Source organism: Hymenobacter siberiensis (assembly GCF_018967845.1).
Taxonomy (GTDB): Bacteria; Bacteroidota; Bacteroidia; order Cytophagales; family Hymenobacteraceae; genus Hymenobacter; species Hymenobacter siberiensis.
Genome location: NZ_JAHLZZ010000001.1, coordinates 2,238,186 through 2,295,856, shown reverse-complemented (window position 1 = coordinate 2,295,856; position 57,671 = coordinate 2,238,186). Strand labels below are relative to the sequence as shown.

Below are 57,671 nucleotides of genomic sequence, written 5' to 3'. Positions count from 1 at the left end.
TGGGCAAGCTAGCCCTCGATGAGTCGGCCCTACAGAAAGACCTCGAAGCCAACTGGGCCGTGGTGGCCGAAGGCATCCAGACCATCCTCCGCCGCGAAGCCTACCCCGACCCCTACAACGCGCTCAAAGCCCTCACCCGCACGGGCGAGGCCATTTCAGCCGCCAGCATCGGGGGTTTTATCGATGGGCTGGACGTGAGCGAAAGCGTGAAAGCGGAGCTGCGCGGCATCACGCCGCATAGCTACGTGGGGCGGTAAATCTTATGACTATTTCTTTCGCTTCATGAGGTATCCCCAATTGCACCCTCTTCGCGTAGCCGCTGCCGTGCTCACCGTTGCCGCCTTGGCTGCCTGCTCCTCCAAAAAAGACGACCCGCAAGCCACTACCGGCATGAGCTGGACCGCCGACGGTACCGCCGCCACCGACCCGGCCCCGCAGGTAGCGGCAGCCAGCACCACATAGACATCATTGGCTCGACGGACACCGCCCCCAACACAACTACCCTTCATCTGGGCATGCCCGCCCAGTTGGGTAGCTTTGCCATCAATAGCACTAGCGTGGTGGCCGCCGATTACATCGTACACGGCGGCACGGCTACAGTCAGCTATCTGGCCAGTACCGGCACGGTCACCATTAGCACCCTAACTGCCGTACGAGTTGCGGGTAGCTTTTCGTTCACGGCGTACAATTATTCCGGCGGCCTAAGCAGCCCTCTGGTGAAAACCATTACCAACGGGCGGTTCGATGTAGCCCGATAAAACCGTGCGGACGCGGGGTTGCCTGCTATTTTTGTTCCTTCACCCGCTCCCCGCCCCGTGCCCCAGCTCTCCGATACCGTTGTTCACCCCGACTGCCGCCATTTTCGCGGCGACCTGCCCTGCCGCCCCAACAAAACCCACAGCTACGTCTGCGAAGGCTGCTCGGTGTATTCGCCCGTCACGCAGCGCATCCTCATCATCAAGCTTGGGGCCATCGGCGACGTTATCCGGACCACGCCGCTGCTGCGCCGCCTGCGCCAGGAACGGCCCGGCTGCGCCATTACCTGGCTCACGCTCACACCCGCCATCCTGCCCCAAGCCGAGATTGAGGAGATTTTGAAGTTCGATTTTGCCAGCGCCCTGCAGCTTCAGGCCCGCGAGTTCGATGTTGTCATCAACCTCGACAAAGAGAAGGAAGCGTGCGCCCTGCTCAACACCATCCAGGCCAAAGAGAAATTTGGCTACGCCCTGCGCCCCCACGACGGCGTGGCCTGGCCCGTGAACCAATTGGCCGAGCACAAGTACCTCACCGGCATCTTCGACCAAATCAGCCAAGCCAATACCAAACCCTATGTGCAGGAAATTTTCGAGCTCTGCGGCTTCGATTTCCGGGGCGAAGAATACGTTTTCGACACCCACGACGACAGAGGCTACGACTGGAGCACCCTGCCCGCCGCCCGCCCCCGCATCGGCCTAAACACCGGCTGCGGCGACCGCTGGACCACCCGCCTCTGGAGCACCGCCAAGTGGATTGAGCTCATCCACGACCTGCAAGCCGCCGGCTACACCCCGGTTTTGCTGGGCGGCGAGGCCGAAGACACCCGCAACCGCGAGCTGCACGCCGCCACCGGCGCGGCCTACCCCGGCACTTTCCCCCTTCCCCAGTTCATCAACCTGATGAATCAGATGGACGGCGTCGTGACGCAGGTAACCATGGGCATGCACATCAGCATCGCCCTGCGCAAGCCCACCATTCTGATGAACAACATCTTCAACCCCCACGAATTCGACCTTTACGGCCGCGGCCAAATCGTGCAGCCCAACAAAGCCTGCGTGTGCTTCTACCGGGGCAGCTGCCAGTTGGGCACCAGCTGCATGGAAGACTTACCGGCCGAAAAAGTATTGCAAGCCGTACGCGAAAGCGTCGTGCGGTAAGCTTTAGCTCACCGTAAGTACCAGTGCAGAAGTAAGCGTATGCTCCGGTCCGACCAGCAGGCCCGACTCGAATACGGTTACTTCTGCCCCAGTACTTGCCACTCCAATACGGCAAGCCAGAGCTTACCGCAAATACGCCACTTCCTTCAGTGCCGCCACCATCAGCGGCCACGAAAACTGCTTTTTCTGCTCCCGCACGCCCACCTCAAAGGCAGCTTCGTGGTTCTCCGCATAAAAATTCACTACCGCATCGGCAATTGCGCCGGGCGTGGGCGGCACCACGTAGCCCACCACGCCATCGGGAATTAATTCGGCCAGCCCGCCCACATCCGTCACCAGCATGGGCCGCTCAAAATGATACGCTATTTGCGACACCCCGCTTTGCGTTGCATTTTTATACGGCTGCACAATTAAATCGGCGGCGCAGAAATAATCCACCACTTTTTCATTAGGAATAAAATCCGTCGCCCGAATAATCCGGTCTTCTAATTTATAGCGCCGGATTAATTCTTCATACGGCGCGGCGTCTTCGTAAAACTCGCCCGCAATAATTAATTTAATCGGCAATTCGGCAATTCGCTTATCTGCCATCGCCTCCAGCATAATATCCAGCCCCTTATACGCTCGGATAAACCCGAAAAACAACAGATACCCCGTCGTACCCGGCAGTTTCAGCGCCGCCAACGCCTCGCTTTTCAATTTCAGCGGCCCGAAATTATCGTACAGTGGATGCGGCCGGTACAGCGCCGGCTTCCGCCCGAAGCCCAGGTTCTGCAAGTCCTTGAGCACGCTGCGGCTCATGGTCACAAATCCATCGCAGGCGCTCAGGAAATAGCGGGTCAGCGGCCCATCGCCCGGCCGCTTCTCATGCGGAATCACGTTGTCGGTGATGGCCACCACGCGAGTGTGCCCGTTGCCACGCACCAGCCGCGCCACCGTGCCCAGCGCCGGCCCCATAAAGGGCAGCCAGAACCGAAAAATCACCAAATCTGGCCGCTCCGCCCGCAATTCCCGTCCCACCCGCACCCACGACAGCGGGTTCACCGAGTTCAAGCTGACCTCAATATCCAAATCCGCCGGTCCCGCCTCGGTACTGAATTGCGTCTGGCCCGGAAATAAGAAATTCGGGTATTGCAGCGAAAACGTCACAATCCGCACCTCATCGCCAGCCTCCCGAAATGCCCGTGCCAGCCGCTCGTTATACGTCGCCAACCCGCCGCGCAAAGGGTAAGCCGGCCCAATTATCACAACTTTCATTTTATCCAGCATTTATCAATTAACATTCGACAATTTTTATTCAGCTAATTACACAGCTGTTAATTGATAAATGTTAACTGAATTACTTCAGTCTTTCCCGTACCAGGTAATCATCGCGTTTCGGTCCGTTCAGCTGAATCATTTCGCCCAGGAATCCTGCCACAAATAGCAGTACACCCACAATTACCGCCGTCAAAGCCATAAAAAATAATGGCTGTTCCGTCACCTGCCGCGCCTTCAGATTGTGCAGCGACAGCCACACCTTCTCGCCCGTCAGCCACAGCGTAATCAGCAGGCCGAGCAAAAAAGACAACGTTCCCAGCGTACCAAAAAAATGCATCGGTGCCCGCCGAAACCGCCCCACAAACGTGATGCTCATCAAATCCAGAAACCCGAAAATGAAGCGCTCCAGGCCGAATTTAGTTACGCCGTATTTGCGCTCCTGGTGTTGCACCACCTTCTCGCCAATCTTGCGAAATCCGTTCCATTTCGCAATCACCGGAATGTAGCGATGCATTTCGCCATACACCTCAATACTCTTCACCACCCGCGAGTCGTAAGATTTCAGCCCACAGTTAAAATCGTGCAGCTGAATACCCGAAATCCACCGCGTAGCACCGTTAAATAATTTCGTCGGAATTGTTTTCGACAGCGGGTCGAACCGCTTCTGTTTCCAGCCGCTCACCAGGTCAAATTTATCCTCCGTAATCATGCGGTACAGTTCCGGCAACTCTTCGGGCGAGTCCTGCAGGTCGGCGTCCATGGTGCACACCACCCGCCCCCGCGCCGCCTCAAACCCCACGTTCAACGCCGCCGATTTGCCATAGTTACGGTTGAAACGAATGCCCCGCAAAGTGGCATCGTCCACGGCCAATGCTTCAATCACAGCCCAGGAATCATCCGTCGAGCCATCATCAATCAGGATAACCTCATAGGTCAATCCGCGCGCTACCAATACCCGCGCAATCCAGCGCGTGAGTTCAGGCAACGATTCTGCTTCGTTCAGCAGGGGAATCACGATGGAAATTTCCACCGGAAAAGCATCCGACTTATTCAAATTCAGGCTTGGAATGTTTCGTAAATGCCGACACAATAAGGGCAATCAGCAGCCCGCCCAGCACCGACCCCACTACACCAAATAGCACCATCCAGCCCGTGGTACTAAATTTTTGCATCATCACAATGCCTTGGTCAATCTGCTCATCCGTCATGCCACCCTTTGCCTCCATGTTAGCACGGGCCGTGTCTGTCATGCGGCTCATATACTCCGGGTCGATAAACTTCATATATGCGACGCTGAACATCGTCGAAATCACCCCTGAAACGCCGCTCATAAACGCGCCAATTCCAAGCCCTTCCGAGTAATTCATGAAGCCTCCATTGGCCTGCTTATACGTATTATGTGCCATCACCATGGCTCCAATCAGTACAACCAGCCCCAGCCACCGCGCCGGCGACTGGTCGGCGTGGGTAACGAACAGAATAAACGAAAAGATGACGCTCACCAGCCCTGTCAGCAGGCCGTAGCGCAAGCCCACCGAAGTAGGAGTTACCGGAGTAGCATTTGTTTCCATTGGTCTTTGGGTTAGAATGAGCCGAAAGGTAACCGGAATAATTATTCCCGCAGAAAAATCCCCGCCGGAATTGCCAGCACAAAGCCCAGCAAAAGCACCTGCGTAAAATTACTGATGGCCATATCGCCAATGTTCAGGTTGGCTACATTACGTACCTGCTGTTGCTGCGCCTTTTCACTCAGCTGCGCCTTCGGGTTTTCGCGCTGCTGAGCGCGCACAATTTCCAGCACCTCAGCCCGGTGCCGGGCCAGTGCCGGCTCACCCGCCCCGTGCGCCAGCCCAACCAAACTACTTGCCGAAATCAGCGCTGCAATCAGCACCGTGAGGGTTCCTACGCCCAGCGAGCGGCCCAGGCCAGGCCGGTTTGGCTGTAGTCTGCGCCGCAGCATCCATTCACTCGCTACGGCTGCCAACGGTACCAGCAGCTGCGCCAGCAGTTGTTTTGGCCCAAAGCCATTGCTGCCCGCCAGTTGCAAGCCAACCATCCACAGCGCACAAGCCAGCCCCACGCCTACGCCAAACCGCATCGCCAGCCGGAGCACCAGCCCCGCTTCCTCGTTGGGCGCGGTCGTGTTTAGGTTTTCAGAAGCATTAGCCATAAATCGCGCAGCAAATTAAAGTGGCAAGATACGGCCCGCAGCCCCATTGCCCGAGCTTTACAGCTACGGCCCCTCAATCAGCCAGCCACCGCCATCCGCTGTGTAGCAGTGGCCCGCTTGCCAAATCGCACCAGCAAAGCTTCTGCCAACAGCGCCAGCAGCGCCAAGGCCAAAAAGTACCGCCACAGCGGAGTACCCGTTCGCTCATCCCGAAACTTTGCCAGGCCCGCACCAGCATTTCCCGCCTCTACTACACGCACGTTGGGCCGGTTCGGTCCCACCAGTTGCCGCAGCTCCTCTGCCGAATACGCCGCTAGTTCCGATTCGCGCCGGTCTTGATTGAATGCCAAGGTAGTCAACACTTTACCCTGCCGATGCACCTGGTAGAATCCCGCCTCATTCATGCCCACCGGCAAATCCAACCGGACTTCCTGGCCCACCACCCGCTGCCCCGGAATCAAGGTCAGACTATCCTTCACTAGTTTCAAGTTCGTGGCATCTGCCGGCCCACCCATCCTTCCAGCTGCGGCCGGCAGGTGCAAGCTCACCGCCTCTTGCGTCAACTTATATGCCGGCAGCTGCTCACTTTTGTAGCTGAGCATGGCCATTCTATACATCACCGGCACAAACAGAGCTTGTGCAGTAAAATCCGAATATTCCTTGGCAAATGGTGCCGAAAACACATACACCTGTCCTGCTCCACTTGTAAAATTTGCCAGATAGCTCTCCCCATCCCGCAATCGCAAAATGTCCATTCCCGTCCGCGACCACCGCAATACGGGTGCCACCCGTGGCATGGTCACCGTCCGTGACTGTGCCCCAAATACATCTCTAAAGAACGGTTCCCTCACATTAGGCATTGTGACTTCGCGTAGTTCTGGCGTTGCCCTGGCATCTTCCCATTGCACCGTTCCCAGTCCCAAATCCCGAAACAGCTGCTCATACGATTGCCGTGCAGTCGTATGAGCCGTCGGCACCAATACCACACTCCCACCACGCTTCACTACACCTCGCAATGCATCGCGCAAACCGGCATCCAGCCTATCCACTTCACTCAGCAACACCAGATTAGCCTGTCTCAGCATCCCATAATCGATGTTCTGCACTTTGGTAAAGCTATAATTAAACAGCGGCTCATTATCATATACCTGGCGCGCCATCGGTTCCCCCCCAATTTCCAGCACACGAATAACCGCCGCCGGCCGCAACGTAAAGTAGAACGTATTGTCAAACATCACTGGCACATCCTCAGTAACCACCCGCCCCAAAGCCAGTTGTTCATCCGCAAGTTGCACCTGCACAACCGATGCCACTGCCTGCCCCGCTCCCACCGTCACCCGAAACGCCGCCACTTGCCGATTCCCCAAAAACACTTTTACCGGACAATCGGAAATCGCTGCCCGTCCACCATTCCGCAGTCGAATATGCATCGCCACGTTAGTGTGCATCCGCAAAAAAGCATCATCAACCCATATACTATCTACATAAATATTACCCATTTCCCGTCCACTCAATGGCACAAGTATTATTTCTCCATCAGTAGCCAGCTTATTAAGCATACCAACCGAAAATGCCGTCTTCTGAAAGTCGGAAAATAAGTAGGTCGAGCTACCACTTCCGAATCCATTCCCAACAACATACTTATTAACAAAAACCGCTTTCGAAGTAGGACGAAGTTCATCCAACTTATTATCATAAGCAGCCTTAGATAATAAACCCGGTCCTGCATTCAATAGTCGCAACTGATTTCCTGCTTCATTGCCTATCCGCCGAGCTTCACCCACAGCTTTATCCAACAATGAGCCAGATTCAGCATCAGACAATTGCATACTAAAAGAGTTATCTACCACCACATCAACTCCGCTAATACTCCTCTCATCCATAGCCGGAATAAACGGCTGACAAAAAACGAGCACCAAAGCTGCCACCGCTGCCACCCGAGCGAGCAAAATAAGCCATTGTTGCACCTTCCGATGACGTGTCGATAAAAGTTCGACCTGTCTAATCACGGCTGTGTTAGTAAACAGCACTCGCCGCGGCCGCCTCAACTGCAATAGGTGTATGACAACGGGTACCGCAACAGCGAACAAGCCCAACAAAAACCAAGGATATAACAAGCGCATCTGTTGGAGAAGAAATTATTACAGCAGGTTGATAAGTAGCCAGCGACGATTTACAAATATGACAATTTAACTCAAAAAGCATACATGAGAACCAAGTACGGGGCAGACAGCAAAAATCCTCTTGGTTGCTGGTGAAAGCATCCAAGAGGATTTCCTGTTGTAAGGTTGGCGGCGACCGACTCTCCCACCGGTGAAGGCAGTACCATAGGCGCACCGGGGCTTAACGACTCTGTTCGGAATGGGAAGAGGTGAACACCCGGGCTAAAGCCACCATTGCTGGCGGGGAGTGTGCGTGTTCTATTGCCCTGCTTGCGCAGGAACACACTCCTCAATAACTCGACATAAGGGGACAAAAACGAAACGTATTGTGCGCGCTCGACGCCATCCTCGCGGATGAAAAGAAGCCCTCGGCCACTTAGTACGGCTCAGCTATTCTATTTCTAGTTTTTCACCTGCCGCCTATCAACGTCGTCATCTCCGACGGGCCTTCCATTGGGAAATCTCATCTCCAGGTGAGTTTCGCACTTAGATGCTTTCAGCGCTTATCTCGTCCCAGCGTAGCTACCCGGCGCTGCACCTGGCGGTACAACCGGCGCACCAGCGGCTGGTCCATCCCGGTCCTCTCGTACTAAGGACAGGTCCTGTCAAATTTCCAACGCCCACCACAGATAGGGACCGAACTGTCTCACGACGTTCTGAACCCAGCTCGCGTGCCACTTTAATCGGCGAACAGCCGAACCCTTGGGACCTTCTCCAGCCCCAGGACGTGACGAGCCGACATCGAGGTGCCAAACCTCCCCGTCGATATGAGCTCTTGGGGGAGATCAGCCTGTTATCCCCGGCGTACCTTTTATCCTTTGAGCGATGGCCCTTCCATGCGGAACCACCGGATCACTATATCCGTCTTTCGACCCTGCTCGGCTAGTCGGCCTCACAGTCAAGCCCACTTATGCTATTGCGCTCTGCGTACGGTTACCAAGCGTACTGAGTGGACCTTTGAAAGCCTCCGATACTCTTTTGGAGGCGACCACCCCAGTCAAACTACCCAGCAGCCACTGTCTCCCGGTATTCCGGGATTAGGCATCAGGCACGGCAAGGGCGGTATTTCAACGTTGGCTCCCCGAGAACTAGCGTCCCCGGCTCAGCGCCTCCCGCCTATGCTACACATGCCGAACCCAACACCAATGGCAACCTATAGTAAAGGTGCACGGGGTCTTTCCGTCCCGTGGCGGGTACTCGGCATCTTCACCGAGACTACAATTTCACCGAGCTCACGGCTGAGACAGCGCCCAGATCGTTACACCATTCGTGCAGGTCGGAACTTACCCGACAAGGAATTTCGCTACCTTAGGACCGTTATAGTTACGGCCGCCGTTTACCGGGGCTTCGATTCAAACCTTCGCCTTGCGACTAAGTTCCCCTCTTAACCTTCCGGCACCGGGCAGGTGTCAGACCTTATACGTCCGCTTGCGCGTTAGCAAAGTCATGTGTTTTTGTTAAACAGTCGCCTGGGCCTTTTCACTGCGGCTTCTCGTCTTGCAACGAGGAAGCGACCCTTCTCCCGAAGTTACAGGTCCATTTTGCCGAGTTCCTTGGCCGTGATTCACTCGAGCGCCTCAGGATACTCTCCTTGACTACCTGTGTCGGTTTGCGGTACGGGTAATAATAGCATTAAAACGCTTAGCAGGTTTTCTTGGCAGTCCGATTAGGCACACTATCCGCGTGACCCGAAGGTCGTACGGTACTATCAGCTTTCGGCTAGGTCCGCGTACTTAACTACGGTCCCAATACCTACGGCCTTCAACGGGCACTTCCGTCCGCCCGCGGTGCTTTCACTTCTGCGTCACTGCATCACTTGCTACCATTAGTACAGGAATATTAACCTGCTGTCCATCGAGTGCACCTTTCGGCTTCCCCTTAGGTCCCGACTAACCCAATTCCGATTAGCGTTGAATTGGAAACCTTAGTCTATCGGCGTGCGGGTTTCTCACCCGCATTATCGTTACTCATGCCTACATATGCTTTTCTCCACGCTCCAACATGCCTGACGACACGCCTTCACCGCAAGGAGAATGCTCCCCTACCACGTGATGGTCTTGCACATCACATCCAAAGCTTCGGTACTAGATTTGATGCCCGCGTATTATCGACGCCCGCTCGCTCGACCAGTGAGCTGTTACGCACTCTTTAAAGGAATGGCTGCTTCCAAGCCAACCTCCTGGCTGTCAAAGCAAGTGGACCTCCTTTGTTCAACTTAATCTAGATTTAGGGACCTTAGCTGTTGGTCTGGGTTCTTTCCCTCTCGGCCGGGGACCTTAGCACCCCAGGCCTCACTGCCGTGTATAGCCATTGGCATTCGGAGTTCATCAGGATTCGGTAGGCTCTGACACCCCCTAGTCCTATTGGTAGCTCTACCTCCAATGACCTCAACCACGACGCTGTACCTCAATACATTTCGGGGAGTACGAGCTATTTCTCAGTTTGATTGGCCTTTCACCCCTACCCTCAAGTCATCCAAATCCTTTTCAACGGAAACTGGTTCGGTCCTCCAGTGCGTGTTACCGCACCTTCAACCTGCTCAAGGGTAGCTCACAAAGTTTCGCGTCTACCCCCCCCGACTGCACGCCCTATTCAGACTCGCTTTCGCTGCGGCTCCGCGCCTTAAAGCGCTTAACCTTGCCGGGGAGGAGTAACTCGTAGGCTCATTATGCAAAAGGCACGCTATCAGGACACTAAATCCCTCTAACTGCTTGTAAGCACACGGTTTCAGGTTCTTTTCACTCCGGTATTCCCGGTTCTTTTCACCTTTCCCTCACGGTACTAGTTCACTATCGGTGTCTCAGGAGTATGTAGCCTTAGCGGATGGTGCCGCTCGATTCAGACGGGGTTTCTCCGGCCCCGCCCTACTCAGGATCCCACTACCGTGAATCAGAATTGTCGCTTACCGGACTCTCACCGTCTATGGTGCCGTTTCCCAACGGCTTCAGCTAACTCGATTCAATCAGATGTTGTGGTCCTACAACCCCGGATTGGCCGTAACCAACCCGGTTTGGGCTCCTCCCCGTTCGCTCGCCACTACTTGGGGAATCATTGTTATTTTCTTTTCCTGCAGGTACTTAGATGTTTCAGTTCCCTGCGTTTGCCGCCGCCAGTCAAGCTGGTCAGCTCTCACATCTTCCATGTGAGGGGTTGCCCCATTCGGAAATCTGAGGATTATCGGGTATGTGCCCCTACCCCCAGCTTATCGCAGCTTATCGCGTCCTTCGTCGCCTCTGAGACCCTAGGCATCCCCCGTGTGCTCTTTCTTACTTCTTTTTCGTAAACGCTGCTTCTATTACTAGAAGATGCTTTCTCTATTACTAGAGCAAGCGCGCTACGCTTCGTTTTTGTTACCCCTTACGTCAAAGAACGTTTGTCATCCTTGTGTTTAATGACTTAGTGAATAGACTCCTGTTGAGTTTATTCGATGTTATAATGGTGGAGAATAACGGAGTCGAACCGTTGACCCCCTGCGTGCAAGGCAGGTGCTCTAGCCAGCTGAGCTAATCCCCCGAGTTTCGTATCCAGCAGCAATCCCGCTAGTTACAGTGGGCCTGCGTGGACTCGAACCACGGACCTCTACATTATCAGTGTAGCGCTCTAACCACCTGAGCTACAAGCCCGGGTTTCGACGATACCCGAAGGCAAGCGTAGAATCCGTATTCAGAAATTATTTGAATGAGGAAATAAACAAAGAGTAAGTACCAAGCAGTACCAATTATCGTGTAACATCGTGAGCAAGGCCGCTCCAGAAAGGAGGTGATCCAGCCGCACCTTCCGGTACGGCTACCTTGTTACGACTTAGCCCTAGTTACCTGTTCTACCCTAACTGGCTTCGTTGCGGAGCACCAGCTTCAGGTCTACCAAACTTCCATGGCTTGACGGGCGGTGTGTACAAGGCCCGGGAACGTATTCACCGCGTCATTGCTGATACGCGATTACTAGTGATTCCAGCTTCACGGAGTCGAGTTGCAGACTCCGATCCGAACTGAGAACGGCTTTTCGGGATTGGCGCACCATCGCTGGTTGGCAACCCGCTGTACCGTCCATTGTAGCACGTGTGTAGCCCTAGGCGTAAGGGCCATGATGACCTGACGTCGTCCCCGCCTTCCTCACTGCTTGCGCAGGCAGTCTGTCTAGAGTCCCCATCATTACATGCTGGCAACTAAACATAGGGGTTGCGCTCGTTGCGGGACTTAACCCAACACCTCACGGCACGAGCTGACGACGGCCATGCAGCACCTTGCTTTGTGTCCCGAAGGAAAGGCTCATCTCTGAGCCGGTCACGCGCATTCTAGCCTAGGTAAGGTTCCTCGCGTATCATCGAATTAAACCACATGCTCCACCACTTGTGCGGGCCCCCGTCAATTCTTTTGAGTTTCACTCTTGCGAGCGTACTCCCCAGGTGGGATACTTAACGCTTTCGCTAAGCCAGTGACCATCTATCGCCACCAGCGAGTATCCATCGTTTACGGCGTGGACTACCAGGGTATCTAATCCTGTTCGCTCCCCACGCTTTCGTGCCTCAGCGTCAGTTACAGTCTAGGCAGCTGCCTTCGCAATCGGTGTTCTGGATACTATCTATGCATTTCACCGCTACAGTATCCATTCCGCCACCCTCGTCTGTACTCAAGTCCTCCAGTTTCCAGGGCAGTTCCACTGTTGAGCAGTGGGCTTTCACCCCGGACTTAAAGAACCGCCTACGCACCCTTTAAACCCAATAAATCCGGACAACGCTTGCACCCTCCGTATTACCGCGGCTGCTGGCACGGAGTTAGCCGGTGCTTATTCATCAGGTACCGTCAGTAGAGGACGCATCCCCTTTTTTCTTCCCTGATAAAAGCAGTTTACGACTCAGAAAGCCTTCATCCTGCACGCGGCATGGCTGGGTCAGACTCTCGTCCATTGCCCAATATTCCCTACTGCTGCCTCCCGTAGGAGTCGGGCCCGTATCTCAGTGCCCGTGTGGGGGACCAGCCTCTCAGCTCCCCTAGCCATCGTCGCCTTGGTGAGCCGTTACCTCGCCAACTAGCTAATGGCACGCAACCCCATCTGAATCCAATAAATCTTTAACTGTTACTTGATGCCAAGCTGCAGTTTTATGCGGTATTAATCCGCCTTTCGGCGGGCTATCCCCCAGATTCAGGTAGGTTGGTTACGCGTTACGCACCCGTGCGCCACTATCTCTATTGCTAAAGACCGTTCGACTTGCATGTATTAGGCCTGCCGCTAGCGTTCATCCTGAGCCAAGATCAAACTCTCCATTGTAAAATGTTCTACACCAGTTCGAAAACTGGCTGATGTCGAGTGCTGACCTTGCTCACATATTGACATTATGGTCAAATTCGTTTCGCTTGGTTTGTTTCACTGCTTTTCTTCCGAGGAAGAAGCAAGTGGAACACTTACTATTTTGTCTATTTCCGTCATTCAAAGAACGTGTGATGTTTCCATTTGAAACATCAGTGTGGATTGCTTTTCAATCCGTTATCGTTATAACTGCAGCGCTTTGTTCGTTTTGGGAGTGCAAAGGTAGCAATAATTTCTTACTTTCAAAGTTTTGGGCGAAAAAGATTTAATTTTTTTCGATTCATTTTCAAGTTTGAGCGCTTCCGATTGAAGCGGGCTGCAAAGATACGGCGGCTTTTTTCGGCTTTCCAAGAGATTCGAGAAATAAATTTCGAGGCTTGTGAGCTTAGCGAGGAATAGACAAGCTAGTCGTTGCAGTAGTTCCGTAGGGTTTCAATTTCTACCAGCAACTTGTGTTTTTGGCGTAACCCGTAGTCCGTTTGACGTTTTGGGACTGCAAAGGTAGGAGGAGATTTTGGGGGAGCAAACTGTAGTGCACGAAATAGGTGGAACAAGGTTGTAAGTGGCTGATTATTGCGGCGAAAAGTTTCAATTGAAATGGCTGGATGTGGAGACACGGAGATAGATACCTCTTTCTGGTGTTAGCTGATGGCAGCTTTTATCATTTCCCATATCAGTTGATGACTGCTGCAATTAAGCTTTGAGGCGTCAAGCAGAGATAAATCGGTGCTATTATTGAGAAGGGATGATTCCTGCTCTTGAAGGCGAAAAGCCCCGCGAATGCTTTCTCCTCATATGGAAAAGGCAACTCGCGGGGCTTCGTCCGTGCTTCAATCGAACGGATTTATCGATTTTGCAGGCTTAGCGGTGGAGGGTGCTGACGCGGTCAGGGCCGACGCTGACGATGCGGATAGGGACCTGGAGCTCGCGTTCGAGGAAATCGAGGTAAGCAACTAGGTTAGCGGGGAGCTGGGCGGCGTCGGTGATTTGGGTGAGGTCGGTGTTCCAGCCGGGGAGGGTGATGTACTCGGGGGTGACGGTGGTGAGTTCGCCGGGATCGGGCAGTTGGGGGGTGCTTTCGCCGGTGGCGGTGCGGTAGTGGGTGCAGGCCCGGATTTCGGTGAAGGCGTCGAGGACGTCGGCCTTCATGAGGTGGAGCTCGGTGACGCCGTTGAGCATGATGGCGTAGCGGAGGGCGGGCAGGTCAATCCAGCCGGTGCGGCGGGGGCGGCCGGTGGTGGAGCCGAACTCGCGGCCGGCTTGGCGGATTTGCTCGCCCACTGCATCGTGGAGCTCGGTAGGGAATGGGCCGCTGCCGACACGGGTGCAGTAGGCTTTGGTGATGCCGTACACCTTATCTATATGGCGGGGGGCGATGCCGAGGCCGGTGCAGGCGCCGGCGGCAATGGTACTGGAGGAGGTGACGTATGGGTAGGACCCGAAGTCAATATCTAATAAGGAGCCTTGGGCACCTTCGGCTAAGATGCGCTTACCTTGGGTGAGAAGGTCATTGAGGAGGTACTCGGTGTCGGTGAGTTGGAGAGTGCGCAGGAATTCGACAGCAGAGAAAAAGTCGGCTTCGAGGGCTTCGATTTCGAGCTCTTTGTGGTTGTGGGCGGCGATGGCGGCGTGCTGGGCCACGGCTTCCTTGTAACGCTGCTCGAAATCGGGCAGTAGAATATGGCCGACGCGGAGACCCACGCGGCCGATTTTATCGGAATAGGTGGGGCCGATGCCCTTGAGAGTGCTGCCGATTTTGGTGTTGCCGCGGGCCTCTTCGCTGATGCGGTCGAGGGCGCGATGCGAGGGCAGAATGAGCTGGGCCTTCTTGGATATGTAGAGGTTTTTGGACCAATCTACTCCCCTATCGGTGAGTTTCTGAAGCTCCTGGCGGAATACGACGGGGTCGAGCACGACGCCGTTGCCGACGATGTTGAGGATGTGGGGGTGGAAAATACCGCTGGGAACCTGGTGCAGGACGTGCTTGACGCCATCGAAAAACAAGGTGTGGCCGGCGTTGGGGCCGCCCTGGAAGCGGGCTACGGCATCGTAGGTGGGCGCTAATACGTCTACGATTTTGCCTTTGCCTTCATCGCCCCATTGGAGGCCTACTAATACGTCTACTGGCATGTTGGGTTGATTGGTCCTTCACCTCCCTCCCCCCCCGGCCCCCTCTCCTTTGGGAGAGGGGGAGCCTGACGGACTGGGCTGGGTGGCAGGATGACTTTATAAATGAGTGAAATTTGATTTCTGGATTGGGGCAACTGATTCTAAAGGGAACGCAGCCTTGGAGATGGGGCAAAAAAATGACCGCCTAAACGGCGGCCGGAATTAGGAGCTGGCGGGCGGCGGCTTCGTCGTCGGCAACGGTGAAGATATTGTTCAGCTTCGTGATAGCCAGCATCTTTTTGGGGTGTTCGGCTGGATTGATAAGGACCATCTCGCCGCCGCGGCTGCGGAATTTGGTAAGGAGCGAGACGAGGACGCCAATACCGGTGCTGTTGATGTAGCGAATTTCGGAAAGGTCGACGGCGCACTGGTTGAGTTCTTCGCCGAGGTGCGTGTTAACGGATTGCAGAAGTTGGTCGGTGTCGGGACTGCCGATGAGGTCGCCGGTGAGGCGCACAAACAGGATTCCGTTGTCGACGGTGCTGGTGGTGGTCATGCGTGGGAGTTTCGAGCGGCAGCTTGGGCGCGACAGTCCCCGCAAATGCCGTACAGATTTAAAGAATGATGCAAGATATGGAAGTTCAGGAGGTCGCCGACCATGGTTTGGATGCCGTGGATGCGGGGGTCGCAGAATTCCACCACTTTATGGCATTCGGTGCAAATGACGTGGTCGTGCTGGCGGTAGCCGTAGCTCTTTTCGTACTGGGCGAGGTTGCGGCCGAATTGGTGCTTACTGACAAGGCCCTGCTCTACTAATAAGTCAAGCGTATTATAAACGGTGGCGCGGCTGACCTGCAGGCCGCGCTCTTTCATGCCGGCGTAGAGCTCGTCGACATCGAAGTGGCCGGAGCGGGCGTAAATTTCTTCGAGAATGGCATAGCGCTCACCGGTTTTGCGGAGGCCTTTGTTTTCGAGGTGGGCAGTGAATAGCTTCTTGACTTCTTCGAGCTTGTCGGTATTAAGGGTAGCCTGGGAGGCGGCGCTGGGCGTATGCTTAGCGGCGTAGCCGGTTTCGGACGAGCCGCCCGTGCTTTGTCCAACCGCATCGGCGGAGGGATTGGGCAAGGTTGGGACGGCGGTGGGTTTGTTCACTGTATATATAAGGAGTGATGCGGTGGGACAAAAGTACGGCTGTTCTGATAGAACGCGTCCCCCGGTGCGCCTACTGCTCGAAATAGAGGTGGTAATGGTTGGCACAGCCGGGATTAAAGGCGGCCTGACAATGCGGGCAGGTACTATCGCAGCTTAAGTAGCGGGTGATGGGTAAGGTTTGGTGGCAGTTGCCACAGTAGATGGCTTCGGCTTGGAATTCGGCTTTGAGCCATACTTCGGCCTCGTGGTTAGCGGCTTCGTTGTGGCACTGAATACAGGCGTAGAACTCGCCGCAACACTTATGCCGGATGGCGATGATATCACGCTGGGAGTGGTAGTGAGCGCACTGGGTACGCTCGTTCACGGCGGTGCCGTGAATGGTGATGGGCGCTGTGTTTTTCACTTTTTACGAGTCAAACCGCTCGACCTGGAGCACCCCATCGACTTTTTTGAGGCGCTGGATGAGCTTGTTCAAGTGGTCGGTATCGTTGACGAAAACCATAATCTGGCCTTCGAAGAAGCCATCATCGGCGGTGATGGTGATGGAACGCATGTTGACCTTGAGGCTGGTGCTGATGATGCGCGTGACATCGTTGACAAGGCCCACGCGGTCGGAACCTTTGAGGCGGACGCCAGCGAGAAAGGCCAGTTCGAGCTGCTCGGTCCACTTGGCGCGCACGATGCGGTTGCCGTAGTTCGACATTAAATCGACGGCGCGGGGGCAGCTGGTGCGGTGGATGATAAGGCCCTGGTCGGTTTCGAAGCCGAACACGTCGTCGCCGGGAATGGGGTTGCAGCAACGGGCGATGCTGTAGTTGAACTTGTCGGTGTGCTCGCCGACCACCAACATATCCGGTTTCACGCCCCGAATTTTTTGGACCTCGTTGTCGAAGGTTTTGGGTTCGAGCACGGCCGGCAACGGCTTTTCGGAGGTGAAGAGCGACTCGCGGATGACGCGGCCGTCAATCTGGCCCACGGCCAGGCGATAGTAGAATTCCTGGGCGCTGGGGGCGTTGAAATAAGCCAGCAAGCGGTTGAAGTTGTCCTGCGTGAAGGGCACGTCGATGAGCTCCAGGCGCTTTTCGAGCAGAAAGCGGCCGTCTTCGGCCTTGGCCCGCTTGTCGTCGCGCAGGAAATCCTTGATTTTGGAGCGCGCCTTGGTCGTGATGACGTAATTAAGCCATTCGGCCGTGGGGCGCTGCTTGTGCGAGGTCAGGATTTCGACCTGGTCGCCGTTGTGCAACTGGTAGCTGAGCGGCTCCAGCTTCTGGTTTACCTTGGCCCCGAGGCAGTGCATGCCGATTTGGGAGTGAATATCGAAGGCAAAATCCAGCGCGGTGGCTTTGTCGGGCAAAATCACCAGCTTGCCCTTGGGCGTGAAGGCATAAACCTCCTTCACGAACAGGTTCTGGCGGAACTCATCCATGAATTCGAGGGCGCTGGAGTTATTCGACTCCATCATCTCGCGCACTTTGTTCACCCAGCCTTCGAGCGAGCTTTCGGGCTGAATGCTGCCGGTATCCTTGTATTTCCAGTGCGCGGCGTAGCCTTTTTCGGCAATGTCATCCATGCGGCGCGAACGAATCTGCACCTCTACCCACTGGCCGGCGCGCGACATAACGGTGGTGTGCAGGCTTTCGTAGCCGTTGGCTTTGGGGGTGGAAACCCAGTCGCGCAGGCGGTCGGGATTGGGCTGGTAGAAATCAGTCACAATGGAATACACCTGCCAGCAAGCGGCTTTCTCCTGCTCCGGCGGCACATCCAGAATCACGCGAACGGCAAACAGATCATACACCTCATCGAAGGTGATGTTCTGCTTCTTCATCTTCTTCAAGATAGAGTAGATGCTCTTGGGCCGGCCCTTTATCTCGTATTCGAAGCCCTGGGCCTTCAACTCGTCATCAATCGGCTGCACAAACTCCTTAATGAAGCGGTTGCGGGCAGTCTGGCTCTGGCGCACCTTGGCGCGAAGCTCGTTGTACGTCTCGGTATCGGTGAACTTGAGGTACAAATCCTCCAGCTCACTCTTTATAGTATAGAGGCCGAGGCGATGGGCCAGCGGCGCGTATAGGTACAGCGTCTCGGAGGCTATTTTCAGCTGCTTATGGCGCGGCATCGAATCCAGGGTCCGCATGTTGTGCAGCCGGTCGGCGATTTTGATGAGAATCACGCGCACATCCTCGCTCAGCGTGAGCAGCATCTTGCGAAAATTCTCCGCCTGCTCACTGGTGCCGTATTCGAATACGCCCGAAATCTTGGTGAGGCCGTCGATAATGCGGGCCACCTTAGGACCAAACTCGCGCTCGATGTCGGAAATTTCGGTGGGCGTATCCTCCACCACATCGTGCAGCAGCGCCGCCACAATGCTGGTAGTACCGAGGCCGATTTCCTCCACCGCAATCTGGGCTACAGCCAACGGATGCAGAATATACGGCTCGCCCGACTTGCGGCGCATCTCCTTATGGGCCTCCAGGCTCTGATTAAACGCTTTTTTAATGAGCTTGGTGTCGCCATCTTTCAGGTACGGCTTGGCGGTGCGCAGCAGGCGGCGGTAGTGACGCAGGATTTCCTGGCGTTCGGCTTCGGGAGAGATAACGGGAGGCATAATAGGTAAAGTAACAACGCCGGGGCGGAAAAGGTGTAACAACCATGCACCGCAGACGCTGCAGATACGCGCAAATGGCGCTTTGGCGGTGCTTATGTTCTCCCGTACAGATTCACAGCAACTCCGGCGCATATTGGCATTGCGCGCAAACACTTTCCCGAGTACCTTTGCGGGCCCGTAGCAAACGGCTGCGGCGCCCTCTATGCGGATATGGCGAAATTGGTAGACGTGCCAGACTTAGGATCTGGTGCCGCAAGGCGTGTGGGTTCGAGTCCCTCTATCCGCACTTTTATCTGATGCAGGCCTTCAGTCGTATAGGCTGGAGGCTTTTTTTTCAACCTTTCAATCTGGCCGGCAGCAGTCGGCTCCCTGTTTTGAACATTACTCTCGACAAGAACGACGAGCAGCTGACCGGGCTGCTGACGGTACACCTGACCGAAGCCGACTATGCGCCCGCCGTCGACAAGCAGATTAAGGAATACACCAAGCGTGCCCAGGTGAAGGGTTTCCGGCCTGGCATGGTGCCCGTGGGCATGGTACGCAAGATGTACGGCAAGGGCATCATGGGCGAGGAGCTCAACAAAGTGCTCAACACGGCGGTGGATTCTTACATTAAGGACAACGGCATTAAACTGCTGGGTGAGCCCCTGCCCCTACCAAACACGGTGGATTTCGATACCGCTAAGGAATTTGATTTCCAGTTTGAGCTGGGCTTGCTGCCCGATTTCGAGCTGCCCGCCGACCTCGCCGTGGAGCGCCACCAGGTGAGCCTCGACGACGAGACGCTGGCCCAGACCAACGAGCAGATTGCCCGCCAGTACGGTGAGACGACCAACCCCGACGAGTCGGAGGCGGGCGACTACCTCTTCGGCAAGCTGAAGAAGGCGGGTGAAGAAGCTGAGGGCCGCACCATCCTGCTGCCCATCAGCAAGGTGACCGGCGACTCAACCCAGTTCATTGGCAAGAAGGCGGGCGATGTGGTGACGTTTGACCTGCAGGCGGCTTTCAGCAACGACGCGGCTTCGATTTCGAACTTCACCGGCCTGAGCAAGACGGAGGCTGCTGAGGCGACCGGCGACTACGAGATGAGCGTGGAGAAAGTGAACCGCACGACTGCCCCGGAAATGAACCAGGAGCTGTTCGACAAGGTATTCGGCCCCGAGACGGTTTCGAACCAAGAGGAATTCGATGCCAAAGTGCGCGAAACCATCCAGTCGAACTACGACCGCGAGAGCGACGGTGCCATGAACAACAGCATCGTGGAGCAACTGGTGGAGAAAACCACCATCAAGGTGCCCACGGAGTTCTTCAAGAAGTGGCTGGTGCGTGCCAACGAAGGCAAACTAACGCCCGAAAAGGTAGAAGAGCACTACGCCGACTACGAGAAGGAGCTGAAGTGGAGCATGATTCGCAACAAGGTGGTGGAAGATGCCGACCTGAAAGTGAGCAATGACGAGATTGTGGACCGCACGCTCGACAAAATCATGGGCCAGTTCAACATGCCGAACATGCCCGACGAGATGCGCGAGTCGATGCGCAGCTACGCCAGCGAATTCCTCAAGCAGGAGAACGGCAAGAACTACGTGAGCGAGTACGAGGCCATTCTGGCAGAGAAAGTAATCGAAAACCTGCGCGGCAAAGTTGTTGTTACCGACAAGCCCGTAACGGCCGAAGAATTCCGGACTCTGCACAGCTAATCACTGCGCAACCCGATTTTTGGAAAAGCCCTTACGGAAACGTAGGGGCTTTTTTTGTTGGCATCCTGCCAATATTCGCTTTCTTCGTTCGTCTTTAGTAACCTTACCAGCGCAAGCTAAAGCATGCGCTACATTCTCACCTGTGCCAGCGGAAGCGGCGCTACATTTTTCTCCCATGAATCCATTACTGAATAGACAAGAGTTTCGCAAGTTTGCGGTGAAAGGACAGGGCCTGAGCGGCCTGGGCGTGGACCAGTACCTGAACCACATGGAAGGTCAGGTGCGCAACGGCATGATGCTGCCCACCAACATGACCCGCTCGGTGATTGAGGAGCGGCCGCAGAACTTCCGCGAAATTGACGTGTTTTCGCGCTTGATTATGGACCGCATCGTGTTTCTGGGCACGGCCGTGGATGACTACATCGCCAACATTCTGACGGCCCAAATGCTGTTTCTGGAGTCGGCCGATGCCAAAAAGGACATCCTGCTCTACATCAACTCGCCCGGTGGCTCGGTGTATGCCGGCCTGGGTATCTACGACACGATGCAGTACGTGAACCCCGACGTGGCCACGATTTGCACCGGCTTAGCGGCTTCGATGGGTGCCGTGCTGCTGGCAGGTGGCGCTCCGAACAAGCGTTCGGCCCTCCCCCACGCCCGCGTGATGATTCACCAGCCTTCGGGCGGGGCACAGGGTCAGTCGTCGGACATCGAGATTACGGCCCGCGAAATCCTGAAGCTGAAGAAGGAGCTGTATGACATTCTGGCGCAGCACACTGGCAAAACCTATCAGGAAATCCACGACAACTCGGACCGCGACTACTGGATGCGGGCCGATGAGGCCAAAGAGTACGGCCTGATTGATGAGGTACTGGAAAAGAAGAAAGTCTAACCGCTGACTTTCGTGAATTTGACGGCTTCCGGCAGATTCACCTAGCGATAAAAAGCTCCTGTTGGTTCAACGGGAGCTTTTTTGTTGCGCCGGGCTTTGCCCTTGAGCAGCACCGATTTCATGGGGCAGCGTGCGTTGCTGCGCGCCGGCCCTGACGAATGCAATGGCACCATTTTTCTGGCCGCCGACGTTGGGCATGTCGTATCTTTGGGCCCGCTTGTTTTAAAACCTGCCCTTCCACCCTATTCTATTCCTTTTTCCGTGGCCGAAATATCCTGTTCCTTTTGCAATAAGAGCAAGCGCGAAGTCGCCGTTATGATTTCGGGTATCAATGCTCACATTTGCGAAAAATGCGTGGGCCAGGCCCAGCACATTCTCGACGAAGAAGCCAAAGCCCAGGACGCCAGCCGGCAGCCCAAATTCAACCTCATCAAACCCAAAGCCATAAAGGACCACCTCGACCAGTACGTGGTGGGCCAGGACGAGGCCAAGCGGGTGATGGCCGTGGCCGTGTACAACCACTACAAACGCCTGATGCAGGAGCCTCAGGAAGATGAAGTGCAGATTGAGAAGTCGAACATCATCATGGTGGGCGAAACCGGTACCGGCAAAACTTTCCTGGCCCGCATGCTGGCCAAAATTCTGCAAGTGCCCTTCTGCATTGCCGACGCCACGGTGCTAACTGAGGCCGGCTACGTGGGCGAAGACGTGGAGAGCATCCTCACCCGCCTGCTGCAAGCGGCTGACTACAACCTTGAAGCGGCCGAGCGCGGCATCGTGTACATCGACGAAATTGATAAAATTGCTCGCAAGAGCGACAACCCCAGCATCACGCGCGACGTGAGCGGCGAGGGTGTGCAGCAGGCGCTGCTGAAGCTGCTGGAAGGCACCAACATAAACGTGCCGCCCCAGGGTGGCCGCAAGCACCCCGAGCAAAAGATGATTTCGGTGAACACTGAGAATATCCTCTTCATTTGCGGTGGCGCGTTCTCGGGACTCGACCGTATTATTAAGAGCCGTCTGAATACCAAGCCGATGGGCTTCGCCAAGACGAACCTCGATGAGCAGGTGGACACGCAGAACTTCCTGCGCTACGTGTCGGCCCAGGACATAAAGAGCTTCGGCCTGATTCCGGAACTGATTGGCCGCCTGCCGGTACTCACCCACCTAAACCCACTGGACCGCAGCACACTGCGCCTAATTCTGACCGAGCCCAAGAACTCGCTGGTGCGCCAGTACAAGCGCTTGTTCGGCATGGAAAACATCGAGCTCAGCTTTACGGAAGATGCGCTGGAATACATTGTGGAGAAAGCCGACGAGTACCGCCTCGGCGCGCGCGGCCTGCGCTCCATCTGCGAGAGCATCATGACCGATGCCATGTTCGAAATGCCATCGGAGGAAGGCTCCGACGCGCTGCAAATCAACCTGAGCTACTGCCGTAGCAAGTTTGAGAAGTCGCCGTTGCGGCATATGCGGGCGGCGTAGGGCTTTTGGTAATGAGAATTTAATGCTGAGTAGTCAGCCTCTGGGAATGGGAAGTTCGGTTTGGGCCGGGCTTCCCATTTTTTTTGACTTACTTCGGACGATATGGGGATTTTCTCTTTTTTATCTCGCAAGCCGGTTATTATGGAAGACGGCTTTTTTGGCCGGCTCACCCAGGAATCGTGTGACTTCAGTGCTTCCCGCGTCTGTTGGTACGCAGAGAGCGTCTTGTTTACTCCGATAGGCGATACAATAATGTGCATGATTGATGCTGAAAGCACCAGTTCTCTATTGGCACAATGCAGCTTCTTTAAGCAGTTTGAAGAATTATACTCGGAAGTGTTGCAAAAAATCAGGCTTATTGTTGAATCAGAGGTTCAGTGGATGGCTCTTGATGTTCCGATTATAGATTTTGAGATGACCCACCGGCTGGCCGGCCTCACTATTCCACAATTAACCAGTAAACCTGTGAAATGGGAGCTTTGGTTTGAGCCAGTAGATACCCAGCAGTGGGGCTATACCGTCATAGTTGATATGATTGATAACATACCCCAACCAGGCATTGGCATCTCAGCTTGACATCGAAACAGTCGCGTAGTGTATTTCTTAGTACGGTGAGCAGGAGGGCGCTTTTGGTTACCCGCTCATCTCCTTCACCACACAAAAAAAGCCCGCCGATTGGCGGGCCTTTTTAATAATTAATTGGAAATTTTCCAATCAACTTCTACTACTCCACTACCACGCGCTGGATGCTGGGGGCGCTACCTTCCGTTTGCACCGTGAGCAGGTAGGTACCGGTGGCCAGGCCGATGGTGGACAGCTCGGTGGTGCTGCCGCTGAAGGTGCGAGTTGCTACGAGTTGGCCCAGCACGTTGCGCAGGGTGGCGCTGGCCTTGGCGGCTGGGGCCGTGAGGGCAACGTGCAGGGTGGATTTACCGGCTACCGGGTTGGGCCACACGCTAAACTCGCTCTGATTGACTTTGGCGGTAGCCAGGCCAATGGTCACGGTGTAGACGTTGGTGGTGGCGCTAGGGCCGCCGGCCGTGGTCACGACTACGTTGCCGGTGGTGGCACCGGCGGGCACGAAGAAGGTGATGGTGGTACCGTTCACGACGGTGAAAGTCGGGATAACTACGCCATTCAGGGTGATTGAGGTAGTACCCAACAGGTTGGTACCGGTGATGGTAACGTAAGTACCTACGGCCCCGGTGGAGGGCGTCATGCTGGCAATGGTGGGAGCCGGCGGCACTACCGTGAACAGGATGCCGTTGCTGGCCCCGCCGCCGGTGGTCACGATGACGTTGCCGGTGGTGGCGGTGGCAGGCACTACGACCGTCATGCTGGTGGCGCTGGTCACGTTGAACGTGGTGGCCGCAACCCCATTGAAGGTAACGCTGGTGGCACCGCCGAAGCCGCTACCCGTGAGGGTAACCGTGGTGCCGATGGGGCCGCTGGGCGGTGCAATCCGGCTGATGGTGGGCACGGGGGTGGTTACCGTGAACAGCAGGCCGTTGCTGGCAATGCCATTGCCAGCGTACACGACTACGTTGCCGGTAGTGGCGCCGTTGGGCACGGTCACGGCAATGGTCTGGGCATCAATGATGCCAACACTGGCCGTGGCTACGCCATTGAACGTCACGCGCGTAACGGCGGTGAAGTTGGTACCGGTCAGCACCACGCCGGAGGCAATGGGGCCGGTATTGGGTGCGAGGCTGACGAGCGTGGGGGTGGGCGGCGGCGTAACGCAGGTAGTGCTGAGCACGAAGTTGCCCGCAGCAATTGCCCCCGAACCCCGGTAGCCGCTCACAAACACGTAGTAAGTGGTACCAAAGGCGGAGTTAAACGTTACTGTCGAGGCCAGCGAGCTGGCGGCGCAGTTAGCAGCGTCATCATTGGCACCCACGCAGGTGTAGGCTCCACAAGTACCCGAGTACACAAACAGCTTGGAATCGAAATTGGTCGCAGCATTGCAGGTCGATACCGAGATACTGGCACCCGTGCCCACGATGCTGTAGAATATGCCCGCACCATCTACACTGATGGCGGTGCAATTGCCCGTGGGGTCGCCGGTGGCCGTAGAGCCGACGGTGGTGCCGGTAACGGACTGGCCGCAGGTCAGGGCAATGGCGTTGGCGCAGGCATCGTTAACCGGAGGCACCGTGAAAGCCGTGGTGGAAGTACCCGTGCCGCCCAGGGCCGTAACCGCGATGAAGCCAGTGGTGACGCCAGCCGGCGCAGTCACCGAAATCTGGGTAGCCGACGTCACCGTGAAGGTGGGGGCTACCGTGCCGTTGAAGGTTACCTGCGTAGCGCCGGTGAAGTTGAGGCCCGTGATAACCACCACGGTACCCGCGACGCCGTTGGTGGGCGTGAAGGAGGTAATAACCGGCGCCGGAATTACGACGAAGCTGGTAGTTGAAACGCCGGTGCCAACGGGCGTCGTCACGGCAATGGGGCCGGTGGTAGCACCTGCTGGCACGGTGGCCGTAATCTGGGTGCTCGACACCACCGTGAATGCCGTTGCGCTGGTGGTGTTGAATCGCACCTGCGAAGCCAGCGTGAAATCGGTGCCGGTGATGGTGACTACCGTGCCCACCGCGCCGGTAGTGGGCGTGAAGCTGATGACAACGGGCGGCGCGCCTACCACAAACGGCGTAGCCGAAGTAGCCGTGCCCGTTGGGGCCGTGATGGTGATAGGGCCGGTGGTGGTGCCGGCGGCCACGATAGCCGTGAGCTGCGTAGCCGAAACCACCGTGAAGCTAGCGGCGGCCGTGCCATTGAAGGCCACGGCCGTAACGCCGGTGTAGTTCGAGCCCAACACCGTTACCACCGTGCCAGCCAGGCCGCCGGTGGGCGTAAAGCTGGAAATAGTGGGGCCGAGAGCTGGCGTGGTGATGGTGAAGTTGGTGTTCGAGATATCGAAGAAGTAGTTATCGGCGGCTTCTACCATGATGCGTGCCTGCGTCTGGTCAGCCGTTGGGCTTGGGGCAATTACGATGGCCGAACCGTTGTTGGGCACGGCGGCGGCCAGTACGGTTGGATAGGTCAGGCCGCCATCGAGGCTCAGGCGGATGTTTACCGTGGCGCAGCTAACGGGGGCATTGGTGGTGCCGGCCATATCCCAGGTTACGGTTTGGGCCGCGCCGCCCGTCCAGGTTACGGCCGTGTTGGGGGCCTGCACTACGAAGGGGCCGGCGGTGCTGCTCACGCTCAGGCTCACCAGCGAGCTGTAGTTGACGCCGCCGATAACCCCGGCGGGGCCGCTGTGCTCGTCGCGGACCGTGCAGCGGAATGCCAGCGTGCGCGTCACGGTGGGCAAGCGCTCGCCGATGACGGTGTTGTTGTTCAGCAGGTCGGTCAGGCGCGGGAAGTAGCGGGTACCACTGGTGAGGGGCACGAAGGAGCGAAACAGGGGCACGTTCTGGGCGGCTACCTGGGCATCGTTGGGCGCCTGCTGGGCACCGAGGTCCAACTCTTCCCACAGGTAGGTCAGGGCATCGTTTTCGGCGTCGGTGGCCGTGGCCGTCAGTTTGAAAGGCGTGCCAATGGGCAGGGTTTTGCCGCCGGCCGGGGCCGTCACCGTAGGCGCGGTGTTGCCGGTAGCCGTGGTGGTGCTGCACGTCGTGCCATCAATAAAGACGCGCATCTCCTGGTAATTACCCGTGTGGAAAGTGGGGTCTGAGTTGGGCTGCAGGTTGTTGGTTGTGGTGCAGATGCCGGCATACGCCATGATGGTCGTACCCGAACCGGGCTCCCAGGCCGTGGTGGCGTTGCGGTTGCCGCCGGCGCAGCTGCCCGCGTTGCCGTTGAAGGGGTGGTTGCCAGAAAACTGGTGGCCCATTTCGTGGGCTACGTAGTCGATATCGAAGGCATCGCCCACGGGGCTGGGCGAACCCGTGACGCCCTGCGCCTTGCGAGCGCCGCACACCACCCCCAGCCCGGCTACGCCACCGCCACCGGTGCTCACAACGTGGCCGATGTCGTAGTTGGCATTGCCAATGATGGCATCAACGTTGGACTGGTTTTGCGACAGCATGGCGCTGCCGCTGTTATTCGTGTAGGCCGTGGGCGGCTGCGTGCCGGTACCGCTCAGAAATACCAGCTGACTGTTGTTGGCCACCAGTACCATGCGTACCGCCAACTCCTTCTCATACACGCCCACCACGCGGTTCACGGTGGCTACTTCGCCGGCAATTACGCTGGCGGTAGTGTTGCCCTTTGTAAGCGCATATTCGGGCGTGTTGGCAAGGGCCAAGCGGTAGGTGCGCAGCTGCGGACCGGTAGAAAATGCCGTGGCACCATTGCCCGCAGCAGCCCCGGCCAGGAGAGTAGCAGCCGCTTGCTTATCGGCGGGAGTTGGCTGAAAATCGCAGCTGGGAATAGGGCCCGCGGCGGCGGCAGTCCGGTTCATATCCGTCTTGTAGAAAGCGAGATAGTGCCGGGTATCGGTCCGGGTAACGGGGTCGATGTAGAAGCTTTTGCCGGCTCCGGTCAGCACCTGGGCATGAAAGCCCTGGGGCGACAAGTCGAGGCGCAGCGAGGCGGAGGCATCATCCAGGCCCACGCCGGCGTAGGTCTTGATGGCCGGGAACTGCGCGGCCAGCGCGGGGGCCATGATGGGGGCTTCGCGCAGCGCGAAACGACCGGTGCTGCCGTTGGGCAGCGGCAACGCCAGCACCAGCGGGGCGGCATCGGGGCGGGTTTCGAGCGGGGCCGTGGCCAGGGCCGCCCGCAGGCCGTTCACGTCCAGCGTAATGGGCTGCGAGTGGAACAGAGCCGCCGACAGTGGCGAGGCTGCCGCCGCGCTGCGGGCTTCGGCATCGGCCTGAAAAAACTGGGGAGTAACCTGTTGGGCCTGAGCCCCCAGGGTGAGGCCCAGGGCCAGCAGCAGGGTACCTATCCGGCCACTACCAGCGGCAGCAGTTGCGAGCCGTTGGGTATTCGGCCAGCGAAAGTAATGTTGTTTCATTAAAAGAGGGGTTGGTATGAATGGAGTAAATCTAAGGAATTACCCCTACTCAATGAGAAAATCAATCAGCTAACCGATTGATTTAGTATGCAATTCCTCCTCGAAGTGACGATGTTCAATCCTAGAACTTCCACCTGCATCAACCAAACGCAAAAAAAGCCTCTGGAAATACCAGAAGCTTTTTTGTTTAGTCAGCTGCCAACAGCTCGGCGGTTTGCTAGTTGCCGCGCAGGTAGCCCACCATCAGCTCGGCGGTTTTTTTGGCGGCCTGGTGCTGGCCCAGCTTTTCGCGCAGCTCGGCGTAGCCGGCTTTCATGCGGGCCAAGTAGGGGGCGTCGGTGAGCAGCGTGCGCAGCTCATCGAGCAGGTTGCGGGCCGTGAAATCGCCCTGAATCAGCTCGCGCACCACCTCACGGCCGGCAATGAGGTTCACCAGCGAAATGTAGGGCACCTTGATAACCATCTTGCCGATGGCATAGCTCAGCGAGCTGGTGCGGTAGCACACAATCTGGGGCACATCGAAGAGGGCGGTTTCGAGCGTGGCCGTGCCGCTGGTGACGAGGGCCGCCGTGGCGTGGCTGAGCAGGTCGAAGGTTTGGTCGAATACGAACCGGATGCCGTTGCGATGGAAATGCTTGTAGTAGTTAGCGTCGAGGTTGGTGACGCCGGCCACCACGAACTGATACTCCTGAAAACCCGGCAGAATGGCAATCATCTCGTGCAGCATCTCCTCGATTTCCTGCTTGCGCGAGCCCGGCAGCACGGCAATAATGGGCTTGTCGGGCTCCAGGCGGTTGCGCTCGTAGAAGTCGGTGGTGGGCTGAAACTCGGCCACGGCATCGGCCGTGGGATTACCGGGGTAGTCGACGAGGTAGTTGAATTTCTGGTAAAACTCTGTTTCGAAGGGCAGAATGACGAACATCTTGTCTACCCGGGCCTTCACCTGCTCGACGCGGCCCTGGTTCCAGGCCCATATTTTGGGCGAGATGTAGTAGAACACCTTGATGCCCTTGTCTTTGGCAATTTTGGCCATGCGCAGGTTGAAACCGGCGTAGTCCACCAGAATCAGGACATCGGGCTTATATACCAGCAAGTCCTGCTGGCACTGCTTGAGGTAGCCGCGAAACTTGAGAATGCTGGTAGCCGCTTCCAGGAAGCCCATAATGGCCAGGTCCTGGTAGTGGCGTACGAGCTCGCCGCCTTCGGCCTGCATCATGTCGCCGCCCCAGTAGCGGAACTGAGCCTCGGCATCCTGCTGGCGCAGCTCGTGCATGAGGTTGGCAGCATGAAAATCGCCCGACCGTTCGCCGGCTATCAAGTAGTATTTCATTTGTTGGAATTATAAATTATGAATTGTGAATTATGAATTGAGCCGGGTTTATTCTTCTGAAAATCAGCACTTCATAATTTATAATTCATAATTCAAAATTTATAATTAAGCCCCGTAGTATTCCACGAAGTTGCGCGGCGTTTCGTAAAGTTTCACGCAGTGCAGACGGGCCGAGGTAATGGCGGGCAGCTCGCGCTCGATAATTTGCCAGAAGGCAATGGCCAGATTCTCGGTGCTGGCCATCTGGCCGGCCATGAAGGGCACGTCGAGGTTGAGGTTTTTGTGGTCGACCTGGTCGGTGATGTGGATGCGCAGCAGGTCGGACAAGGCTTTCAAATCGACCACGAAGCCGGTTTCGGGGTCGGGCTCGCCCTTCACCGTCACGATGAGGTCGTAGTTGTGGCCGTGCCAATTGGTATTGGCACAGGGGCCGAACACTTCGCGGTTGCGCTCCTCGCTCCATTTGGGGTTGTTGAGCTTGTGGGCGGCGTTGAAATGTTCCTGGCGGCTGATATATATCATTTTAGGGACTTAGGGACTTGGGGACCTGGGGACCTGGAAGCCTGAGAACCAGGGGGCTTGGAGCGACGGGGCTTAGCTGAGATAATCGGCTAATGATTGAGCCTGCTATTCCAAAACCAAATCCCGAAGCCCCGAAGCTCCCAAGTCCCTAAGTTCCCAAGTTCCCAAGTCCCTTTCTTCGCAGCAAATATACGAAGAAGGGTACCCCGAACAGGGCCGTGACCAAGCCCACCGGCAGCCCGGCCGGTGGGTAGAGCAACCGGGCCAGCAGGTCGCAGGCCAGCAAAAAGGCTCCGCCCAGCACCGCGCACACCACCAGATTGTAGCGGCCCGTGGTGCCCAGCAGCCCCCGCGTGAGATGCGGCACGAGCAGGCCCACAAAGCCCACCGGCCCGCACAGCGCCACCACCCCGCCCGTGAGGCCGGCCGCCAGCAGCACCAGCAGCCAGCGCCGCCGGGCCACGGGCAGGCCCAGGGCGGCGGCGCGCTCCTCGCCCAGCAGCAGCAGGTTGAGGTCTTTTTGCAGGAAGACCAGCAGCAACAGGCTGATGCCCAGCGCCGCCGCCGGATACGGCAATACCTCCCACCCCGCCCGCTCGAAGCTGCCAAAGGCCCAAAACACCACGCTCCGCAAGCTGCCCTCGGGCGAGGCCAGGAAGGTGAGCAGGCTGCCCAGCGCCGCCGCCAGCGCCCCCACGGCCACGCCCGCCAGCAGCAGCGGGGCCGGCAGAATCTTGCCGCGCCGGGTGCCCAGCGCCACCACCAGCAGCGTGGCCCCAAACGCCCCGGCCAGTGCGGCCAGCGGCGGCAAATACACGCCCATAAATGTGAGCGAAGGCACCAGCACATACGTCGCAATGGCCCCCAGCGAAGCCCCCGAGGCCGTACCCAGCAGGTAGGGGTCGGCCAGCGGGTTGGTGACCAGGGTTTGGAGGAGGTAGCCGCTCACGGCTAGGCTGGCGCCGGCCAGCAGCGCCAACAGCAGGCGCGGCAGCCGCAGCTGCACCAGCACCAGTTGGGCCGGGTCGGCGGGGTTGTAGTGCTGGAAAGTCTTCAGAATGAAAGCATACGAGGTATCGTAGCTGCCCACACGCAGGCCCAGCACCAGCAGGGCCAGCATCAGGACCAAACCTAGAGATAGCCAGAGCAGGGGGTGAGAGGATTTCAATTAAAAATTAATAGTTAAAAACTAAAAATGAGTGACATAGCGCGTTGGTCGGCCGACCATTTTTACTTTTTAATTCTCAATTTTTAATTAATCCAAGCAGCTCGCGCACCGACTCCAGCACCCGGGGGCCCGGCCGCTCCAGCAGGTTGCCGGTGATGGCATACACCCGCCGGTTCTGGTAGGCATTGATGCGCTTGAGCTCGGGGTAGTTTTTGAAAAAGGTGCTGTCCAGCTTCCCGAAGCTGCCGCCGAGCAGCACGTCGGGGTTCAGCTTGAGCACGTACTCGCGGGTGAGGGCCGGGTAGGGCTGCGGGAAGGTTTCGGTGACGGCATTCTGGCCGCTGGCCAGGCGAATCTCATCGGTAAAGAGCGTGTTCTGGCCGTAGCTGTAAATGGGGTCGGGCCAGGTAATGGCCAGCACTTTGGGCGACTGACGGAGCGGCTGCGTACCGGAGTGGCTGAGCTGCGCGAGCTGCTGCCGAAGCGAATCCGTGAGATGCTTGCTCTGCACTTCGCGGCCCAGCAGCCGGCCCACTTCATCAATGCCCTTGAATACGTCCTCAACCGTACGATAGCGCTGGAAATAGACCGGAATGCCCAGGTCCTGGAGGCGTTTGGCATCATCGACGGAGGTAATGCCTTCGACGGTGAAAACCACGTCGGGCTTCAGCAGCACCAGCTTTTCCATATCGAGCGGGTAGTTGTTCACCACGGGCTTGCGGTAGACGGCGGCGGGGAAATCATCCTGCGGCACGCGGCCCACGATGGTGGCGGTATCGGCCACGGCGAACAGGATTTCGGTCATGCTGGGGGCCAGGGCCAGCACGCGGCGCGGGTGGGCAGGCAGGGTGAGGGCGCGGCCCAGGCCGTCGTGCACTTGCACGGTGCCCGTTTTTCCGGCCTCGGATTGGCAACCCAGTAGCAGGGCCAGGGGTAAAAGCAGCAACAGAACACGCATAGCGCAAAGGTAGGCGGGGAGCCCCACGGCCCCGCGCGCCGGTATACCTTTGCCCACCTCGCTTCAATTTCCGCTCCCATGATAGTAGTCACCGGCGCGGCCGGCTTCATCGCCAGCTGCCTAGTTTCCCGCCTCAACGCCGCCAATTTCAACGACATCGTTGTGGTGGATAATTTTTCCATCGCAAAGAAGCTGCCCAACATCGAAGGCAAAAAGCTGCGCGAATACGTGGACCGCGAAACGTTTTTCGACTGGCTCGATGCCAATCACGAGCAGGTAGAATTCATTTTCCACCTCGGAGCCCGCACCGATACCGCCGAGATGGACCCGGCCGTGTTCGACGTGCTCAACCTGAACTATTCCAAACAGATGTGGCTGGCCTGCGTGAAGTATAACTTGCCGCTGGTGTATGCTTCGTCGGCCGCCACCTACGGCGATGGCATCCTCGGCTACACCGATAAGGATGAAGCGCTGTTCCCCCTCTACCGTCCGCTGAACCCCTACGGCGACTCGAAAAACGACTTCGACAACTGGGCGTTGGCACAGGAAGAAAAGCCATATTTCTGGGCGGGTCTGAAGTTTTTCAACGTGTACGGCCCCAACGAGTACCACAAGGGCCGTATGGCCTCGGTCATTCTGCACGCCTTCCATCAGATTCAGCAGTCGGGCTCGATGATGCTGTTCAAATCGCACAACCCCGACTACACCGACGGCGGCCAGATGCGCGATTTCGTGTACGTGAAGGACGTGGTGGAAGTGTGCTTTTTCCTGCTGAACCACCGCTTGCACTCCGGCATCTACAACCTGGGCAGCGGCCAGGCCCGCACCTTCCTGGATTTGGCCCTGAATACCTTTAACGCCCTGGGCCGCACGGCCGATATCCAGTTCCGGGACACGCCGGAGGATATCCGCGACAAATACCAGTACTTCACCGAGGCCGACATGAGCAAGCTCCAGAGCATCGGCTACGACCAGCCGTTTACGCGCCTGGAAGACGGTATTGCCGATTACGTGCAGAATTACCTCGTGCCTGGGCGATACATGTAGCGCGGACTTTTTTTTGAGAACGTCATGCTGAACGCAGCCGAAGCATGACGGTTCTTTTTGTTCTCCTCAGTTTAATTCCTTACCGCCCGTGCCCAAACTTGCTCGTCCCGTTATTACCGTTGTGGGCGGCGGCTTCGCGGGCACGGCGCTGGTGCTGCAGCTGCGGCGGCAGCCGGCATTGGCAGCGGCCGAAATCCATATTATCGAGCCGCGCGAGGTGCCCGGCCCCGGCCTGGCCTACACCGCCCGCCGCCCCGAATACCTGCTCAACGTGCGCTCCGGCGGCCTAAGCCTGTACCCGGACGAACCAAATCACTTTGCCGACTGGCTGAAAACCCAGCCCGAAAGCGCCGCCGGTGTTCCCGAGTTTGCCTCCCGCGCCGCTTATGGCCGCTACCTGCGCGATGAGCTGGCGAAGGAATTGGCCACGGCGGCCGTGCACTGGCACCACACCCGCGCCGTGGCCGCCCCGCTCCTCCCCGATGGCCGCCGCGCCGTGCACCTGGCCGACGGCACCACAATCCGCAGTGATGCGGTGGTGCTGGCACTGGGCAACTTCCCGCCGCCGCCGCCCACCGGCCCCGACCAGTGCTACCTGCACCACCCCGGCTACCACGCCGACCCGTGGGCCGTGGGCAACCTGCGCCGCATCGGCCCCGATGAGGACGTGCTGCTCATTGGCTCAGGCCTGACGGCGGTAGATGTGCTGCTGGCCCTGCGCCAGGATGGCCACCGCGCCCCCATCACCGTGGTGGCCCGGCACGGCCGCTGGCCCTCGGCCCACGGCCCGGTCACGGCCGCCTATCCCACCTTCTACCCCGAGCTGGCCCCCGAAACCACCGTGACGGGCGTAGTGGCCGTGTATAAGCGGCACCTGAAAGCTGCCGCCGCGCAGGGCCTCGACTGGCGGCCGGTGCTGGATTCACTCCGGCCCGATTTAGGCCGTATCTGGGCCGCGTGGCCGCTGGCAGAGCAGCGCCGGTTTTTGCAGCACCTGGCAAGTTTTTGGGCCGTGGCGCGGCACCGCAGTCCGCCCCGGAATGCGGAGGCGGTGGCCGCCCTCACGGCTGCCGGGCTGGTGCAGCTGCACATTGGCACGGTGCGCGAAATACTGCCGCACGGCCAGCAGCTGCGCGTGGGCATGCGAACGCATGGCCTCAATACCTGCTGGCGCACCGCCGACCACGTCATCAGTTGCGCGGGTCCACTACTGAACTACGCCCGCATCACCGACCCGCTGGTGGTGAGCCTGCGCACGGCCGGCGACCTCACCCCCGACCCGTTGCACCTGGGCCTGCTCACCGATGCCCACGGTGCTCTGCTGGGGGCTGATGGCGGGGCTTCGCCGAGCCTGTTCACGCTCGGGCCCAGCCGCCGGCCGGCTTATTTTGAATCGACGGCCGTGCCGGAGTTGCGGCAGCAGGCGGCGGCGCTGGCGGCGCATATGGCGCAATAAAAAAGCCCCTCGAAACAACATTTCGGGGGCTTTGAATAAGGATTGCCGTGAGGTTAGGCGGCCATGCGCTTCTGGCCGGGGTAGAGTGGCAGCACCGTGGCTTCATCGGCGAAGAAGGATGGGGCGGCGGAAGCCACTGCCGGCACTATGGCCGTATCGAGGTCGTGGTGACGCAGGGCGCGCATCAGCAGGTAGCGGTATTTCTCGGCATCGGCCACGGCCTGCTCAATGGCTTGCAGGGCGGCCGAATAGGCTACCACGGGCTGCAATTCGCGGCGCGGGCGGCGGGCTTCAAACATTTGGTTTTCGAGGTATCCGGCGGCGGATTTCATGGCAACAAACTGCTGTTTTTAAGTCGTCTGACAGCGTACTTTACAAACCCTAAAAACGTCGTTTTCATTCCAAAAAAGCAGGATTATACCGCTTTTCTCGCAAGCAAAAGCGCCGCTGAAACGCAAGGGATTTCAGCGGCGCTTTGCACAGTTATTCAACGCTATTCCTGGGCGATTTCCAGCACTACTTTACCAAATTGCGCGCCCGCGTCGAGGTGGCGCAGGGCCACTTCGCCATTAGCCAAGGTGAACACCTCATCGACCACGGGCACAATCTTTTTCTCGGTTACGAGGGCCAGCATGGCCTCAAAATCCTGCTCCGTGCCCATCGTGGAGCCCAGCAGGCTGAGCTGTTTCCAGAACACCTTAGCGGGCGGAATATCTGTGATATTGCCCAGCGTGCCCCCAAAAAACACGATGCGGCCACCCGGCGCGGCGGCGTCGAGCAGGGCCCCAAAGGCATCCCCCCCGGCACTGTCGATGATGACATCGAACGCCCCGCCAGCCTGCTGGGTGAGGCTTTTCACCCAGTTTTCGGCGTTGTAGCTGATACCGCCTTTGGCCCCCTCCGCCTTGGCGCGGTCTATTTTTTCTTCGGAGCTGGACGTTACCCACACTTGGGCACCGCGGGCCACGCACAGCTGCACGGCCGTAATGGCCACGCCGCCGCCCACGCCCGTCACCAGCACGCGCTCGCCGGGCTGCACCTGGGCGCGGGTGAAGGCCGCCCGGTAAGCCGTGAGGCCGGCCAGCGGCAGGGCCGCGCCCTCCGCGAAGCTGAGGTGCGCCGGCAGCGGCCGGATGCACTGGGCGGGTAGGGCAATGTATTCGGCAAACGTGCCGGGGTCGGGCATGCCGAGCACCACAAAATCTTTGGCCTGCACGCGCGGGTTATCACCCCAGCGCAAACCGGGGTTGATGAGCACACGGGTCCCCACGGCCGGGGCATCGGCGGGCACGTCGGGGCCGTGGGCGGCTACTTCGCCGGCTCCATCGGCCCCCAGGGTGCAGGGCAGCCTGATGCCGGCATACTTGCCCTGCTGAATGAATACGTCGCGGTGGTTGAGGGCAGCGGCGTATAGTTTCACCAGGATTTCGCCGGGGCCAGGCGTGGGCATGGGCACGTCGCGAAGGACGGCGGGCTGGTTAATGGCATCGAGCTGGAGAGCTTGCATGGGTGAGTGGTGAGTGGTGAGTGGTGAGTGAAAGAACGTCATGCTGAGCGCAGTCGAAGCATCTCTACCGCACAAGTAATCCAATCGTTGCAACGAAGCGGTAGAGATGCTTCGGCTGCGCTCAGCATGACGTTATGATGCCATAAATTACGCTGCCCCGACATGCTCCCCGCCCTTCAACCCAATAAATGCCAAGGGACCGGCAATAAACAAGCCCGTGGCCAGCCCGCCGAGGTGGGCCGCGTTATCAATGTTGCCGGTGAGGCCGGAAAGCAGGTTGCTGAGCACCAGGTACAGGACCAAGCCCAGCATGGCGCGGCGGTCGGACTTATCGAGTACCAGCTTTTTGCCAAGCAGGAGCGCCAGCAGCAGGCCGTAGAGGCCAAAAATGGCCCCGCTGGCTCCCACCGAGTTAATACTTGCGTTCCACCACAGGCTGGCCAGGCCGCCGCCCACGCCGCAGGCCAGGTACACCAGCAGCAGGCGCAGCGGCCCAACCCGGTCTTCAATCAGCAGACCCAGCAGCCAGAGCGAGAGGATATTCAGCAGCAAATGCGACAGGCCGGCGTGCACAAACATGTAGGTGAGCAGCCGCCAGGGCTGGCCGTGCAGCGTGAAGTCGGTGACATTGGAACCCCAGCGCACGAGCTGCGATGCGGTGGGGTCGGAGGCCGACACGCCGCTGAGCACCATCAGGCCGAACACCAGCAGACAGGCATCGATAAGCAGCGGCGTGGCCAGGAAGCGGCGCGAGGGAATGAGCAGCCCGCGCAGCAATTGCCCTAGGAGCTGCGGCCAGGTTTCGGCCTCGGTTTCGGTGGGCGGCGGGGGTGGCGCGGGGCGCGCGGTATCGGGCAGCAGGCCGCGCCGGTTGAGCTCGGCCACGGCGGCGGCCCCCACGGCGGGCGGGTAGCGAATGGCGTTCTGAGCCAAGTACAGCAGCTCGGCCTCGGGCTTTTGGGCGAAAAGCTGGGCGGCAAGCGCGGCCGTGGAGCCGGGAGCGTGGTCGGGGGGCGATGATTCCATGGAAAACCGGACGCGGCAAGGAGTGCGCCACCTTGCCCAACCGGCCAATTTGCCAGATGTTGGGAATGGGCTGCTTACAGCCGCACCCGGCGCACAAGGGTATTATACGGCTGGCCCGTGACCGGCGATTTCGGCAGCAGGCCCGAGAGCAGGTCGCTCACATCGGCGGCGCGCTTGCGGGTTTGGTCGTTTTCGTAGCGCTGGGGGTTATTGGCCACAATCTGCAGGTCGCCCAGACCTTCCTGCTGCTGTTGGGCCACACGGGTCATAATATCGAGGTGAGCGGCCATGGCAGGGCCGAATTTATAGCTATAGTGCAGGGCCTTGTTCCACTGCTCCCAGGTGGCCCCCACCGCTTGGATGTGGCCCGGCAGAGCGGCATCGAGCTGACCCTGCCGGACCTGGTTCATCACAAATTCGGTCTGGGTTTCAGCTGTCCAAAAGCGCTTGGCCAGCTCGCGGTACTGGCGCAGGGGCATGGCTTCCTGGGCGGCGGCGGCGCGCTCGGTAGCCGGAATGCGCTGCACCTGCCGCTGGACGCTGGACGTTACGGCCGGGCCAAAATCGGGAATGGTGGAGGTGGCTACTTCCGTGAGGCGAGGTGGCGCTTTGGGTCTGGCTTCGACTATGGCCACCGTCGGAGCGGCATTTTTTTGCTTGATGAAGCAAAGCCCGCCCAGGCTCAGGGCCATTACCACGGCCACAGCCAGCGCCAGGGGGCCGGTTTGCAGGCCGCGCGCGGGCGGTGTGGGCACGGCGGCCGGTGCAAGCAGTGCGGGCTGGGGCAAGGCCACGCCCCGACGGCGCAGCTCGCGGCGGGCTTCGGCCACAATGTCGGGCTGGTAGTGGTCGGGGTTTTCGACGAAGAACCGGAGCTCGTCGTCGGTTTTCTGGTGGTAGAAGTCGGTGGTGGAATTGGTCACGGCCAGCGGGAAAACGGGTTGAAGGGGGAAGCCGGCGGCAAGATGGCAAACACCGCGCAATTGGCCGCGCCCAACCGTGCGGGCCGCCGGCCGTAAACCCAGCTGCGAGGCCGCCACCGCGCCTCCTTCAACCTTCCCCTTCACCATGCCCGACCCCACGCAGAATCCCACCGACCCACGGCCCGACTTCGCCCCCACTACCAGCACGCCCGACCAGGCTGCGGAGCAGGATGCGACCGTGAACCCCACGCCCGACAAGGCTCCCGCCGAGCAGCCCAGCACGGATACCACCATCCCCAGCAGCACCCAGGAAAACATGGGCGACGGGGCCGGTATTCGCGGCGACTATGGCGATGCCAGCCAGACCAACGGCCTCGAAGGCGGCCCTGACACCCGCCCCGACACCCCCGACCAGCCCATGACCGATACCGAGCTGACCGGCTCTTAAGGATGGAAATAGCAAAATAGAACGGTCATGCCGAGCGCAGCCGAGGCATCTCGCGTGTGGCAATAATTCAATCGCAAGGAAAAATTCACTGTTATACGCGAGATGCCTCGGCTCCGCTCGGCATGACCGTTCTCACATTAAGCAGAAAACAGCCTACCCGCTTTAATGGCGTAATTTGCGGCAATTATTCCCGCTGCTGATTATTTCTTGATGCGTTTTTTCCTCGCCGCTGGTCGGTTTTTAGTGTTGATGGCGTTGCTGAGTGGCCTCAGCGGCCTGGTTCCCGCGCTGGCCCAGTCGGCGGCCGACTCCGTTGAAACTCCACCGCCGCCCAAGCGCGAATTGCGCGGCATGTGGATTGCCACCGTGGCCAACATCGACTGGCCCAACCAGCGCGGCGAGGCCCCCGAGCAGTACCGCCGCGAATACCGCCGCCTGCTCGATGCCGGCCAGCGCGCCGGTCTCAACGCGGTGTTTGTGCAAATCCGGCCCGCGTCGGATGCCTTTTATAAGTCGGACCTGGAGCCCTGGAGCAAGTGGCTGACCGGTGTGCAGGGCAAGGCCCCCGCCGATGGCGACGACCCCCTACCCTTCCTCATCACCGAGGCGCACCGGCGCGGCATGGAGTTTCACGCCTGGTTCAATCCCTACCGCGCCACCATGGATTCGGTGACGCGCCGCCTGGCCGCTACCCACCCCTACCGCCGGCATCCGGAGTGGTTTCTGCGCTACAGCGGGCAGCTTTTGTACAACCCCGGCCTGCCGGCGGTGCGCGACCACATCACCCGCGTGATTCTGGACGTGGTGCGGCGCTACGACATCGACGCGGTGCATTTCGACGATTATTTCTACCCTTATCCCGAGGCCGGGCAGGTGTTTCATGACGAAGCCGCTTTCCGCGATTTTAACCCCGACAGCCTGAAGAAGGTGGCCGACTGGCGGCGGCAGAACGTCAACATCCTCATCCACGACCTGCACGACAGCATTCAGGCCACCAAGCGCTGGGTGAAATTCGGCATCTCGCCCTTTGGGGTTTGGATGAACAAGTCGAAGGATTTCCCGCAGGGCTCCGACACGCGGGCCGGGCAGCCGTCCTACTCGAATTTGTATGCCGATACGCGGCTGTGGCTGGAGAAGGGCTGGATTGACTACGTGGTGCCGCAGCTGTACTGGAGCTCGAACTTTCGCCTCTGCCCCTACCCCGTGCTGGTGGACTGGTGGGCCAAAAACCACTTCGACCGCCACCTCTACATCGGCCACGGCACCTACCGGATGCTGGAAAGCACCCGTTCCGACACCACCTGGCGCAACCCGCGCGAGCTGCCCCGCCAGATTCGGACCAACCGCGCCACCGACGGCGAGGCCGTGGGCAGCGTGTTCTTCTCGGCCAAGTCGCTGCTCACCAACCCGCTCCACACCACCGATTCGCTGCGGCTGGACCTGTTTCGCTACCCCGCCCTGGTGCCCACCATGCCTTGGAAAGATGCCATCCCGCCCCTGCCCGTGGCCAACCTTACCCTGCGCCGCCTGAGCCACTACGTGACCCTGAACTGGCAGAGTGGCCCGCCCGCCGCCGATGGCGACGCGGCCACCTACTACGTGCTCTACCGCTTCGAGCCCACCGAGGCCAGCTCGCCCAACGACCCGCGCCGCATTCTGGCGCTGCCCCGCCCCGCCCCCGGCTTCCCCGCCACCTACGTGGACACCACCGCCGTGCCCGGCCAGGCCTACGCCTACTACGTGACCGCCGTGGACCGCCTGCACAACGAGAGCCGGCCCATGCGCGTCATCACCACCGGCCAGCAGCTGGCGGAGCTGGCCGTGGGCCAGGCACCCGGCGGCGTCCCCCGTCCGGCCTCTCCGGCCGTGGCCACGCAGCCAGCGCTAGCCACCCCGCGCCCCACCATCCGCCTCAACGCTCCGACCGATAAACCCGAGGCTTCGGCCCAATTCTCTAAAATAAAAATCAAGGAGAAGCCGGCCAAAAAGAAGGGATTCTTTGCGCGGCTCTTTGGCGGCGGGTAAAGACGATTGGTGTCGCCAAAGGTGGCGAAGGATAAAGCAAAGCCCCGGAGGGGCGACATATTGGTAGCAGAAACTACTCTACCCTACTATTTTTCAGGTACAAAAACGGGGCAGCCCGACCTTTGGGGTTACGACACCACCAAAAAACCGTTCTGCCCCGTGAAGCAACACTTCGCTGCTAAAATTACGACGCTTTTGCAACAGGCCCCGTTTGTGGGCCACTTGTCCCGCCAAAAGTTTGTGGGCCAGTTCATTCTTGGCCTGATAAAGAGCCGCAACGTGCAATTCGGCGAGGTGGCCCAGCACCTCAATGACGCGGCCAAGCCCGCCTCGAACGAAACGCGCATTCAGGACTTTTTCCGCGAAGTAGACCTCAATTACGTACTGTTGGCCAGGCTTTTACTGAGTTTGTTGCCTGCGCAGGGCAAGCTGCGCTTATGCCTCGACCGCACGGAGTGGGACTTCGGCCAGTGCCAGGTGAACATCCTGCTCGTCACCGTCGGCACGGGCGAGGTCCACGTGCCCCTTTATTGGCACCTGCTCGACAACCGCAGCGGCAACTCCAACGCCGCCGACCGCATCGCGGTGCTCGAAAAGTGCCTGGCCTTGCTGGGCAAAGACCGCATCGGCCTGGTCGTGGGCGACCGGGAATTTGTCGGCCATGCGTGGTTCAAGTGGCTCAAAGACAATGGGCTTAATTTTGTCATGCGCCTGCCCAAGCACCACTGCCTGACCCACGCCGACGGCCGGCGGCAGGCCGTGGCCGACCTGGGCCTGGTGCCGGGGCAGGTGCGCCGCTTCGCCCACGTGCAGGTCGACGGAGTCTGGGGGCAGGTCTGGGTCAAGGCCGTGGCGGCGGACGCGTTTGTCTTCCTGTTTGCCACGGCCGGCCTGAACCACCTCGCGCAACTCTATGCCAAGCGCTGGACGATTGAGCAATGCTTTCAAAATCTGAAAGGGCGGGGCTTTAACCTGGAAGCCACCCACTTGCGCTGTTTCCAAAAGCTGCGCAAGCTCGTGGCCCTGGTCAGCCTGGCCTACGCGTTTTGTCTGGGCGTGGGCGCGGCCGCCCACGGCGGCCGCCAGCCCATTGCCCGCAAAAACCACGGCTACCGGGCCGCCAGCCTGAGCCGCCACGGCCTCAATCTGCTCCGCCAACTCGCCCGCCCGCTGACCCTGCCCGAGGACCCATTGGCCCGCTTGGTTGAAACGCTACTGAACTGGATTACGAGGCAACTTGCTAAAAATCAATTACTAAAAATAGTAGGGTAGAGTAAGCAGAAACTACAAAGAGATTCCCCAAGCCCCGTAGGGGCGACACTCTTCCGCCGAGTGTCGCCCCTACGGGGCTTGGGTTTTTCAGGAGCCCACATTCGCTACCGATATGTCGCCCCTCCGGGGCTCAACATACATGATACTGGCGTAATTGCCGGCGTAAATGGCAGGACACCTAAACACAATGCCCACCCAGCCCGCCGCATGCGGTAGGCCGGGTGAGCATTTTTGGTAAATCAATTACTGATGTTACGCACGGAGTTGACCGAGTTGGTGGTACATGGCCTTCAAGCCCACGGTATAGAGCTGCGCTTTGAGGCGAAAATGGCCGATGCCGCACTTGAGCTTGAGTAGTTCGAGTTTGGTGTAGGCCAACATGGCGGCAAAGAAGTAGGGCCATTGCACCAAATGCACAGTTAGCGTTACTATAGTTGAGCTAATATTCACAACGCATTGACCAATAACACACTTTGAACAAGGCAAGTTGTGAGGAGGCTGTTGTAACTATTTGAGCAGCCAGTAAATCATTTCACTGAATCCTGGCGCTGGAAAGGGCCTTCCGATTCAGCAATCGACACATGTTTCTTTTAAGCTCAACCAGAAAACGCTAACTACGCATTTGGTGCAATGACCCTAATCGGCAACCCCAACCCGAAATAGACGGGCTCCTTCAACACCAACTTCACCTACAAAAAGCTGGGCCTGCACCTGCTGCTCGATGCCGTACAGGGCGTGAGCGTGTTCAACGCCGACAAGCGCACCCGCCAGGGCGTGGGCCTCGGTAATTTGGCCGAGCAGGAATTGCGCGGCAGCATCCCGCGCGGCTCCATTTTCGCCATCTACAACACCCAGGAATTTCGGGTGGATGATGGTTCCTAGGTGAAGCTGCGCGAGGTGGCGCTAAGCTACGGGCTGCCCACTTTCACGAAGTTCATCACCTCGCTGAGCCTGTCGCTGGTGGGCCGCAACCTGTATTCGTGGGACAAATACAACGGCTTCGACCCCGAAACCAGCGCCGGCGGCGCGTCGGATTTGCTGCGCGCCATTGACTTTGGCAATGTGCCGATTCCGCGCACTTATCAGGTTAAGCTGGCAGCTACTTTCTAGGCAACCGTCTGTCATCCTGAGCTTGCGAAGGACCTTATCACCGCCGAACGATTTGCAGTAAAATCAATCGACTGCAACCGTGATAAGGTCCTTCGCAAGCTCAGGATGACAGGCGGGCGTTACTCCCACTTTTCGCATTCATCAACCCCATGAAGAAAATCCTCCCCCTCGCAGCCCTGCTCTCAGCCCTCGCGCTGGGTAGCTGCAACAAAGAATACCTGAACCCGAGCACTGCCAGCCAGCAGCAGGTGGTCACTTCCTCCGATGGCCTGATTACGCTCTGCAACGGCTTGCAGGCGCGCTACAGCGCGGGCGGCCTGCTCAGCGTGCTCTATAATACGGTGGCGGCCGGCGGGCTGAGCACCCGCGAGCTCAGCATCCTCAACGTGGGCAATATTGAGGAATACAACCTCAGCCTCGGGGCCGGCAGCCTCACCAACAGCAACGGCGTGGTGCGCAACATCTGGACCCAAGCCAACCTGGTGAAATCCAACGCCAACCTGGTGCTGGCCAACGTGGGCAACGCCCCGGACGCGGGCACCCGCAGCGGCATTGTGGCCTACGCCAGCATTTTCCGGGCGCTGAGTATTGGCACGCTGGCGCAGTATTTCGAGCAGATTCCGCTGGCCACGCAGGAAAGCGCGCCGTTTGTGCCGCGCGTGGATGCACTGCGCAACGCCGTGGCCCAGCTCGAAGCGGCCGCCACGCAGCTGGCCGCCACGCCGGTTTCGGCCGATTTCAACGCCAAGATTGTGCCCGGCATCGACCTTGCCAATACGCTGCAAGCCCTCATTGCCCGCTACAGCCTGGAAGCCGGTGACTACGACAAGGCCCTGGCCGCCGCCGGCCGCGTGGACCTCACCAAACGCTCGGTGTTCAACTTCGACGACAACTCCCGCAATCCGCTGTTCGAGACGTCGTTCGGCAACAAAAACGTGTTCGAGCCTACTAACACCAGCCTGGGCCTGGCCGGCGCGCTCGCACCCGAAGCCGGCGACAAGCGCCTGCCCTTCCTGCTGCGCATCAGCCCGCCGCCTACCACTACCCAAAACCTGGGCACCGGCTTCTACACCGCCAACAGCGCCCCCATTCCGGTGTACGTGCCCAACGAAATGCTCCTGATTCGGGCCGAAGCCTACGCCCGCAAAAACGACGTACCCAACGCCGTGCTTGAGCTGAACAAGGTGCGGACCAGCACGGCCGCCGCCGCTACCAGCAGCACCGGCCTGCTCCTGGCGCTGCCCGGCGCGGCCCTGCCCGCCTACGCCGGCCCTCTCACCCCCGCCGATGTGCTCCTCGACATCCTGCGCAACCGCTACGTGGAGCTGGCCTTCCAGGGCTTCCGCCTGGCCGACAGCCGCCGCTTCGGCCGCCCCGCGCCGGGCACTACCGGGGCCGAGCGCAACCGCAATTTCTTCCCCTATCCCCGCACGGAGCGGGAGAACAACCCCTCCACCCCCGCCGACCCGGCGATTTAGAGCCAGGCTGCAGGCAGTAGACCGCGAAGCGGTGCTTCGCGTCCCCGCGCTACTTAGCACCCTAACCGACGTACAAACGCGAAGCACCGCTTCGCGGCTACTGCCCAGCCAGCGTACGGAACTGGAAACGTCTCTACACATCCTTTCCCGCCCCCATGAGCCCGCCCAATTCCCACCCCACCCCCATCGCCACCACGGTTTACGCTGATTCGGAGCGGGCTTCGGCCGCCGTGGCCGGCCAGATTGCCGACCTCATCCGCGCCCGCGCCGCCGAAGGTCAACCCTGCGTGCTCGGCCTCGCTACCGGCTCCTCACCCACGCGGGTTTACGAGGAGCTGGTGCGCCTGCACCGCGAAGACGGCCTGAGCTTTCAAAACGTCATCAGCTTCAACCTCGATGAGTATTATCCTATGGCGCCCGACTCCCTGCAGAGCTACGTGCGCTTTATGCGGGAATACCTGTTCGACCATGTTGATATAAAACCTGAGAACGTGCACATACCCGACGGGACTGTGTCGCCGGAGCAAGTGGCCGAGTTCTGCCGGCGCTATGAGGAGCAGATTCGCGAAGCCGGCGGGGTTGATTTGCAGCTGCTGGGCATCGGGCGCACCGGCCACATCGGCTTCAATGAGCCTGGCTCCGGTCCGGTCTCCCGCACGCGCCTCATTACCCTGGACCACGTCACGCGCACCGACGCGGCTTCCGATTTTTACGGCGAGGAAAACGTGCCGCGCCGCGCCCTCACCATGGGCGTGGGCACTATTCTCGAAGCCCGAAAAATCGTGCTGCTGGCCTGGGGCGAGGGCAAGGCCGCCGTGGTGAAGCGCATGGTGGAAGGCGAGGTAACCGACACCGTGCCCGCCACTTATCTGCAGCGCCACCCCGCCGTGCAAGTGGTGCTGGACGAGGCCGCCGGCGCCGAGCTCACCCCGCGCAAAACGCCCTGGCTGCTGGGCCTGCCCTGCAACTGGCACGATGCCGCCCTGGTGCGCAAGGCCATCACCTGGCTGGCCCGCACCGTGACCAAGCCCATCCTGAAACTGACCGAGGAAGACTACAACGAGAACGGCCTGTCGGAGCTGCTGGCCCAGTCCGGGCCGGCCTACGACATCAACATTCGGGTTTTCAACGAGCTGCAGCACACCATCACCGGCTGGCCCGGCGGCAAGCCCAACGCCGACGACACCTACCGGCCGGAGCGCGCCGCGCCGTTTCCCAAGCGCGTCCTCATCTTCAGCCCGCACCCTGATGATGACGTGATTTCGATGGGTGGCACCCTGCTGCGGCTGGTCGACCAGGGCCACGAGGTGCACGTTGCTTACCAGACCTCCGGCAACATTGCCGTGTTCGATGACGAGGCCATTCGCTTCGCCGATTTCGTGGCCGACTACGACCAGGCTTTCCACCTGCCCACCGGCGAGCCGGCCGACAACCTCTACCATCGCGTAGCCGATTTCCTCAAAAACAAGCAGCCCGGCCAGGTCGATTCCGACGAAGTGCAGCAGATAAAGGGCCTCATCCGGCGGGGCGAGGCCAAGAGTGCCTGCCGCTTGGCCGGCATTCCCGATGCCAACGTGCACTTCCAGGATTTACCGTTTTACGAAACCGGCCGGGTGCGCAAAAAGCCCCTCGGCGACGAGGACATCCGCCTCACCATGGAGCTGTTGAACCGCATCCAGCCCCAGCAGATTTATGCCGCCGGCGACCTTTCGGACCCGCACGGCACCCACCGCGTATGCCTGGCGGCCATTTTTGAGTCCATCCACCGCCTCAAAGCCTCCGACACCGCCTGGCTCGACGACTGCTGGGTGTGGCTCTACCGCGGGGCCTGGCAGGAATGGGACATCGACCAGATTGAGATGGCCGTGCCCCTCTCGCCGCAGGAGCTCACGCGCAAGCGCCGCGCCATCTTTAAGCACCAGAGCCAGAAGGACCGCCCCCTTTTTCCCGGGGCCGACCAGCGCGAGTTCTGGCAGCGCGCCGAGGCCCGCAACCGGACCACGGCCAAGCTTTATGACCAATTGGGCCTGCCGGAATACGAAGGCATCGAGGCATTTGTGCGGTGGGAGTTCTGAGGTAGTAGAACGACAACGTTAGCCCGTCATGCAGAGCGCAGCGAAGCATCTTTACCGCGCAACTAATTGATTTTACTATTGCGGTAAAGATGCTTCGCTGCGCTCTGCATGACGTTCTTTGAAACCCATCCCCACCCGCCCGCCCATGCAACGCACCACCCAGGCCGCCCTCGAAACCACCGGCACCCTGCCCCTGGCCGAGGCCTCCCAGCCCGGCCGCCTCATCAGCCTCGACGTATTTCGCGGCCTCACCGTGATGGCCATGATTCTGGTGAACAACCCCGGCGACTGGGGCCACATCTACCCACCCTTCGAGCACGCCGAATGGAATGGCTGCACCCCCACGGACCTCATTTTTCCGTTTTTCCTGTTCATCGTAGGCGTAAGCCTGGTGTATGCCTTGGACGGCATAAAGCGCCAGGGCGGGCCACAGGGCGCGGTGCTGCTGCGGGTGCTGCGCCGGGCGGCCGTGCTATTCGGCCTGGGCCTGCTGCTGTCACTCTACCCGAAATTCGACTTCAGCACCGTGCGGATTATGGGCGTGTTGGCGCGCATTGCGCTGGTGTTTCTGGGGTGCGGGTTCATCTTCCTGAAAACCAGCTGGCGCACCCAGGCATGGCTGATTATCAGCTTCCTGATTGGCTACGCGGTACTGATGCAGCTGGTGCCCGTGCCCGGCTTTGGCCCCGCCAACCTGGAGCCTACCACCAACCTCGGGGCCTGGCTCGACCGCACCATCTTCACCGAAGCCCACCTCTGGAAACAAAGCAAAACCTGGGACCCCGAAGGCTTGCTCGGCACCCTGCCGGCGCTGGCTACCGGCCTACTAGGCAGCCTCACGGCCCAATGGCTGCGCCACAAAGGCCCGGAGCCGGCCGCCAAAGTAGCCTGGCTGTTCGTGGCCGGCGGCGGCCTCAGCCTGCTCGGCCTGTGCTGGGCCCCGTGGTTCCCCATCAATAAAGCGCTGTGGAGCAGCCCCTACGTGCTTTACACCGGCGGGCTGGCCATGGCCGGCCTGGCGGCGCTCTACTGGATTTGCGACGTGCAGGGCTACCGCGCCTGGACGCGCCCGGCGCTGGTCTACGGCGTCAATGCCATCCTCGTGTTCTGCCTCTCGGCGCTGCTTTCGCGCACGTTCGGGCTGTTCCAGCTGGCCCTGCCCGGCGGCAAAACCGGCAGTATGAAGGAGTGGCTGTATGAATGGGGCATCGCCCCGCATTTCACCGACCCGCGCACGGCTTCGCTGGTGGGTGCGGCCACGCTTATCGTTATCTGGTATTTTATTCTGAGCTGGATGTATAAGAAGGGCGTGGTGCTGAAGGTGTGAGGGTGACCGGTTTCCCCTAAATTGAACGTCATGCCGAGCGCAGCCGAGGCATCTCACTCGGGATAGTAATCTAATCGAATGGGTTTACTATCCCAAGCGAGATGCCTCGGCTGCGCTCGGCATGACGTTCTTGCGGTGTTTAGCAAGTATTCATCAGCATGAAAATCCTCATCATCGGCGGCGGCAACATGGGCCTCACCTACGCCCGCAGCTTCGTGCGCGCCCACATCACCTCGCGGCTCGACCTACGCCTGCTGGCCCGCTCGCCCGAGCGCGTACCGGCCCTGGCCGCCCACGAAATCGGCACAGTCTGGGGCTCGCCCGCCGAGTGCGTGCCGGGGGCCGACATCCTCATCTTAGCCGTGAAGCCGCAGGACTCGCCGGCGCTGTTCGCGGCGCTAAAGGGCCTGGTTCAGCCCCAGCAGCTCATCCTGAGCATCATGGCCGGCGTGCGGATTGATACCCTGCGCGAGGCCCTAGGCACGCCCAAAATCATTCGGGCCATGCCCAACCTACCCGCCCAGATTGGCATGGGCATGACGGCCTTCACCAGCACCGACGAGGTGAGCCGCGCCGAGCTGGTACAGGTACAAAACCTGCTGAGCACCACCGGCAAGACAGTTTACGTCGAAAACGAAAGCGCCATCGACGCCAGTACGGCCATTTCGGGCAGCGGCCCGGCCTACGTGTACTACTGCATGGAAGCCCTGATGGCTGCCGCCGCCCAAATGGGTTTCAGCGGAGCCGAAGCTGAGCTGCTGGTGAGCCAGACGTTTCGCGGCGCGGTAGAGCTGTACTCCCAATCGGGCCTGAGCTGCCAGGACTGGATTACCAAAGTGGCCTCCAAGGGCGGCACCACCGAGGCAGCGCTGGGAGCCTTCGGCGCGGGTGCCGTGCGCGAGGGCCTGATGGCCGGGGCCGGCGCGGCGCGGGACCGGGCCGAGGAGCTAGGGAAATAAAAAAGTCGCGGCGCTGGATTACCACCCCGGACACTTTGCTACATTAGCATTCCTTTTCTCCTTTCCTGGTTATGCGCCTGCTACTTTGCTCCTTACTCCTCAGCCTGGCCGTCCCGGCCGCCCGCGCCCAGAGTGCCATCAGTGCCACCGCCCCTACCAATGCCGATGTACTGAACCGTGAGCTAGCCAAAGGCAAGGGCCAGCTTGGAGACATACCCGTGTCGGGCAGCTCATTCCTGCTGCCTTATTGGACGCGCGGCACCGTGAAAATGACTGCTGGCACCGTGCCCCAGCCCTGGCTGAAGTATGACCTGCATGGCGACCGCCTGCTGTGGCGCCGCCCCAACGGCGACTCGTTGGAACTGAATACCAGCGCGATAACTGAATTCTCACTCGGCGACTCGCTCCGCGGCACCCGCTGCTTGTACCGTCGCTACCTCGATGCCCATATCCGAGAGCTGCCGCTGCGCACGGCCTTTTTTGAGGTGCGGTACGATGCCGGCCGCTCCGCCCTGTTGCGAAAGCGTAGCCGAACACTTTTTCACGCCAATAATGGACCTTCGCTGGCCGGCCGCAGCAGTGACCACTGGGTTGAAACCAGTGTTTTTTACCTCAAAAACACCGACAACACCATTGAGCCCATTCGCCTGAGCCCCAAGGCCGTGCTTGCGGTGCTGGGCAAAGCCAAGGCCCCCGCCCTGCAGGCCTACATCACCCGCGAAAACCTCGACCTAAGCGCCGAAGCCGATATTGTGAAGCTGCTGAAATACTACGATACCCTGTAGCCAATCCAGTAAACGAAACCGCCGGAAGCCGGGGCTGGTAGGCCCCGACTTCCGGCAGTTTCGTTTTGAGCTAAGCCGGCCTGGAACGGAGCGGGACTTACGCCACCGAATACCCCGCGAAATCCTTGCGCAACTGGGTTTTCAGCAATTTCCCGGTGGCCGTATGCGGCAGAGAATCAACAAACTCCACGGCATCGGGCTCGCAGAACTTGGCCACCCGGCCCCGGAAGAAATTCAGCATTTCCTCGGCTGATAGCTCCATGCCGATGCGACGCACCACGATGAGCAGCGGCCGCTCGCTCCATTTGGCGCTGGGCACGCCGATGACGGCGGCCTCGGCCACGGCGGGGTGGGCCACGGCCAGATTTTCGAGGTCGATACTGGAAATCCACTCGCCGCCGGACTTGATGACGTCCTTCGAGCGGTCGGTGATTTGCATATAGCCGTCGGAGTCGATGGTGGCCACGTCGCCGGTGCGGAACCAGCCGTCGGCGGTGAGCTCGCCGGGCGTGTGGGCGCGGAAGTAGTCGCGCACCACCCACGGCCCGCGCACCAGCAGGTCGCCGAAGGCCACGCCGTCGTGCGGCAGCGCGTGGCCGTCATCGCCCACAATCTTCATATCCACGCCGAACACCACCCGGCCCTGCTTGCTGCGAATGGCTAGGCTATCGGCCGGGCTGAGGTCGGCGTGCTTGGCCTTGAGGCGCGCGCCGGTGCCCAGCGGGCTGGTTTCGGTCATGCCCCAGGCGTGGAGCACGGTCACGCCCAGCTCATCCTCAAAGGCTCTCATGAGGGCCGGCGGGCACGAGGCCCCGCCCACCACCGTGCGCTTCAGGGTGGTGAAATGGCGCTGGCCTTCGCGCATAAACTGCAGCAGCGCGAACCAGATGGTGGGCACTCCGGCCGAAAACGTCACGCCCTCGCTCTCCATCAGCTCGAATAGGCTGGCGCTGTCCATGCCCGCGCCGGGCAGCACCAGTTTCGAGCCGTTGAGCGGCGCGGCGTAGGGCAGCCCCCAGGCGTTGACGTGGAACATGGGCACCACGGGCATTATCACATCGAGGGCCGAGCAGCCGAGCGAGTCGGGCAGCGAAATGCCGAAGGCGTGCAGCAGCGTGGAGCGGTGCGAATAGAGCACGCCCTTGGGCTGGTCGGTGGTGCCGGAGGTATAGCAAAGCGAGCAGGCCGTATTTTCATCGAAGCTGGGCCACTCGTAGTCGCCGCTTTCGGCGGCCAGTAAGTCCTCGTAGCTGCACAGGCCGGGCATTTCCGACTCTTTGGGCAGGTGCTCGGGGCCGGCCATCAGCACCCATTTTTCCACGGTGGGGCACACGGCGGCCAGGCGCTCGACGAGGGGCAGAAAGGTGAGGTCGAAGAACAGCAGCCGGTCCTCGGCGTGGTTGATGATGTAGACGAGCTGCTCCGGAAACAGGCGCGGATTGATGGTGTGGCACACCGCCCCGATGCCGGCCACGCCGTAGTACAGCTCGAAATGGCGGTGGGTGTTCCAGGCCAGGGTGCCCACCCGGTCGCCGTTTTCAATGCCGAGCTTCAGCAGGGCCTGGGCCAGCTGCTTGCTGCGGTGGTTGGCATCGGCGTAGGTGTAGCGGTGGATGCCGCCCTCGGGCAGGCGCGACACTATTTCGGTGTCGCCATGCCACTTGGCGGCGTGCTCGATAATTGTAGCCACGCGAAGCGGCTCGGCCATCATTAGTCCTAACATAGGGGTACGGGGGTGGGATTTGGAGGAATTACAGAAGGGAACCGAAAGTTGCCCGAATATACACCCGCGACGGCTGCGGATACCCTTCTCACGGGCCATTACTTAATATCGAACAGCAGACCCGCGTATACGATGCGGCCCTGGCTCCCCGCGCCGTACACCTGGAAGTTGGTGCTGTCGAAAAGGTTGGTGCCGCCCACCTGTACGGTGGTGTGCAGCTTGGGCACCGCGTAGCCAAACTGCGCATCCACGACCTGGGCCGAGGGAATGGTGCCGGTGGCAAACGTGGACTCAAACACGTAGGAATCTACATACCGGTAGTTGGCGTTGTAGCTCAGCTTGCGGTCGAACAGCTGGCCGTCGACGCCCAGGTTGAACTTATTCTGGGGCGTGTTGAAGAACGACAGGGTACCGGGCTGAAAATCGGTGGTGATAAGCTCATTGTAGCTGTAGTTGCCGGTCACGGTCAGGGCCGGGCCGAAGGCATAGCCCACCGAGATGCCCGCGCCCTGGCTTTTCACGGTCTGGTCGACGTTGGTGTTGATTTGGATAACGCGGGTGGGCAGCGCCGCGTTGGCGAAGCGGAAAGGAGCCGCGACCCCAATCTGGGCGACGGTAGGCCGGCTGCCGTCGAGGTTGCCGATGAAGTTGCGGGTGGCAATGAAGTTGTCGTAGGCGCTGTAGAAGTAGTCGAGGTCGACGAACAGCTTGCTGGTGAGCTGGCCACGGTAGCCCACTTCGCCGCTGTTCACTTTTTCGAGCTTCAGCCCGGGGCTTTTGTACTCGAGGGCGGCCAAGTCGGCGGTGCGGGTGGGAGCCAGGATGCCGGGCAGCTGCGTGGTCAGGCCGGTGGTATAGCCCTGGAAGCCCGCGCCCACGTTGCCCACCAGAATGGCCCGGCCCACGTCGAGCCGGATGTACTGGGCATCCTGCGAGGCCGCCCGGAAGGCGCGGCTATAGCTGCCGCGGAAGTTGTGCTGCTTCTCGGCCCCCAACGAATACACCGCCGAAATCCGGGGCGAAAAAGCGGTGCCGAAGTTCTGAAACCGGTCGACACGGCCGGCGGCGGCCAGCTTCAGGTGGTCGTCGAGCAGGGTTTTGCTAACCTGGGCGTAGGCCCCGTACTCGTAGTTGCGAATCCGGCCGCTTTCGCGCGTGTCCTCCAGCAGGCTGCCGTCCGAGCCCAGGTCGTACTGCCGGTAGGAACCGCCCACCACCACGTCGGCCACCTCAGAGTTGAAATTATACTGGGCGCTGCCCTCGGTGAGGACGGAGCGCAGGATGAGCCGCGCGCCCTGCCCGGGAATGGGGTTATGAATGATGCGGTCGCGAGCGGCGGCAAACTCCGGCGTGCCGGGCTGCAGCACGGGCGCGGCGGTATTGGCCGTGGTGCGGGCCGTGAGGGCGGCTGCGTCGGCGTTGCCCCCGTTGGCGGCGAAGGCGGCGTTGTAGGCGGCGGCGTAGGTGCCGAAATAGCGCTGGGCGTAGGTCACAGGGTTGCCGGTGGCATCGAGCACGGGCTGGCCGGCGGCGTTCAGGGCCGGCTGGGTTTGCAGCACCCCGCCCAGGAAACCCAGGTTGTAGGAGCCATCGGTGAGCGGGTCGCGGCCGCCCGAAAAGTCCCGGGTCTGAAACGCCCGCACAAACCAGTTGCGGCCTTCGATGGCCAGCTTGCCCTGGTGGGCGCCGGCATCCACGATGCGGTAGCGGCTGGCCGCCTGGAAGGTGGTATTGGAGGCGGCGTAGCGGTAGCTGGCGGTGGCCTTGATATTGTCGGTGAGCAGCACCGACACGCTCGGGGCCACCTTCAGCGAGTAGGTTTCATTTTTGCCGGTAATCAGGTCGGCTTCCGAGAAACCGGGCAGGAATACGGTTTTGCCGGCTAAGGCCCCACCGGTGGCCCCAAAGGTGTTGCCGGCGTCGCCGTACACGCTCACCGCGTCGTAGCCCAGGTTCGAGCCGGCGGGGTTGTTGGCCGGTTCGAGTAGCTTGGAGGTGGCGTCGAAGTTGTTGCCGGTGAAGTCGCGGGCCCGGATGTAGCCGCCCGCAATCTTGAACGCCACCCGCTCGCCGAGCTTCATGGCGTAGCGCATCTGCCCGTCGAGCAGGTCGCGGTTGCCGCCGCGCAGGCGCACGGTCAGGCCGGTATCCTTGAAGGGGTCTTTCGAGTTGGTGAGCAGCACGCCGTTGAAGGCGTTGGCCCCGTAAAGGGCCGAGGCCGGGCCGTGCACCACCTCCACGCTGGCCACGTCGAGAATAGGCGTGCCGAGCAGGTTACCGAAGTTGGAGCTCAGGCTGGGCAGCTGGGTGTCGGCGTAGTCGGAGAGCTGAATGACGCGGTCGGAGCGCGAGGAGCTGAAGCCCCGGGTGCTGAAACTGGTCAGCAGCATGCTGGAATTGCTTACGTCGATGGACTTGAACCGGGCCAGGCCCGACACCAGGTCGGGCGTGGTAATTTGCTCCACCTGGCGGGTGCTGAGCTTTTCCACCGTCACCGGCACGCGGCCAATGCTTTCCTCCACCCGCGAGGCCGACACCACCACTTGGTCAAGCATGCCGCTGGGCCGCATTTTCACCACCAGGACTCCGCCGGGCCCGGCCAGTGGAATGCTCTGCGCGGCATACCCCACAAACGACACCACCAGCACCACGGGGGCTTTGGCAAAGTCGGCCTTCAGCTCAAAGGCACCCTGGTCGTTGGTGGCATCGCCGATACCCGTGCCCCGGATGAGCACCGTGACGCCAGGCAGCGGCCGGCCGCTCTCGTCCTGCACGGTGCCTTTGACGAGTTGGATATTCTGGGCCCAGCCGCTCAGCGGCAGCAACAGGCATAACAAGATGTATGAGAAGAGATGACGCATCGGACAAAAGATTAGGTGGGAATGATGTGTCAAACATAGTATAGCATTGTCCTTATTTAAAGACATTTATCGATTAAGGATAAATAATAATTGGCAAACTGATATAGAACGGTGAAAACGGGCAGTTGCCGGGCTATTACTCGGACTCCTAACCATTAGCAACCCCCTCCCGGCGGAACGTCGGGCCCTACCGAACGAGCGGCCTGGTGCACGACCTTCAGTTTGATGGCTAGAATGAGCGGTACCTACCTCTGCGCCGCCTCAATGGCCAGCTGCAACAGCGCCGAGCGCACGCCCAAATCGCTCAGCTTGTTGTTCCGACGCGTGGGGTGCACGCGGTTGGTGAGCAGCACCACCACCAGGTCCTTCGCCGGCTCTACCCAGAAGTAGGTGCCCGTGAAGTCCGTATGGCCGTAGCTGCCGGGCGAGGCGCTGCGGGCCGAGTTCACCGTGGGGTTGGCGGCGGGGCGGTCGAAGGCCAGGGCGCGGCGGTTGTCGGGGCAGAACTGGCAGCGGGTCCAGTCGGCCAGCATTGTTTTGTCGAAGAGCTGCTGGCCGCCGTAGCGCCCGCCCCAGGCGTAGGTCTGGGCCAGCTTGGCCACATCGTTGGCATCGCCAAACAGGCCGGCGTGGCCCGAGAGGCCACCGAGCAGCGCCGCGCCCTCGTCGTGCACGGTGCCGTGCAGCAGCTGCCGCCGGAACGCCGAATCGACTTCGGTGGGTACGATGCGCTTGATTGGAAAGCGGTTCAGGGGCCGGAAGCCCAGCGTACTGGCGCCCAGCGGGCCATATACTTCGCGCTGTAAAAAGGCATCGAACGACAGCCCCGTGCGGGCCTGCACCAGGGCCGGATACAGGACAAACGACAGGTCGGAATACACGTAGCCCGGCTTGGCATTCAGCGGCGACGCCCCAATGGCCTGGTAAAGACGCGTTGGCATGTCGCGGCGGGCCCACAGCCCCCGCGCCGCCGGCAGCGGAAACCGAGCCGATGAATCGGTGCGGAAAAACCGGCGGCGCAGGTCGCCATTTCGCTTCACAAACGTTTTCCAGAACGGAATCCAGGCCTGCAAGCCCGCCTGATGAGCCAGTACATCACGCATTTTCAGCGGGGCTTTGTTGGTGCCGCGCAGGAAGGAGAAGTAGTTGCCCAGGGTACTGTCGGGGCTGAATTTCTGGTCGCCTTCGAGCCGGAGCAGCGCGGGCGTGGAGGCCAGCAGCTTGGTCATGGAGGCCAGGTCGTAGAGGTCGTCGTTCTGCACGGGGCGCGGGCTCGTCAGTAATGAGGATGAGGAAGCAAGCGTACGTTTTTTCTCCATTCTCGCGGCCTTTCTGGCGGCTTTTTTGGCTTTCAACGTCACCGGCTGCTCGCCCCCCTCCAGGCCGGCGAAGCCCGCATATGTTTGATTGCCATAGCTTTTGCGCAGCACCACCGTGCCACGCCGGGCAATGAGCACCTGCGCCCCCGGAAACGCCTGGGCCGCCAGCGCCCGGCCCACGAGGCTGTCCACCCGGGCTTCGAGGCGGCCGTCCATATCCACATCCTCGGGGTTGGCGTAGCGCAGGCGGAAGCCGGCGGCCGTGCGCAGGCCAAAGCCGCGCGGGTACTTGCTGCTCACCGTAACCGGCAGCTGGCCCGTGGCCGCGATACCGCCAAAAATGGCCTGCGCGGCCAGATTCTGGGCATTGGCGCTTTCCTGGTACGCCAGCACCACGGCGGCGGCGCGGTCCAGGTCGCGCACCTTATCCACGGCATAGGCCGAGCCAAATACGCTGATTACCAACGCCTGCTTACGGTCCATCAGCTCCCGGAGCAGGGTGTTTTCCTCGGGCGTGATGCCGAAGCTGGTGGCCGGCAGCCGGCCCAGGTTTTGCAGCGCCACCAGCACGAGGTTGTAGGGCCTGAGGGCCGCCCGCAGCTGGGCCAGCTCGTCGAGCGAGGGCATGGCCGGGAGGTGGAAATGCGCGGCCGGCGCGTAGTCGGCCACGGCTTTCTGGAAGTCGGTGGTGTCGCGTGGGGAACCGCCCAGCACCAGCGTAGCAATGCGCAGCGTGTCGAGCCGCTGGAGCGGCAGCAGGCTCTTCTGGTTGCGCAGCAGCGTGATGCTCAGCTCGGTGAGGCGGTGGCTGAGGTACTGAGCGTGCGGGCCGTTGAGGTCTTCGTAGAGGTTTTTGGTATCGATGGGCCGGTAGTGGTTCAGGCCAGCCCAGTGCTTGAGGGCCAGCACGCGGCGGCAGTGCTCATCGATTTCCTTCTGCGAAATCCGGCCGCTGTCCACCGCAATGCGCACCATCTTGAGGGCCAGCGGAATGTTCTTGCTGAACTCCAGAATGTCGTTGCCGGCCATGATGGCGCGCACATCGGCCTCGCCGGGCGGAAACATGCTGATAACGCCGCGCATGTTCATAGCATCGGTGAAAATCAAGCCTTTGAAGCCCATTTCCTCGCGCAGCACGCCCGTGATGATGGGCCGCGAGAGCGTGCTGGGGCCGTACACCGTGTCCAGGGCCGGCACGTTGAGGTGGGCCACCATCACGCCGCCCAGCCCGCCGGCCATGAGGCTGCGGAAGGGCGGCAGCTCCAGCGTATCGAGGCGGCGACGGTCCACGCGCACCGTGGGCAGGGCCAGGTGGGAGTCGGCATCCACGTCGCCGTGGCCGGGGAAGTGCTTGGCCACGGCCAGAATGCCGGCATCCTGCATGCCGCGCATGTACTGGCGACCGTCGCGGGCCACGGCGGCGGGGTTTTCGCCCCAGCTGCGGAAGCCGATGACGGGGTTGGCCGGGTTGTTATTCACATCGACCACCGGCGCGAAGTTGACGTGCATGCCCAGCCGCTTGAACTGCCGGGCTACTTCGTGGCCCATGTCGTAGAGCAGGGCGGTATCGGTTTCGCCGCCCAGGCTCATCTGGTAGGGGAATTTCACTACGCTATCCAGGCGCATGCCCACGCCCCATTCGCCATCCAGGGCCACCAGCAGCGGCACGCGGCTCTGGCTCTGGTAGCGGTTCAGCAGGCGCGCCTGCCGGCCGGGACCACCCTGGAAAAATATCAGCCCGCCAATGCCATACTGCTGAATGAGCATCGAAATCGAGTCCTCATCAATGCGCTTGCGGTTGGAGTAGGCGGCTACCATAAAGAGCTGCGCGGCCCGCTGGTCGGGTGTGAGCACGCGCATCAGGCTATCGACCCAGGGCGAGTGCAGGTAGCGGGTGAACGCGGGGGCACCAGCCGCCAGTTTTTTCTGCTGAAGGGCGGCCTGCGCGGCGGCGCGGCGGGCCGCCTCTACGCGAGGTAGGGCAAGGCGGCGCACGGGGCCTTGCGGCCGGCGCTGGGCCGAAACTAGAACAGGAGCTGCTAACAATGACAGCAGCAGGAAAATCCGGAGAAATGGCAAGGGTGGGAAGCTATAGTTTATGCGAAAGTAGCGCTTACAGGCGCTTTGCGTTTTCAGCAAGATTGCGCCCCCGCCCTACCTCTCCATGTAAACCCGGCAACTACATTAAGCCCGTACAAGCCGGCTAAATAGCAGCTGAACATTTATGCAAAATAGCATTATATCTTGAAAGCCTATAGCAGTCGGGGTACTCTTTCCACCTGTTTTTTTCCCACATCCACACTTAATCAACTCCTGCTCAGCAGGTTTTAACAAAAAAGAATGTATTGACCTTTCGAACTTATTTCTAAATTAAGCATCTGTGAATCAATTTTTTAAATACCGTTGATTTTATCACTGCACATATCTTTCCTTTCGTCCAGTATTAAACACAAGCGGTTCGGCTCTATATTACATCGTTTTACCCTGTTAAAGTTGAATAATGCCGCACTCGTCAACTGGATTTATTTGGTGGCATGCTTGCAGCTAGTAGCAAGCCAAGTCATCAACTACACTTGCTCAGTCTTTTTCAAGTCCGCCCTTCTCCTTTTAAGTTTATTTCATAAAACATTCTTT

Annotated in this window: 42 protein-coding genes, 3 tRNA genes, 3 rRNA genes and 1 pseudogene (1 of these 49 only partly in view); 21 read left to right on the top strand and 28 right to left on the bottom strand. The window is 59.7% G+C overall.

Features of this window, described 5'->3' with window-relative positions:
• The 4 genes in view from purB to KQ661_RS09830 are tightly spaced (at most 57 nt apart) and all read left to right on the top strand, a layout consistent with a single transcriptional unit that may run on beyond the window.
• Positions 1 to 257: the end of an adenylosuccinate lyase gene (gene purB, locus KQ661_RS09845; protein ID WP_216686311.1), read on the top strand. It extends 1,084 nt beyond the left edge of the window; 257 of the gene's 1,341 nt are visible here — the last part of the coding sequence; the start codon falls outside the window, past its left edge; its stop codon occupies positions 255 to 257.
• A gap of 40 nt (positions 258 to 297) precedes the next feature.
• Positions 298 to 462 carry a hypothetical protein gene (locus tag KQ661_RS09840; protein ID WP_216686310.1) on the top strand — a complete coding sequence of 55 codons (165 nt, stop codon included), beginning with the start codon at positions 298 to 300 and terminating at the stop codon, positions 460 to 462.
• A 53-nt stretch (positions 463 to 515) separates the two neighbouring features.
• Complete coding sequence (locus KQ661_RS09835; protein WP_216686309.1) at positions 516 to 758, top strand: hypothetical protein; 243 nt, start codon at positions 516 to 518, stop codon at positions 756 to 758.
• A 57-nt stretch (positions 759 to 815) separates the two neighbouring features.
• Positions 816 to 1,913, top strand: a complete 1,098-nt coding sequence (locus KQ661_RS09830; protein ID WP_216686308.1) for a glycosyltransferase family 9 protein — start codon at positions 816 to 818, stop codon at positions 1,911 to 1,913.
• Positions 1,914 to 2,036: 123 nt separating this feature from the next.
• On the opposite strand, the gene KQ661_RS09825 is transcribed toward KQ661_RS09830, so the two are convergent.
• The 15 genes from KQ661_RS09825 to KQ661_RS09755 form a co-directional block, all read right to left on the bottom strand.
• Positions 2,037 to 3,170, bottom strand: a complete 1,134-nt coding sequence (locus tag KQ661_RS09825) for a glycosyltransferase (protein WP_216686307.1) — start codon at positions 3,168 to 3,170, stop codon at positions 2,037 to 2,039.
• 82 nt (positions 3,171 to 3,252) lie between these two features.
• A complete protein-coding gene (locus KQ661_RS09820; RefSeq protein ID WP_168675275.1) occupies positions 3,253 to 4,203 on the bottom strand; it encodes a glycosyltransferase family 2 protein in 951 nt (316 codons plus the stop codon).
• 16 nt (positions 4,204 to 4,219) lie between these two features.
• Positions 4,220 to 4,744 carry a DUF4199 domain-containing protein gene (locus tag KQ661_RS09815; protein WP_216680454.1) on the bottom strand — a complete coding sequence of 175 codons (525 nt, stop codon included), beginning with the start codon at positions 4,742 to 4,744 and terminating at the stop codon, positions 4,220 to 4,222.
• A gap of 41 nt (positions 4,745 to 4,785) precedes the next feature.
• Positions 4,786 to 5,343, bottom strand: coding sequence for a DUF4199 domain-containing protein (locus KQ661_RS09810; protein ID WP_216686306.1), 558 nt, complete (start codon positions 5,341 to 5,343; stop codon positions 4,786 to 4,788).
• Positions 5,344 to 5,420: 77 nt separating this feature from the next.
• Positions 5,421 to 7,466 (bottom strand): BatA domain-containing protein, encoded by a 2,046-nt coding sequence (locus KQ661_RS09805; protein ID WP_216686305.1) that lies wholly within the window; start codon positions 7,464 to 7,466, stop codon positions 5,421 to 5,423.
• A 163-nt stretch (positions 7,467 to 7,629) separates the two neighbouring features.
• Positions 7,630 to 7,741: ribosomal RNA gene (gene rrf, locus KQ661_RS09800) — 5S ribosomal RNA — on the bottom strand.
• Positions 7,742 to 7,861: 120 nt separating this feature from the next.
• Positions 7,862 to 10,781 (bottom strand): 23S ribosomal RNA (locus KQ661_RS09795).
• A 160-nt stretch (positions 10,782 to 10,941) separates the two neighbouring features.
• A tRNA-Ala gene (locus tag KQ661_RS09790) sits at positions 10,942 to 11,018 on the bottom strand.
• A gap of 36 nt (positions 11,019 to 11,054) precedes the next feature.
• Positions 11,055 to 11,128: transfer RNA gene (locus KQ661_RS09785), tRNA-Ile, on the bottom strand.
• Positions 11,129 to 11,257: 129 nt separating this feature from the next.
• Positions 11,258 to 12,773: ribosomal RNA gene (locus KQ661_RS09780) — 16S ribosomal RNA — on the bottom strand.
• Together the 16S, 23S and 5S rRNA genes with 2 tRNA genes alongside form the textbook arrangement of a ribosomal RNA operon.
• Positions 12,774 to 13,673: 900 nt before the next feature.
• Positions 13,674 to 14,942 (bottom strand): adenylosuccinate synthase, encoded by a 1,269-nt coding sequence (locus tag KQ661_RS09775; protein ID WP_216680451.1) that lies wholly within the window; start codon positions 14,940 to 14,942, stop codon positions 13,674 to 13,676.
• Between the two features lie 184 nt (positions 14,943 to 15,126).
• On the bottom strand, positions 15,127 to 15,477 hold the full coding sequence (locus KQ661_RS09770; protein ID WP_216680450.1) for an STAS domain-containing protein: 351 nt from the start codon (positions 15,475 to 15,477) through the stop codon (positions 15,127 to 15,129).
• Positions 15,474 to 16,046, bottom strand: a complete 573-nt coding sequence (locus KQ661_RS09765) for a Fur family transcriptional regulator (RefSeq protein ID WP_216680449.1) — start codon at positions 16,044 to 16,046, stop codon at positions 15,474 to 15,476. The genes KQ661_RS09770 and KQ661_RS09765 overlap by 4 nt, the downstream gene beginning before the upstream one ends.
• A 97-nt stretch (positions 16,047 to 16,143) precedes the next feature.
• On the bottom strand, positions 16,144 to 16,476 hold the full coding sequence (locus tag KQ661_RS22110) for a CHY zinc finger protein (RefSeq protein ID WP_216680448.1): 333 nt from the start codon (positions 16,474 to 16,476) through the stop codon (positions 16,144 to 16,146).
• A gap of 3 nt (positions 16,477 to 16,479) precedes the next feature.
• Positions 16,480 to 18,678, bottom strand: a complete 2,199-nt coding sequence (locus tag KQ661_RS09755) for a RelA/SpoT family protein (RefSeq protein ID WP_216680447.1) — start codon at positions 18,676 to 18,678, stop codon at positions 16,480 to 16,482.
• Positions 18,679 to 18,882: 204 nt separating this feature from the next.
• On the opposite strand from KQ661_RS09755, the gene KQ661_RS09750 reads away from it, so the two are divergent.
• From KQ661_RS09750 to KQ661_RS09730, 5 genes are all read left to right on the top strand, one after another.
• Positions 18,883 to 18,964: transfer RNA gene (locus KQ661_RS09750), tRNA-Leu, on the top strand.
• 88 nt (positions 18,965 to 19,052) lie between these two features.
• Complete coding sequence (tig, locus tag KQ661_RS09745) at positions 19,053 to 20,375, top strand: trigger factor (protein WP_216686304.1); 1,323 nt, start codon at positions 19,053 to 19,055, stop codon at positions 20,373 to 20,375.
• 175 nt (positions 20,376 to 20,550) lie between these two features.
• Positions 20,551 to 21,267, top strand: a complete 717-nt coding sequence (locus KQ661_RS09740; protein ID WP_262898297.1) for a ClpP family protease — start codon at positions 20,551 to 20,553, stop codon at positions 21,265 to 21,267.
• A 261-nt stretch (positions 21,268 to 21,528) separates the two neighbouring features.
• Positions 21,529 to 22,752 (top strand): ATP-dependent Clp protease ATP-binding subunit ClpX, encoded by a 1,224-nt coding sequence (gene clpX / locus KQ661_RS09735; RefSeq protein ID WP_216680445.1) that lies wholly within the window; start codon positions 21,529 to 21,531, stop codon positions 22,750 to 22,752.
• A gap of 102 nt (positions 22,753 to 22,854) precedes the next feature.
• On the top strand, positions 22,855 to 23,328 hold the full coding sequence (locus tag KQ661_RS09730) for a hypothetical protein (protein WP_216680444.1): 474 nt from the start codon (positions 22,855 to 22,857) through the stop codon (positions 23,326 to 23,328).
• 148 nt (positions 23,329 to 23,476) lie between these two features.
• On the opposite strand, the gene KQ661_RS09725 is transcribed toward KQ661_RS09730, so the two are convergent.
• From KQ661_RS09725 to KQ661_RS09705, 5 genes are all read right to left on the bottom strand, one after another.
• Positions 23,477 to 27,718 (bottom strand): IPT/TIG domain-containing protein, encoded by a 4,242-nt coding sequence (locus KQ661_RS09725; RefSeq protein ID WP_216686303.1) that lies wholly within the window; start codon positions 27,716 to 27,718, stop codon positions 23,477 to 23,479.
• A gap of 217 nt (positions 27,719 to 27,935) precedes the next feature.
• Positions 27,936 to 29,048, bottom strand: a complete 1,113-nt coding sequence (gene lpxB / locus KQ661_RS09720) for a lipid-A-disaccharide synthase (protein ID WP_216680442.1) — start codon at positions 29,046 to 29,048, stop codon at positions 27,936 to 27,938.
• A 105-nt stretch (positions 29,049 to 29,153) separates the two neighbouring features.
• Positions 29,154 to 29,570 (bottom strand): 6-pyruvoyl trahydropterin synthase family protein, encoded by a 417-nt coding sequence (locus KQ661_RS09715; RefSeq protein WP_216680441.1) that lies wholly within the window; start codon positions 29,568 to 29,570, stop codon positions 29,154 to 29,156.
• 148 nt (positions 29,571 to 29,718) lie between these two features.
• The gene (locus KQ661_RS09710; RefSeq protein ID WP_226915791.1) at positions 29,719 to 30,738 is read right to left on the bottom strand and encodes a FecCD family ABC transporter permease; all 1,020 of its coding nucleotides are present in this window, start codon (positions 30,736 to 30,738) and stop codon (positions 29,719 to 29,721) included.
• Positions 30,739 to 30,814: 76 nt separating this feature from the next.
• Positions 30,815 to 31,696: an ABC transporter substrate-binding protein gene (locus tag KQ661_RS09705; protein WP_216686302.1), complete on the bottom strand. Its 882-nt coding sequence runs from the start codon at positions 31,694 to 31,696 to the stop codon at positions 30,815 to 30,817.
• A gap of 78 nt (positions 31,697 to 31,774) precedes the next feature.
• Here KQ661_RS09705 and rfaD point away from each other — a divergent pair, with 78 nt between their 5' ends.
• Both rfaD and KQ661_RS09695 read left to right on the top strand, forming a co-directional pair.
• Positions 31,775 to 32,743 (top strand): ADP-glyceromanno-heptose 6-epimerase, encoded by a 969-nt coding sequence (rfaD, locus tag KQ661_RS09700; RefSeq protein WP_216680439.1) that lies wholly within the window; start codon positions 31,775 to 31,777, stop codon positions 32,741 to 32,743.
• A gap of 88 nt (positions 32,744 to 32,831) precedes the next feature.
• Positions 32,832 to 34,199 (top strand): FAD/NAD(P)-binding protein, encoded by a 1,368-nt coding sequence (locus tag KQ661_RS09695; protein ID WP_216686301.1) that lies wholly within the window; start codon positions 32,832 to 32,834, stop codon positions 34,197 to 34,199.
• 53 nt (positions 34,200 to 34,252) lie between these two features.
• Here the strand turns inward: KQ661_RS09695 and KQ661_RS09690 are convergent, their stop codons facing one another.
• From KQ661_RS09690 to KQ661_RS09675, 4 genes are all read right to left on the bottom strand, one after another.
• Positions 34,253 to 34,531, bottom strand: coding sequence for a hypothetical protein (locus KQ661_RS09690; RefSeq protein WP_216686300.1), 279 nt, complete (start codon positions 34,529 to 34,531; stop codon positions 34,253 to 34,255).
• 161 nt (positions 34,532 to 34,692) lie between these two features.
• Positions 34,693 to 35,706, bottom strand: a complete 1,014-nt coding sequence (locus tag KQ661_RS09685; RefSeq protein ID WP_216680436.1) for a zinc-binding dehydrogenase — start codon at positions 35,704 to 35,706, stop codon at positions 34,693 to 34,695.
• Between the two features lie 147 nt (positions 35,707 to 35,853).
• The gene (locus tag KQ661_RS09680; RefSeq protein WP_216686299.1) at positions 35,854 to 36,732 is read right to left on the bottom strand and encodes a rhomboid family intramembrane serine protease; all 879 of its coding nucleotides are present in this window, start codon (positions 36,730 to 36,732) and stop codon (positions 35,854 to 35,856) included.
• A gap of 74 nt (positions 36,733 to 36,806) precedes the next feature.
• Positions 36,807 to 37,655 (bottom strand): hypothetical protein, encoded by an 849-nt coding sequence (locus KQ661_RS09675; protein ID WP_216686298.1) that lies wholly within the window; start codon positions 37,653 to 37,655, stop codon positions 36,807 to 36,809.
• Positions 37,656 to 37,800: 145 nt separating this feature from the next.
• On the opposite strand from KQ661_RS09675, the gene KQ661_RS09670 reads away from it, so the two are divergent.
• The 3 genes from KQ661_RS09670 to KQ661_RS09660 all read left to right on the top strand — a co-directional run bounded on the left by KQ661_RS09670 (position 37,801) and on the right by KQ661_RS09660 (position 41,400).
• Entirely contained in the window at positions 37,801 to 38,103 is a 303-nt protein-coding gene (locus KQ661_RS09670; RefSeq protein ID WP_216686297.1) for a hypothetical protein, read from the top strand.
• Positions 38,104 to 38,313: 210 nt separating this feature from the next.
• Positions 38,314 to 40,128, top strand: coding sequence for a glycoside hydrolase family 10 protein (locus KQ661_RS09665; RefSeq protein ID WP_235726955.1), 1,815 nt, complete (start codon positions 38,314 to 38,316; stop codon positions 40,126 to 40,128).
• Between the two features lie 159 nt (positions 40,129 to 40,287).
• The gene (locus KQ661_RS09660) at positions 40,288 to 41,400 is read left to right on the top strand and encodes an IS4 family transposase (protein WP_216685412.1); all 1,113 of its coding nucleotides are present in this window, start codon (positions 40,288 to 40,290) and stop codon (positions 41,398 to 41,400) included.
• 252 nt (positions 41,401 to 41,652) lie between these two features.
• Here KQ661_RS09660 and KQ661_RS09655 read toward each other — a convergent pair.
• A pseudogene (locus KQ661_RS09655) lies at positions 41,653 to 41,796 on the bottom strand (IS701 family transposase); the annotation flags it as partial.
• A gap of 339 nt (positions 41,797 to 42,135) precedes the next feature.
• Here KQ661_RS09655 and KQ661_RS22830 point away from each other — a divergent pair.
• The 7 genes from KQ661_RS22830 to KQ661_RS09625 all read left to right on the top strand — a co-directional run bounded on the left by KQ661_RS22830 (position 42,136) and on the right by KQ661_RS09625 (position 49,134).
• Entirely contained in the window at positions 42,136 to 42,282 is a 147-nt protein-coding gene (locus KQ661_RS22830) for a hypothetical protein (RefSeq protein ID WP_317196089.1), read from the top strand.
• Complete coding sequence (locus tag KQ661_RS22825; RefSeq protein ID WP_317196088.1) at positions 42,283 to 42,510, top strand: hypothetical protein; 228 nt, start codon at positions 42,283 to 42,285, stop codon at positions 42,508 to 42,510.
• Between the two features lie 149 nt (positions 42,511 to 42,659).
• A complete protein-coding gene (locus KQ661_RS09645) occupies positions 42,660 to 43,988 on the top strand; it encodes a RagB/SusD family nutrient uptake outer membrane protein (RefSeq protein WP_216686295.1) in 1,329 nt (442 codons plus the stop codon).
• Positions 43,989 to 44,143: 155 nt separating this feature from the next.
• Complete coding sequence (gene nagB / locus KQ661_RS09640; RefSeq protein ID WP_216686294.1) at positions 44,144 to 46,063, top strand: glucosamine-6-phosphate deaminase; 1,920 nt, start codon at positions 44,144 to 44,146, stop codon at positions 46,061 to 46,063.
• A 145-nt stretch (positions 46,064 to 46,208) separates the two neighbouring features.
• Positions 46,209 to 47,390: an acyltransferase family protein gene (locus tag KQ661_RS09635; protein ID WP_216686293.1), complete on the top strand. Its 1,182-nt coding sequence runs from the start codon at positions 46,209 to 46,211 to the stop codon at positions 47,388 to 47,390.
• 158 nt (positions 47,391 to 47,548) lie between these two features.
• Positions 47,549 to 48,349 (top strand): pyrroline-5-carboxylate reductase, encoded by an 801-nt coding sequence (gene proC / locus KQ661_RS09630; protein WP_216680429.1) that lies wholly within the window; start codon positions 47,549 to 47,551, stop codon positions 48,347 to 48,349.
• Between the two features lie 71 nt (positions 48,350 to 48,420).
• A complete protein-coding gene (locus tag KQ661_RS09625) occupies positions 48,421 to 49,134 on the top strand; it encodes a hypothetical protein (protein ID WP_216686292.1) in 714 nt (237 codons plus the stop codon).
• Positions 49,135 to 49,231: 97 nt separating this feature from the next.
• Here KQ661_RS09625 and KQ661_RS09620 read toward each other — a convergent pair whose 3' ends face one another.
• From KQ661_RS09620 to KQ661_RS09610, 3 genes are all read right to left on the bottom strand, one after another.
• Entirely contained in the window at positions 49,232 to 50,857 is a 1,626-nt protein-coding gene (locus tag KQ661_RS09620) for a 3-(methylthio)propionyl-CoA ligase (RefSeq protein ID WP_216686291.1), read from the bottom strand.
• 98 nt (positions 50,858 to 50,955) lie between these two features.
• Complete coding sequence (locus tag KQ661_RS22560) at positions 50,956 to 53,718, bottom strand: TonB-dependent receptor (protein ID WP_216686290.1); 2,763 nt, start codon at positions 53,716 to 53,718, stop codon at positions 50,956 to 50,958.
• 245 nt (positions 53,719 to 53,963) lie between these two features.
• On the bottom strand, positions 53,964 to 57,116 hold the full coding sequence (locus KQ661_RS09610; protein ID WP_216686289.1) for a glycoside hydrolase family 3 N-terminal domain-containing protein: 3,153 nt from the start codon (positions 57,114 to 57,116) through the stop codon (positions 53,964 to 53,966).
• Positions 57,117 to 57,671: the final 555 nt, after the last annotated feature.

Bases quoted from the DNA above. Each gene is read 5' to 3' on its own strand.
- KQ661_RS09625 (WP_216686292.1), top strand. From the start codon at position 48,421: ATGCGCCTGCTACTTTGCTCCTTACTCCTCAGCCTGGCCGTCCCGGCC.
- KQ661_RS09705 (WP_216686302.1), bottom strand. From the start codon at position 31,696: ATGCGTGTTCTGTTGCTGCTTTTACCCCTGGCCCTGCTACTGGGTTGC.
- KQ661_RS09680 (WP_216686299.1), bottom strand. From the start codon at position 36,732: ATGGAATCATCGCCCCCCGACCACGCTCCCGGCTCCACGGCCGCGCTT.
- proC (WP_216680429.1), top strand. From the start codon at position 47,549: ATGAAAATCCTCATCATCGGCGGCGGCAACATGGGCCTCACCTACGCC.
- KQ661_RS09835 (WP_216686309.1), top strand. From the start codon at position 516: ATGCCCGCCCAGTTGGGTAGCTTTGCCATCAATAGCACTAGCGTGGTG.
- KQ661_RS09635 (WP_216686293.1), top strand. From the start codon at position 46,209: ATGCAACGCACCACCCAGGCCGCCCTCGAAACCACCGGCACCCTGCCC.
- KQ661_RS09620 (WP_216686291.1), bottom strand. From the start codon at position 50,857: ATGTTAGGACTAATGATGGCCGAGCCGCTTCGCGTGGCTACAATTATC.
- rfaD (WP_216680439.1), top strand. From the start codon at position 31,775: ATGATAGTAGTCACCGGCGCGGCCGGCTTCATCGCCAGCTGCCTAGTT.
- KQ661_RS09825 (WP_216686307.1), bottom strand. From the start codon at position 3,170: ATGAAAGTTGTGATAATTGGGCCGGCTTACCCTTTGCGCGGCGGGTTG.
- lpxB (WP_216680442.1), bottom strand. From the start codon at position 29,048: ATGAAATACTACTTGATAGCCGGCGAACGGTCGGGCGATTTTCATGCT.
- KQ661_RS09810 (WP_216686306.1), bottom strand. From the start codon at position 5,343: ATGGCTAATGCTTCTGAAAACCTAAACACGACCGCGCCCAACGAGGAA.
- KQ661_RS09670 (WP_216686297.1), top strand. From the start codon at position 37,801: ATGCCCGACCCCACGCAGAATCCCACCGACCCACGGCCCGACTTCGCC.
- KQ661_RS09665 (WP_235726955.1), top strand. From the start codon at position 38,314: ATGCGTTTTTTCCTCGCCGCTGGTCGGTTTTTAGTGTTGATGGCGTTG.
- KQ661_RS09815 (WP_216680454.1), bottom strand. From the start codon at position 4,744: ATGGAAACAAATGCTACTCCGGTAACTCCTACTTCGGTGGGCTTGCGC.
- KQ661_RS09770 (WP_216680450.1), bottom strand. From the start codon at position 15,477: ATGACCACCACCAGCACCGTCGACAACGGAATCCTGTTTGTGCGCCTC.
- KQ661_RS09730 (WP_216680444.1), top strand. From the start codon at position 22,855: ATGGGGATTTTCTCTTTTTTATCTCGCAAGCCGGTTATTATGGAAGAC.
- KQ661_RS09645 (WP_216686295.1), top strand. From the start codon at position 42,660: ATGAAGAAAATCCTCCCCCTCGCAGCCCTGCTCTCAGCCCTCGCGCTG.
- KQ661_RS09715 (WP_216680441.1), bottom strand. From the start codon at position 29,570: ATGATATATATCAGCCGCCAGGAACATTTCAACGCCGCCCACAAGCTC.
- KQ661_RS22560 (WP_216686290.1), bottom strand. From the start codon at position 53,718: ATGCGTCATCTCTTCTCATACATCTTGTTATGCCTGTTGCTGCCGCTG.
- KQ661_RS09805 (WP_216686305.1), bottom strand. From the start codon at position 7,466: ATGCGCTTGTTATATCCTTGGTTTTTGTTGGGCTTGTTCGCTGTTGCG.
- KQ661_RS09755 (WP_216680447.1), bottom strand. From the start codon at position 18,678: ATGCCTCCCGTTATCTCTCCCGAAGCCGAACGCCAGGAAATCCTGCGT.
- KQ661_RS09685 (WP_216680436.1), bottom strand. From the start codon at position 35,706: ATGCAAGCTCTCCAGCTCGATGCCATTAACCAGCCCGCCGTCCTTCGC.
- KQ661_RS09775 (WP_216680451.1), bottom strand. From the start codon at position 14,942: ATGCCAGTAGACGTATTAGTAGGCCTCCAATGGGGCGATGAAGGCAAA.
- KQ661_RS09725 (WP_216686303.1), bottom strand. From the start codon at position 27,718: ATGAAACAACATTACTTTCGCTGGCCGAATACCCAACGGCTCGCAACT.
- KQ661_RS09740 (WP_262898297.1), top strand. From the start codon at position 20,551: ATGAATCCATTACTGAATAGACAAGAGTTTCGCAAGTTTGCGGTGAAA.
- KQ661_RS09690 (WP_216686300.1), bottom strand. From the start codon at position 34,531: ATGAAATCCGCCGCCGGATACCTCGAAAACCAAATGTTTGAAGCCCGC.
- nagB (WP_216686294.1), top strand. From the start codon at position 44,144: ATGAGCCCGCCCAATTCCCACCCCACCCCCATCGCCACCACGGTTTAC.